We start from the raw sequence: 50,628 nt of genomic DNA, 5'->3' as shown, positions 1-50,628 counted from the left end.
TGGCGCGCTTGTTGCGCGGCACCAGGCTGGCGGCGACGACCGAGCCGATGCCGAAGAAGGCGCCATGGCCGAAAGCGGTGAAGACGCGCGCGGCCATCAGCAGCCAGTAATTGGGCGCGATGGCGCAGAAGAGATTGCCGACGACGAACAGGGCCGCAAGCCCGACCAGCACGGGTTTGCGCGGCAAATGCGCGGTGGCCATGGCCACGACAGGCGCGCCGAAGACGACGCCCAGCGCATAGCCGGTGACCAACAGGCCGGCGGCGGGGATCGTCACGCCGAGATCGGCGGCGACCTCCGGCAGCAGGCCCATGATGACGAATTCGGTGGTGCCGATGCAGAAGGACGCAATGGCAAGCGCAAGGATCGGCAAAGGCATGGGAGGTCCAGACTGAATCGGTTCAATTTGGAGACTGCGCGACGATCCCGACTGGGCGCAACAGACGTTGCCGCAATGCAGCAATGCAGAAAGCGTTGAGCTGATTGAAACGGGCGCCGAGGCGCCCGTAGAACGGCTCGGCGGTTTGCCAAACGCTGAACTGCTCCAGTCTCAGGCCAGCGGCTTGAGTTCCTGGGCTATCGTCGGCAGCAGTTCCGAAACCGTCGGGTGGATGTGCATCGCGCGCGCCAGCGTATCGACCGGCGCCTTGGCGTACATCAGGTCGAGCACGCAATGCACCGCCTCGTCGCCGCCGGGGCCAAGCACCGAGCAGCCGAGGATCTCCCTGGTGTCGGCATCGACGAGGATCTTCATGAAACCTTGCGTCTCGCCCTTTTCGACGGCGCGGCCGACGCGGGTCATCGGCCGTTGGCCGACCAGCGCGCGGCGTCCCGATTTCCTCACCGCGGCCTCGGTCATGCCGCAGCGGCCGAGCGGCGGGTCGATGTAGAGTGCGTAGGCCTCGATGCGATCACTGACCTTGCGCGGATCATTGTCGAGCAGATTGGCGGCGACGATCTCATAGTCGTTGTAGGAGGTGTGGGTGAAGGCGCCCTTGCCGTTGCAGTCGCCCATCGCCCAGATGCCTGGCACGCTGGTGCGCAGCTGGTCGTCGACGACAACCGCGCCGCGTCTGTCGACCTCGACGCCCGCCTTGTCGAGGCCGAGATCGTCGGTATTGAGCGTTCGGCCCAGCGCCAGCAGCACATGCGATCCGATCGCGGGCGGCTTGCCGGCGGAGAAGGTCACGGCAATATCCCCACCATGTTTGACGAAGCCGATGTTGTCGGCGCCGACATGGACCGCGATGCCTTCGTTTTCGAAGATCGACAGGATGGCGGCCGAGACGTCCTCGTCCTCGCGGCCGGTTAGGCGCGGGCTCTTTTCGATGACGGTGACTTCCGAGCCGAAACGGCGGAACATCTGCGCGAATTCGAGCGAGATGTAGCTGCCGCCGACGACGATAAGGTGGCGCGGCAAAACGTCGAGATCCATCATCGACGAGTTGGTCAGATAGTCGATGTCGTGGATGCCAGGCAGGTCCGGCACCGAGGCGCGGCCGCCCGTGTTGAGGAAGATTTTTTCGGCGGTCAAAAGGTCGTCGCCGACACGTACCGTGTTGGCGGATTCGAAGCGTGCGTGGCCGCGATAAAGCGTGCAGCGCTCCATTCCAGCGATCCAGGTCTCCAGATTGCCACGGGCGTCGTTGGTGACCTTGTCCTTGCGCGCCTTGATCCTGTGATAATCGACCCCGACGGGACCCGAAAGCGTCACGCCATAGTCGGCGGCGCGCCGAGCCAGATGCGCGGCATAGGCGCTGGCGACCATGGTCTTGGTTGGCATGCAGCCGGTGTTGATGCAGGTGCCGCCGACCAGCTTGCGCTCGATTAGCGCCACGCTCATGCCCGCGGCCGCCAGGCGACCGGCCAAGGGCGGCCCCGCCTGGCCAGCGCCGATGATGATGGTGTCGAAGGTTTTCGCCGTCATGCCACCGCCGCCACGATCAGCAGACCGCCGACGATCGCCACCGCGTCCTCGATGAAGGCCGCGGGCTGGTCCTTGCCGAAAGCGGCCGCCAGCCGGCCGCGCGCTTCGGCACCGCCCAGCGTGCCTATGACCGCGCCGATGGCGCCGGCGATCAGGCAGACGATAGTGGCGCCGCCGGCCGCGCCGAGCACCGCGCCGGAAAAGGCGCCGAGCAGGATGCGGATGCCGAACTGCTGCGGCACTTTGCGGCTTGGCGTCGACGGCAGCTGGTCGGTGACCAGTTCGACGATGGCCAGGACGGTGAAGATGCCGACAGCCGCCCAATGGCTCATGAAGCTCGCCCAGCTGCCGGCAACCGGCAGCCAGCCGAGATAGGCGCCCCAGGCGACGGCGGCAGGTGCCGTCATGGCGCGCAGGCCTGCAATGACGCCGATCAGAAGTGCAAGGATGTAGAGCAAGCCGATCCCTCTCGATGCCGGGCCGGAACAGCCCTGAAACGGCAAGCTACCATAGGTCGGATATTTGGCTAGGCCGCAGAGTCATGAGCGCAGCCACGGCGGATCGAGGCGAGTCAGCCTAGTGGAGCGTTGACCGCAAATTGCGCGGCGAAGGCCCTGATATAAGCGGGCCGAGCTTCCCCGCGCGCTACATAGGCGGCCAGGTTTTGATATTCGTCCAGAATGCCTGACATTCTCAGTCGCAGCAGCACGGATACCATCAACAAATCGCCGGCGCTGAACGCATCATCGAGCCAGTCGGCGACGCCCAGGTGAGCCGAGAGACTGTCCAGCCGGGACCGAACACGGTCCTTAACCAGCGGCAAGCGCGCCTCGCTCCAGGGCTTGTCAGCTTCGAATATCCTTGCCGTGGTCAATTCGAGGATCGGCGGCTCGACGGTGTTCAGTGCGGCAAACATCCACGTGATCGCGCGGGCGCGGGCATTGCGATCCTTCGGCAGCAGGCCGGCATGCTGCTCGGCAAGATGAAAGACGATCGAGCCGGTCTCGAACAGCGAGAGAGAACCCTCCTCATAGGTGGGGATCTGCCCGAAGGGATGGATAGCCAGATGGTCAGGCGCCTTCATCCCTGCAAAGGAAACAAAACGAACCTCGTAGGGCTGTCGCACCTCTTCCAGCGCCCAGCGAACGCGGGTATCGCGCGCCAGTCCTTTGCCGCCATCGGGCGATCGTTCAAATGCCGTGATGGTGATTGTCATCGCAGTCGTTTCCTTGCTTTGGCGAATTTCTTCGGCTTCCTGCCGAGGACGAATGAGTTGTCCGGAAATCGACAGTGGTCTTGAACTATTTCATTGCCGGGCGCGGATCGCGAATGTCCGCTTGCGATCGAAGGTCGTGACGGCACGGTGACCAGTTCCGTAAAGCCGCTATCCCGGTTTATAAGTTCACGTCCTGGTCCTTGCCTCGGCGCTGTTCGCAATGATGTCAAACGGAGGCACTGCCATGGTTCAGAGCGAACGGGCGAAAATGGCGGCCGGCGAATGGTATACATGCCTGGATGACGGTCTTGGCGCGTTGCGCGGCTTGGCCGCGGATGCCGTGTTCGAGCATAATACGCTTCCGCCCCGGCGCGGGTGGTCAGTTGGGGCTGAGTGCGCTCACGTGCCCAATCAATGCAGCCGGGAGATGCGCCATGCGCTCGCCGACATCGGCCCGCCTGGAAAATTCACGCCGGTATTGCGCCGGCGAGGTCCGGAGCCGCGCGGAAAAGTGCTGGCGCAGCGATGTGGCGCTGCCGAAGCCGGCATCGAAAGCCACGACGTCGATCGATTTGTCCGTGGCTTCCAGCAGCCGTTGCGCCAGTTCGATCCGCTGGCTGATCAGCCAATCGCCAAAACTGGTGCCGATCGATTTCTGAAAACGGCGGGTGAAAGTGCGCCGTGTCAGGCCAGCGGCTTCGGCGACGCTGTCGAGGCTGTGCGTTTCGCCTGATGTCGCGCGAACCGCGTCGAGCACCTCGGTGAAGCGATCGGCATCGGCGCTTTTTGCCACGGGGCGCTCGATGAACTGCGCCTGCCCGCCCTGCCGGTGCGGCGAAAGCACGACGTGCCGGGCGAGCCGCAGTGCCGCCTCGGCGCCATAGCGGGCACGCACGATGTGCAGGCAGCAGTCCAGCCCGGCGGCGACGCCGGCAGAGGTGACGATGTCGCCGTCGTCGACGTAGAGCACGTCGGCATCGACTGAAATGTCGGGATGGAGGGCCCGCAACTGCTCAGTATAGGCCCAATGCGTGGTCGCCTTCCGTCCCGAAAGCAGGCCGGCGGCGGCGAGGGCAAAGGTGCCGAGACACAGGCCCACGATCAGCGCGCCGCGCCGGTGCGCGCGGCCGAGCGCTTCCTCGAGCGGTTTGGCCAGAGGCGCTTCGAGATCCTTCCAGCTCGGGATGATGACGATATCGGCGTCTTCGAGCGCGGCAAGCCCGTGCGGGACCAGGATGCCCAGGCCGGCATCGGTCCGGATCAGCCCTTCCTCGACCCCGCAGACACGGAAGTCGAAGCGTGGCAGGCCGAGGTTGGTGCGATCCGCGCCGAACACCAGGCAAGGCACGGAGAAATGGAACGGGCTGATGCCATCGAAGGCGAGGACGGCGATGATGGGAGCGGTCATGGGGCGTTTCCAGTGTGAGTGTGGATTGTCCTAATTCTTTCGGATGATGTCAATCGGGCCACTGTTGGCACCCAAGCCAGCAGATTACTTTCGGCCCATCGCATTCAAGCCTGAAAGGAAACATCATGTCTGACCCAGCCAACACCGCGCCGCGCCGCGCGCTCGTCGTCATCGACGTCCAGAACGACTATGACGGCGGCAATCTGGCCATCCAGCATCCGCCGTTCCGCGACAGCGTCGTCAACGTGGCGCGCGCGATGGACGCGGCGGCGGCCGCCGGCATCAAGGTGGTGGTCGTCAAGCAGATGGCGCCCGAGACGTCGCCGATCTTCGCCAAGGGCAGCCATGGCGGCGAACTGCATCCGGAGATCGCCAAGCGTGGCCGCGACCATTATGTCGAGAAGAATTTGCCGAGCGCCTTCACCGGCACCGACCTTGAGGCCTGGCTGCGCGCAAATGCCATCGATACGATCGCGGTCATCGGCTACATGACGCATAATTGCGACCTGTCGACCATCATCCACGCCGTGCATATGGGCTTCGCGGTCGAGTTCCTGTCCGACGCGACCGGTTCGGTACCCTACGCCAACAGCGCCGGCTACGCCTCGGCCGAGGAGATCCATCGCGTGGTGAGCATCATCCTCCAGTCGCGCTTCGCCGCGGTGCTCAAGACCGCCGAATGGATCGACTGCCTCAAGACCGGCGCGCTGCCGGAACGCGACACGATCCATGCGTCCAACCAGCGGGCGCTGGCGCGCAGCGCCGCGTAGCCATCCGCGAAATGCAAAGGGCGCCGCGGTGATGCGGCGCCCTTTGCCGTTTGGACTTGAAGGATTTAGAACAGGCCTTCGATCTGGCCAATCTCGTTGAGGAAAATCTTTTCCGAGGATGGCGCCTTGGGCAGGCCGGGCATGGTCATGACCTCGCCGCAGATGATGACGACGAAGCCCGCGCCCGCCGAAAGCCTGACCTCACGCACCGGCACGGTGTGGCCGGTCGGCGCGCCGCGCAGGTTGGGGTCGGTCGAGAAGGAGTACTGGGTCTTGGCCATGCACACCGGCAGGTTGCCGTAGCCGGCCTGCTCCCAGGCGTGCAACTGGTCGCGCACCGACTTGTCGGCAATCGCTTCCGAGCCGCGATAGATGCGCTGGACGATGGTGTTGATCTTCTCGAACAGCGGCATGGCGTCGGGATAGAGCGGCGCGAACTGCGAGGCGCCGGATTCGGCCAGCGCCACCACCTTGTTGGCGAGGTCCTCGATGCCCGCCGAGCCCCTGGCCCAGTGCTTGCACAGGATCGCCTCTTCTCCCATCGAGGCGACATAGTCCTTCATCGCCTGGATCTCGGCATCGGTGTCGGAATAGAAGTGATTGATGGCAACCACTGCCGGCACGCCGAACTGCCTGATGTTCTCGATGTGGCGGCCAAGGTTGGCGCAGCCCTTCTTCACCGCCTCGACGTTTTCCTTGCCGAGGTCTTCCTTCTTGACGCCGCCATTCATCTTCATGGCGCGCACGGTGGCGACGATGACGGCGGCCGCCGGCTTCAGGCCCGCCTTGCGGCACTTGATGTCGAAGAACTTTTCCGCGCCCAGATCAGCGCCGAAGCCGGCTTCGGTGACGACATAGTCGGCGAGCTTCAGCGCCGTCGTGGTGGCGACGACCGAGTTGCAGCCATGCGCGATGTTGGCGAAAGGGCCGCCATGCACGAAGGCCGGGTTGTTCTCCAGCGTCTGCACGAGGTTGGGCTGCATAGCGTCCTTGAGCAGGACAGCCATGGCGCCGTCGGCCTTGAGGTCGCGGGCATAGACTGGCGACTTGTCGCGGCGGTATGCGACGATGATGTCGCCGAGGCGCTTTTCCAGGTCCTTCAGGTCGGTGGACAGGCACAGGATCGCCATGACTTCCGAGGCGACGGTGATGTCGAAGCCGGCCTCGCGCGGAAAACCGTTGGCGACGCCGCCGAGCGAGCAGATGATCTCGCGCAGCGCCCGGTCGTTCATGTCCATGACGCGGCGCCACACGACGCGGCGGGTGTCGATGCCGAGCTCATTGCCCCAGTAGATGTGGTTGTCGATCAGCGCCGAGAGCAGGTTGTGCGCCGTGGTGATGGCGTGGAAGTCGCCGGTGAAATGGAGGTTCATGTCCTCCATCGGCACGACCTGCGCGTAACCACCGCCGGCGGCACCGCCCTTGACGCCGAAATTCGGGCCGAGCGAAGCTTCGCGGATGCAGACGATCGCCTTCTTGCCGATGCGGTTCAGGCCGTCGCCGAGGCCGACGGTGGTGGTGGTCTTGCCTTCGCCGGCCGGCGTCGGGTTGATGGCGGTGACCAGGATCAGCTTGCCGTCCTTGTTGCCCTTCACCGACTTGATGAATTCTGCTGAGATCTTGGCCTTGTCGTGGCCGTAGGGCAGCAGATGTTCGGTCGGGATGCCGATCTTCTTGCCGATCTCCTGGATCTGCTTTTTCCTGGCGCCACGCGCGATCTCGATGTCGGACTTCACTTCGGCCATGACGGCGTTCCTCTGGATTGGACGGTGGAGGGGACGGGGTTGATCTTACTCGCAAGAAGGCTGGAGCCGGACGCGCGGGGCATCTAACCCTGTCGCTGCGGCGGCGTCAACTTTCATGCAACTATGTTTCCTATAGAGAAAATTCCTCTGCGGCGGGCCGGCCTATTCCCGGTTCTTTATGGCTCCGCTTACCGCGCCGTATAGAAGCCAGAGCAGGGGCGCTTCCGCCGTCTCAAAACAGCCGCACAATGCACGGAATGCGACAGACGCGACGGCGCAAATTCGCCATCGCTGGTGTTGCGGTGGGACAGCGCTACTGCGTCAGCACGTTGCTGATTTCAACCATGTTGGAGCGCACCCGAAGCACGTAGAAGCCCATCGTTGTCAGGTGGGTCGGCAGCAGCCAGCCGTCCTCGCGGCCGTTGGCGATGATGAAGGGCTGGATACGCAGGGCCGACACGAACTGCGCGTCCATCGTATCCCAAAGGCTCTGCAGGTGCTTTTCCTTGATGACGTTCTCGAAATCGGCCTGGGCGCCTTTCATTAGGCCGTAATAGGCATAGAGCTGGCCATAGGCGAACCAGTAGCGGTCGTCGGCGCGGGTGTCGAACCAGCCATTGTTGTGGTTCTCGGCGCGCTCCTTGAGGATTGCGGACGTCGAGCCGATGTCACTGGCGATGCGGTCAATATACTGCTTCAAATTGTCAGCGCGGGCATCGAAAGTGGCCTGGCAGGTGGCAAGCCGGGCATTGAACGAACGCAGCTTGCGCACCGCGTCGCGATAGTAGCTCGGCGTCGGCGTCTTCGGTCCAAACGGGCTCACGCCGAAGTACCAGGTATACTCGTCGAATTGCAGATTGCCGCGCGCGTCCTGCAGGTCGGCATCGATCTGCGAGGTCGTACGTACGCGGCCGAGATTGTCGGCAAGCTCGGTCGCCGTGCGTCGCACCGCCTGGTTGATGCCGCGCTGGAAAGAGGCCTTGTTGTCCATCCAGGGAGTGTTGTCCCAATCGATGCCGAACAGGCCGAGCTTGTAGAGGATCATCGATGAGATCCAGGCGTTCTGGTTGACGTTGAAGTCGGTCAGGTCGGCCGCCACCTGGGCGATGCCGGAGTTGCCGCAAGTCTTGGCCGTGTCGGTGCCAGCGCCAGCGGCCACCTGCTCACCGGCGGAAACGTTGCGCTTCTCGAAAGTATAGGTGTCCGGGTAGTTCGGGTTGAAGTTGTTCCACCACTGGGTGGCGTAGAAGAAGTTGGCGTAGAGGCCGATCAGCACCAGCACGGCAAGACCGACTATCGCCTTGAGGATCCAGCCGCGCTGCGTGTACCAGCGGCCGGCCCACATGAAGGGCCACAGCATCACGCCGATCAGAAGACCGATGCCGCGGCCGATCCACTGGAAAATCCGGGTGAAGAAATTCACGATCGGATCGAGCATGGCTGTATCACCCCCTCAACATGATGCCAAAAAGTTGCAGACTTTTTGGATAACATCATGCACCAAAACAACAAGTTAGAACGGAATGACGGTGCATTCGTTCTAGTCGGTCAGGCCATAGAGGCGTGTGCGAAACGCCACCTTGTCCTTCAAATATGTGGTTTTCAGAACGTCCACAACATGCGATCGCCAGGCGTCGCTGAAGCCGTCATAGTCCTTGTAGAAGCCGTCCTTGTTGAAGATGTAGCGCGAGACGAAGTCCGACGGAACGAAATCCGAGATCAGCCGGTTGGTCAGCCAGGCGTCGGGATGGTCGGGCTTGGCGCGGACCACCAGGAAGCGCTGCTGCGGGAAGACATCCTCGACCTTGAGATGGCCGAGCTGGGCGATCTCGCGTTTGGCGGCGTTGAGGAAAGGAAAATTTCCGTCCGAGGTGATCAGGTCGGCATGGCTCTGGATCCATGTCTGCAGCCAGACCTTGTCGACATCGGTCAAATTGCGGTCCGGCTCGGCGTCGCGGATCAGCGCGCGCACCACCATTTCGGCGCGGTGCTCGAGATAGCCCGAGGCCTCGATCCAGGAGGCGCGCGGCAGTTCGATGCGGCCGGTGGCAGCCAGGAATTTGAACACCTTGTCTGCGTCCTTGATCGAGAGATAGCTCACCTGCCAGGGCCGCGAGCGGCGAAAACCGGGGGCGGCCGGATCGCTGATCACCGTCGTCATGTCGGGATCGACAAAGACATAGAGCCCGCCGAAATGGCTGGTCCAGTAGGCGTTGTGGCGGAAGATCACCTGGTCCGGCACCAGCGCGTTCTCACGGATGTCGCCGCAGACCTTGGCGAGCTCGACCATGCGGGTCAGCATGGCATCGTCGCGCCAGGCGTCGGGCTCCTGCTTCAGCCGGTCGACGAGCTTGCCGAGTTCGGCGGCCTTGCCCAGCACGTCTTCCGCCGACAGCACCTTGAATTCGACCTGGCTGATCGACAGCAGGTCCTCGATGTCGTTGACCTTGGGAACGGAGTCCTCGATCTCGCCGTAGATGACGTCCTTGATGGTCAGCGCGTCGATGGCGCGTTGGTTCCTGGACATGAACTCGAACATCAGCTGCGAGGTGTTGGAGAAGGCGGTGTGCACCACCGGCAGGTCGATCTGCGACGGCGTCAGGATGATGAATCGGCGGTTGACCTCGTTGGGATCGAGATAATCGTAGTCGCCACACTCCTCGGCCACTTCGGGCGAAAAGCCGGTGCGGTCGATCTGGAAGCTCTTCAGCCTGGTGGGCTTGAGGCCGAATGCAGCCAGCGCCTTGTTGTAACGCTGGATGAGATGCGCCTCGTCGACGGTGAGCAAACGGCCGTAGATGAGCTCGTTGTCGCGCAGGAGGTCGGGTTTGCGGGCGTGGGTCAATCTTCCTTCTCCCCGTCTACGGGGAGAAGGTGCCCGAAGGGCGGATGAGGGGCGCGGCTCTTCCTTCTCCCCTTGTGGGAGAAGGTGGATCGGCGCGCAGCGCCGAGACGGATGAGGGGTGCGCGAAGGATCGCCGTCCTTGCCAAGCTGGAGCACCCCTCATCCGTCGCCTTCGGCGACACCTTCTCCCACAAGGGGAGAAGGGAAAGCTGGCGCGCCTCACGCATTCCATAGACCCTTCTTCTTCATCTCCTCCATCTCACGCGCAGCGCGTTCGCGCAGGCGGGCGTCGCGCAGCAGTTTTTCGACCGCGGCGTCGTCGGATTTGTCGGAATAGCGGAATTCGGAATCGGCGTAGCGGTTGATCTCCTGCATGACCATGTCCATCGAGAACGGGCCGCGCAGTTCCTCGATCATCGCCTTCTTGTCGTCGTAGCTCATGTGCATGAAGGCTTCCGGCTTTTCGAACCAGTCGTCGGGAAGCTCGATGTCCATGGCGCGCATTTTGATCGCGTCGGTGACGTTCTTGATGGCGCGGCCGGTGAAGCGCGGTTCGGCGTCCTTGATCAGGTGCAGGTAGGTGCCGATGTCGGCCATGGTCTTGGGCGCGCCGTTTTCCTTCATGTAGCGCTCATAGACCCGCATCAGCCCGTCCTCCTGCGGCTTTTCATGCTCCTCATAGGCTTCGGTCACGGCGCGCTGGATTTCCTGCGCGGCATAGAGTTCGTGCTTGCCCAGAGGGATCTCGTGGTTCTTGCCGGCGAGCAGCACGAAGATGTCGATATAGTCGTCGCGGGTCTGGGGCCCGTCGACCAGCCAGCGGGCGCCGGCGCGCTGGCGCAACGCGTCGTCGACGTTTTCGGGATAGTTGGAAAACATGCCGAACGAGCAATTGCCGCGCACCACGGTGGCGGCGCCGGCGAAGGCATCCATCAGCACGCCGGTGATCTCCTGCTGGCCGGCCGACGCGCGGTCGTCGGAGCGGCGTGCCGCCACCTGGTCGATATCGTCGATGGTGCCGAAGCCGATGACGCGCGGGTTCAAGACATTGTTGATGAACTGGCGGCAGTTCTGGCCTGATTTGCCCTGGTAGGACGAGATCTGGTCGACGCCGAAATTCTCGTAGGCGAACGGATAGCCGGCAACCTGGCAATAGCCGTTGACGAGGCCGGCGATCATCTGGATCAGCGTCGTCTTGCCGGTGCCGGGCGCGCCGTCGCCGATGAAGGTGAACAGGAAGCCGCCAAGCTCGACGAACGGGTTCAACTCGCGTTCGAAGTCGTAGGCCATCAGCATCTTGGCGAGTTTGACCGATTGGTATTTGGCGATGTGGTTGCCGACGACCTCTTCCGGCGTCTTGAAGGTCATCACCAGCGGCTTGGAGCGCTTGCCCGGCGCGACGTCGAAGCCGTCGAGGGTGAAGTCGTCGGCGTCGATGCGGATATGGGCGTTCTCGAACGGACCGATGCCGTCGAAGCGGCCTTTGCGCGCCAGAAGTCCGTCGATGGCGACGCGGGCGAAGGCGCGCGCACGGGTCATCAGGTCGGCATCGTCCGTCGAGCCCGATATCGCCTTGTCGAGGCCGGCCAGGATCGATTTCGCCGCATCCTGCGGCGTGTCGAACAGGAAGTCCGGTTCGGGGATGTCGTTCGGCGCCTCGCCGTCGCTGTCGATGAGCTGGAACAGGTAGGAGGCAAGGCTGAAGGCCGAGATATAGGCCGAGGCCGACAGCAGTTTCTTGAAGGTGGACGCCTCCTCGCCTTCGAGCGGAGCGCGGGTGTTCCTGGCCTGCAGGCTTTCAAGATCGGAGCCTTCGGCGAATACGTCCGATACCGCCAGCGCGAGCGCCGTGCCGCGCCGGGCGCGAAAGAGCAGCGTGTGCTGCGCGATGGTCAGCAACTGGTCGTCGGGATGGACTGCGCCGACGGTCTTCGACAGCTCGACCTCGCGCGTGCGTCGCACCGAGCCGACCGAGACGGTGGAAACGAAGCGCCGGTTGGTGCCGGCAAGCGCGGTGCCGGATTCGCGCGAGGGATCCTCCAGCACGACGATGCGGGTGATGAAGCTTTGCGCGGTGGCGCGGTGCTTTTCGATAGCCGCTTCCGGGATGGTAGTCAGGCCGGTATCCATGATCAGCTCCTTATCGGGATTACTTTCCCGCCTTCCACAGAACGATCCTGCGCCTGACGCGCTGCGTCCAGATAGATGTCCAAAGTCTGATCCAGCCGTTCGAAAAGCAGCTTGTCGAAAGCGACGTGCCCTCCGCCGCTCTGGTCGATCTCGAGCGCGGCAATGTAATCGGGACGATCTTCGGGACGGATCGCTACCGGCGGGTATCCACCGCGCGCCAGCACCAGATTCATCAAAAGGCGTGCTGTACGTCCGTTGCCGTCATTGAACGGGTGAATGGCGACGAAACGCCGATGAGCCTCGAAGGCAGTACGTGGCGTGCTTGGCGCCGCGCTCAACCACCGGCAAAAAGCTTCCATCAGCGCTGGAATCTCCACAGGGGCGGGAAAATTGAATACGCCGACATTGGTATTCACGTAACGGGCGCTGTCGGCGTATTGGCCAGCTATCTCCGGCTTGGAGTTCGCCACGACCAGATGATGAAGATTGCGGATGTCCGCCTCCATGATCGGATGGTCGTCTTTAGATGCGATTTCGAGTACCCAACTCAATGCGCGTGCGTGGTCGATTGCCTCGAGGTGGTCCTTGAGCGGCTTGCCACTGATCGTGATGCCTTTTTCCAGAACCAGGGCCGTCTCGCCCGCCGTCAGTGTGTTCCCCTCGATCGCGTTTGACGTGTACGTTATGTCGATACGCTGGCTGTGTTCCAAGCCTTCCAGGGCGCCGGGCCGAACTCTCCTCTTCAGCGCATCGAGCTGCCGCTTCTTGCTGGAGATATTAGCTGCGGCGGTCATTGCTGGCGCCTCAGTGCTGCGTGGCTTTCAATGACGCAAAGCAGGTTCCTAGACATCCGATATCACCTGCCCATTCGACAGGATGTGAACCTTGTAGCCGGCAAATATCTTTTGTGCTTCGCCCGCGGCGTAAAGCGCCTGATAAGCCTCGTGCGGGATCAGCGCGTGGTTTTCGTAGCTCGACACGCCCTGGCGAGCGGCCTCGAGGTCATCGGTGTTGATGAAGAATTCCTGCGTCGTCTTCTCGCTTGAGAACAGGCCCTTGCGGCCCGGCTTCTCGCCCTTGGAATAGACTTCCTGGATGGTCCAGGTCAAAAGCCAGGCGTTTTCGGGCTTGCGCACCTTGGCCAGCACTTCCGTCACCGTCGAATTGTTGTCGGTGATGCCTGCCGAGTAGAAGGGACCGAGCACCACCCGCCTCAGCTGCTTGGGGTGCAGTGGCTCGAAGTCCTTGTCGAGGTTGACGGCGATGGTCGCCGGCGACAGCGTATAGGCCGAATTCTTCTCGGTGAAATCGTCGAAACGATGGGCAAGTTCGGGGTTGAGCAGGCCGTCGACCGGCAGCGGAATGTCGACCTTGTCGTTGAGCTTGCCGCTCCGGTCGACAAGCTGGCTGACCATGCTGTCCGATGAATCCTCCACCGTCACCATGTAGACCAAAGGCAGGTTGGCGCTGCCGTCGAAGGTCGCCCAGTGGACCAGATAATAGGGCCGCGCCGTCTTCGGATTGACCGACACCTTGGCCGTCTGCGCCAGCGTGAACGGACCGAAGGTCTGCTCGCTCTTGACGTCCTCGAGATAGAGCCGCTCGGCCATCGATTTCTGCAGCGCGTCGGGGAACTGCTTGTGGCGCAGGATGAAGTCGGCCATCTCCTCGCGCAGCTCGCCGGCCTGGGGGAGGTTGGCGAGCCGGCCGTCGGCCTGGCGGCGGTCGTTTTCCAGTTCGAGCAGGTTCTGGAACACCGGGTAGCCGCTTTCGGCGCGCGAAATGCGGAACGTGTCCATGAAGCCCAGCCGGTTGCGCCAGCAGGAAAAGGACTTGTCGAGCCGGGCGATGTATTCGGCAACGATCCTGGCGACGATGCCGTGCCGGTAAAGCGGCGAGCGGTCGTCGCGCATGAACACTTCAAGGCCGCCGAGCGCGGCCTTGATTGCCGAGAAATACCGCGCCGCCGCGTCGTTTTCGGGTGTCATGCTGTCAGCCCTGCGATTGTCGCACCGGTGCGCGCGGCAATTATGACTGCACGTAGTTGGCCGAATTGTGCTTCTTCAGCACCTCGTCGAAGCGGCGGGCGAAGGCATCGTCGGCCAGCTTCTTGCGGCGCTGGATGTCGGCGCTGGCCACCATGTTCTTCTCGTGCATCTCCAAGAGGTCGCCGATGTGCTTCTGCGAGGCTGCGCCGATGCCGGCCATGGTTTCCTCGGCCGTGTTGTCGACCTGGCTGCCCAGCGTGTTGATCTTGTGGGCGACGTCCTGCTGCGCGGCGGTCTTCAGTGAATCTTCTAGCGCCTTGTAGAGCACGATGCGCTGCTCGGTATCGATGGTCAGTTTGTTGATCAGCGTCGACTGCGCGGCGATCTGGTTGTTGAGCGAATCGACGAAGGTCTGGAACATCGAGGTGTAGCGCTCCAGCGTCTGGCTTTCGGCCAGCAGCTCCTGTTCCTTGGCCTGCTTTTCATTGTATTCGGTGGCGAGCTTGGAACGCTCGCCCTCGAGCTGCGTGCGGTCTTTCTGGCTTGTCGAGGCGGCGATCTTGTTTTCGATGTCGAGCAGCATCGGATTGAGCTCCTCGATGCGCTTCTGCACGGCTTCGAGGTTCGTCATCGTGGTCTTGCGGCGCTCGATAACCTGCGACAGGCTGGCTTCGGAGGTCTTGTAGCGCTGGTCGAGAACTTCCTTCTGCGCCTTCAATATGCCGACGATGGTGTCGGACTTGGCCAGCAGTTCCTGCAGATTGCCGGCGAGCGACATGTTGCGCACGCGGTCGGTGCGCATGCGCTGCTTGCGCTGCGCCGAAAAGACGCCGACGAAGTTTTCCCAGCCGGTATAGTTCTTCATGCTCTCGAACTCGGCGCCGAAGACATTGGTGGCGTCCTCGAGGCCGATGATCAGGTCGGCGATGTTGCCTTCCATCACCTTCTGCTGCTTCAGCACATCCTCGATGCGGGCGTTCTCGATGTCGAAATTGGCGTCGCCGATCTTCTTGTCGGCGGTTGCGAGCGTGTCGAGCACGGTGCCGGATTGCTCGATCTTGGTGCGCATATCCTGGACGACCTGCTTGGTCTTGGCAATTTCGGCATCGAAATTCTGCAATGTCGCCATAGGGGCCTCCCGCTTCGGCTTCCGCTCGCTGGTTGCGAACAGCGGCGAATATATGTGGGGTATCAGGGGATTGAAAGACGTGAACACAGTGCGCTGCGCGAAACAAATATTCGGCCGGACCCTTGAAAGGCAATGGAGCCGTGGTCATGGCGTGATCAACTGGCCGGTCAAGCCTGGTTCAGCTGATTTTGAACTTTCATGTCGGCAAAGCAATCAGTCCACGCCGAAGCGGATGGCTCCGAAACTTGACAACAACTGACCCTGCAGCCCCACAGGCGGGCGCAAGCCGGCCCTGCCCACTCTCGACGGCGTCTCTTCAGGGTTTGGGGTCAGCCTTCAGATAGGCAATGACGTTGGCGATGTCGTCGTCATTGCTCAGACCGCTGAAGGCCATCCTGTTGCCGGGCACCTTCAGCTTGGGCGATTTGAGGTATTCGGCAAGATTTGCCTCGTCCCAGACGAGACCGGCAGCGCCCGCGCTCTTCATCGCCTCCGAATAATGGCCGAGGAAGCTTTCGGCGGTTCCCGCCGTGCGGCCGACGACGCCCATAAGATGTGGGCCGACCTTGTCGCGGTCGGTGGCCGCCTCATGGCAGGTCATGCACCGGTTGAAAACATGTTTGCCCAGCACAGGATCGCCTCCGGCCTCGGCAACGGAGGTGGCCAGGAGAAGAAGGCTGGCGGACAAGACGGCTCGAAGCATGGCTGACCCCGGGGAGTTCTGGCTGAGGCGGGAAAATAGGGCGCCGACCCTAACAAAGGCAACATGGAATGGCGCGGCTGCAAGAGGTGGCAGCCGGCTACCCGATGCCGGCGTCCAGCGGGCGCTCGTCTCAGCCGCTGACAAAGCCGATGAAGTCGTCGGGTGCCGCGCGGCCCATTTCCTCTTCCCAATGGCGGCGGCAGAGCGAGACATAGACATCCTTGCCGATCGCCACCTGTTCGCCCTGCCGGGCCACCTTGCCGTCGGGACCGAGGCGCACGACCATTGTGGCCTTGCGGCCGCAACGGCAGATGGTGCGCACCTCGCGCAGATCATCGGCGATCGCCAGCAGCGCGCGCGAGCCGGGAAACAGCTTGCCCTGGAAATCGGTGCGCAGGCCGTAGCACATGACGGGGATGTTGAGCCGGTCGGCGATGCGGGCAAGCTGCCAGACCTGTTCCTCCTCCAGGAACTGCGCCTCATCGACGAAGATGCAATGCACCGCCGTGTGCAGGTGATGCTCGGCGACGCGGGCGAACAGGTCGTCGCCATCGCGAAACATCTCGGCTTCCGCCTCCAGCCCGATGCGCGACGAAATCAAGCCGGTGTCGCCCATGCGGTAGTGACCGGCGACGAACAGCATCGTCGTCATGCCGCGTTCGCGGTAATTGTACGATGCCTGCAACAGCATGGTCGTCTTGCCGGCGTTCATCGTCGCATAGTGGAAGTAAAGCTTGGCCATGCCGTCCTTTTAAGCTGACTTGCCGCCGCGCGGGGAGGGGCCGCGGCCGCATTCCCCTGAAAAAGCAGCCACTGCCGAGGCAGATTGCGCTTGGGCCTGGCACGGAAAGCGTCAGCGGTGTCGCTGATTGGCCAGCCAGCGCCGTTGATCGTGATTGTCTTAGTGCTTGAAACCACTTCAGAATGGTGTTTGGCTGACGAAACAAGGCGGGCACAAAACCGTGACTTCGCTTCGCCAAAGAATCGAAATGGGAGAATACAGATGTCGCGTATGAATTCCTTCGTCGCCGGCCTAGGCTTGGCGGCTTTCCTGTCCACGGGTGCTGCCTTCGCCGGCGATCCGGCAAGCTGCAAGGCGGTTCGCCTCTCCGACGTCGGCTGGACCGACATCCAGGCTACCACCGGGCTGGCCTCCGTGCTGCTTACCGCGCTCGGCTACGAGCCGCAGGTGATCCAGCTCTCGGTTCCGGTGACCTATGCGTCGCTGAAGAACAAGGACCTCGATGTCTTCCTCGGCAACTGGATGCCGTCGATGACCAACGACATCAAGGATTACACGGCCGACGGTTCGGTCGAGACCGTCAGCCAGAACCTGGCCGGCGCCGGTTACGGCATCGTCGTGCCGACCTATGTCGCGGATGCCGGCGTCAAGTCGCTGACCGACCTCGGCAAGTTCAAGGACAAGTTCAACGGCAAGATCTACGGCATCGAGGCCGGCAATGACGGCAATCGTATCATCCTCGACATGATCAAGAACCCGAAGGACAATCTCGACGGGTTCGAACTGGTCGAATCCTCGGAGGCCGGCATGCTGACGCAGGCCGAGCAGTCGATGAAGAACAATGAGTGGATCGCCTTCCTCGGCTGGACGCCGCATCCTGTGATGGGCGCCATGAAGATCACCTATCTCGACGGCATGGGCGACAGCGGGTTCGGCGCGGCCACCGTCTCGACCAATGTGCGCAAGGGCTACATGACCGAGTGCCCGAATGTCGGCAAGTTCATCGCCAACCTGAAATTCAACCTGGATATGGAAGGCCAGATGATGGACGCCATCCTGAAGGGCAGCGATGCAAACACGGTGGCAACCGACTGGCTGAAGAAAAATCCGGATGCGGTCAAGCCCTGGATCGCCGGCGTGACCACCTTCGACGGCGGCGACGCGGCGGCGGCGGTCAAGACCGCGCTCGGGAGCTGAGCCGACTTTGATTTCGGCGTGACCGAAACAGAGGGCAGCCATCATGGAAAAGGCTGCCCTTTTTCGTATCCTGTGACAAGATGACGTTGCGACAATACGGGGCCGAAGGCAGAGCTCTGGCAAACGAGGGGTGAGATGGATCCGATTTCCAAATTCATGGTCGATCACAAGATCCCGATCGGAGCCTGGGGAAAGGCGTTCTTCGGCTTTCTCACCGACAATTTCGACACCGTGTTCAGGGCTTTTTCGAATGGCCTCAATTTCCTGCTCGACGGGCTGGTCGACATCCTGCTGATGGTACCGCCGGTGCTGCTCGCTTTGGTGATCGCCGTCATTGCCTGGCTGCTGCAGCGCTCGCGGCCGCTCGCCATCGCGGTTTTCCTCGGCCTGATCTTCATCATCAACCAGAACCTCTGGAAGCAGACGGTGCAGACGCTGGTGCTGGTGGTCGCGGCCGCCGCGGCGGCTATGGCCATCGGCGTGCCGCTCGGCATCTGGGCGGCGCACAAGCCGAAGGTCTATCGCATCATGCTGCCGGTGCTCGACCTGATGCAGACGCTGCCGACTTTCGTCTACCTGATCCCGGTGCTGACGCTGTTCGGCCTCGGCAATGCGCCCGGCCTTATCGTCACCATCATCTTCGTCATCCCGACCGCGGTCAGGCTCACCCATCTCGGCGTCGTCTCGGTGCCGAAATCGATCATCGAGGCCGGCGAGGCCTTCGGCGCCACCAAGAGCCAGTTGTTGTGGAAGGTCGAGCTGCCCTCGGCGCTGCCCACCATCATGGCTGGCCTGACGCAGTCGATCATGCTGTCACTGTCGATGGTGGTGTTCGCCGCCCTGATCGGCGCCGGCGGTCTGGGCACGGAAATCAACCGGGCGCTCGGTTCGCGTCGCATCGACCTTGGCCTTGAGGCCGGTCTCGCCATCGTCGTGCTCGCCATCGTGCTCGACCGGATGACCCGCATTGGCGTTGGAGGCAAGAAATGACCGTCGCCGTCGATTTCAGGAATGTCGATATCGTCTTCGGCGCCGATCAGGCCGGTTCGCTGGCGATGATCGACAAAGGCGCTACCCGGGCCGAGATACTCGAGAAGACCGGCAATGTGCTCGGCTGCGCCGGAGCCAGCCTGACCGTGCATGAAGGCGAGATTTCCGTCCTCATGGGCCTGTCCGGTTCGGGCAAGTCGACGCTGCTTCGGGCGGTCAACCGGCTCAACGTGGTGTCGCGCGGCCAGGTGCTGGTCAAGGACGGCGACCGCACGGTCGATGTCGTCACTTGCGATGAGCCGACCTTGCGGCGGCTGCGGCAGAAGCAGGTGGCGATGGTGTTCCAGCAGTTCGGCCTGCTGCCGTGGCGCACGGTGGAGGAGAATGTCGGCCTCGGCCTCGAACTCGCCGGCGTGCCGGATGCCGAGCGCAAGGAGCGGGTGCACAGGCAGCTCAAGCTGGTCAACCTCGACCAATGGTCGAACAAATACGCGCATGAGCTCTCGGGCGGCATGCAGCAGCGCGTCGGCCTGGCGCGCGCCTTCGCCACCGAGGCGCCTATCCTGTTGATGGACGAGCCGTTCTCGGCCCTCGATCCGCTGATCCGCACCAAGCTGCAGGACGAACTTCTGCAGCTGCAGGCGGAGCTGAAGAAGACCATCATCTTCGTCAGCCACGACCTCGAGGAGGCGCTGAAGATCGGCAGCCACATCACCATCATGGAGGGCGGCCGTATCGTCCAGACGGGCGCGCCGGAAGACATCGTGCTGCGCCCCGCCAACGATTATGTCCGCGACTTCATCGCCAATGTGAACCCGCTCTCGGTGCTCACCGCCTGGAACGTCATGCGCGACCGTCGCGACCTCGAGCATGGCGACAATGGCTGGGTGTGGCTCGACCGGCGCAAGACGACGCGTTTCAAGATCGACGAGCACGGGCTGGTGGCGGCGGCCGAGCGCGACGGCAAGCCGGCCGTATGGGTGTCCTGCGCCGATGTCGAGGGCCAGCCGGAGGAGCTGGCGCAGGTGTTCTGGGCCAATCCCGGCACCTCGCTGAAGACCGTGATGCTGGCCATGCACCGCTCGCAGACGGCACCCGTGGCGCTGTTCGACGATCAGTCCCGCTTCGTCGGCGCCATCGGCATTCGCGACGTGCTGAGCGCGGTGCTGCGGCGGTAGCCGCCAACGTCAACCGAAGGCTTTCGGGTCGCATCGGGAGGCGCCTTGAAACGGATATTGAACTGGCTGTCGACGGCGCGTGCGGCGCAGGCGGCGCTCGGGTTGCTGATCGATCCTGGAGTTCTTCCGTGTCGGAGGCGCAAGCGGCGGGCCGATTTGACGGCGCACAGCTCTTCTATGTCGAAGGGGCCCTTGCCGCGTCGATCGCGGCGCTGGCCGTTCTCGTTCTGCATGCATCCGGGCGGCACCGCTGGGCAACAGTGCTCGCGGCAGCGGTCATCATCGCGCTGTTGGCCTGGAAGATCATCGCGACAAGTTGACGTTCGATGTGGCCTGATCAGTCTCAAGCCGCCAGCGGCAGGCGCAGCTCCGTCAGCAGGCCGCCGTCCGGATGGTTGGACAGGCGGACTTCGCCACCCGCCGCACGCGCGATGTTGCGGGCGATGGTCAGCCCGAGCCCGAGCCCACCGGTCTGGCGGTTGCGGGACTGTTCGAGACGCACGAAGGAGCCGAACACGGCGTCGATCTGGGCCTGGGGTATGCCCGGCCCCTCGTCGCGGATGGCGAGCGTGATCGTGCCGTCGGAGCGGCGCAGGCTGAGATGCGCCTTCTTGCCATAGGTGACGGCGTTCTGCACCAGATTGGTGACGCAGCGCTTCAGCGCCACCGGCCGCGCCATGCAGATCAGGCCGCGTGAGCGGGTGTCGTCATTGTCGAACGAGACGTCCGGATAGGCGTCGGCGATCGATTCCACGAGCGACCAGAAGTCGATGCGTTCGCTCTTTTCCTCGTTCACCTCGAAGGTGGCGAAGTCGATCACCGAACTGGCGATGCTCTCGACATCGGCGAGATCATGCGCCAGCGCCTCGCGAACCGCCGATTTGCGCAACAGCTCCAGGCGCAGCCGCATGCGCGTCATCGGCGTGCGCAGGTCATGCGCAAGTGCGGCGGCAAGATGTTCGCGGTCCTCGACATATTCGCGCAGCCTGGTCTGCATGGCGTTGATCGCCCTGGCGGCGGCACGCACCTCACGGCTGCCGCTCTCGGCGATCGGCGGGCTCTTCAGGTCCTTGCCGATCCTGTTCACGGCGGTTTCCATCATCCGGTAGGGCGCGGTCAGCCGGCGCAGCGACCAGATCGACATGATCACCACCAGCCCCGCGATCAGCGCATAGAGCGGCAGGCTGTCGACGCTCAGGATCGGGCCGACGGGGGTGATCGGTTCGGTGAAGTTCAGCCATTGGCCGTCGGCGAAGCGCAGCGAGGCCGTCAGCTTGTCGCTCTGGGCGAAATCGGCGGCCAGCACCAGAAGGTCCCGCTCGACCTGGCCGATATCGGGCCCTGGCGCCGCGCCGCTGGCATCGTCTGCTTCGCGCGTCGCCGGATCGCGGCGCACGCGCGCGTCGGTGATGCCGAACTTCGACAACCGGCCGACGAGGATGTCCTCGAGCTCGGCCAGTTCGTCGTCGCCGGCGATCGACGAGGTGACGGCGGGGGTGTCCGAGACGGTGAGCGCGTATGTCGAGTTGAACAGGCCCGCGGCGGTCGCCTTGCGCTCCTCCGGCGTGGCGCCACTCATCAACTGCACCAGCGAGAAGGCGCGGTCGTTGAGACGGTAGAGGTCGACCACGTCATTGGCGGCGGCGCGGTCGCGCGACACGATGTAAAGCGTCGCGACCTGGCTGATCAGCAGGCCGGCAATGACGATCAGCAACACCCAGACAGGCAAGGTCTGCGGCAGGAAACGTCTCATTCGGAGGTCGTCTCGGGCAGGAACTGGTAGCCGCCGCTGCGCACGGTGAGGATCAGTTTGGGCGTCTTGGGATCATCTTCCATCTTGCGCCGCAACCGGCTGACCAGGATGTCGATGCTGCGGTCGAAGGAATAGTCGCTGTCGCCGCCGGACAATTCGATGAGCTGGTCGCGGGTGAGCACGCGCTGAGCGCTCTTGACGAAGGTCTGCAGGAGGTTGAACTCGGCCATGGTCAGTTCGACCCTGACGTCGTCGGGCGCGGTCAGCCGGCGGCGCGAACAGTCCATGGTCCAGCCGGCGAAACGGTAGATCTGCTTGGTGGTCGCGCGCTTCGGCTCGGCGGCGCCGTTGCGCCGCAGCACGGCGCGAATGCGCGCCAGCAACTCGCGCGGGTCGAAGGGCTTGGGCACATAGTCGTCGGCGCCCATCTCAAGGCCAACGACACGGTCCGTTGTCTCGGTGACGGCGGTCAGCATGATGATAGGTGTCGTATACTGGGCGCGCAGGTCGCGGCACAGTTCCAGCCCGCTCCTGCCGGGAAGCATCACGTCGAGCACGATGAGATCCACCTGGGAACGGCGCAGGACGGCCTCCATCTCGGCGCCGTCGGCGGCAACAGAGGTGTGCAGGCCTCGCTTCTGGAAGAACTCCTGAAGCAGGTCGCGGATGCCCTTATCGTCGTCGACGATCAGTATGTGTGTCTCGGATTTCACAGGTGCGATGTCCCGGTTGCCGGCCAAGCCATTCTTGGCTGGTCAGCCACACGATAGAATTCGGGCCATATGTTGGCCAGTACCTTGCTTTTCAAGGGAGAATGAATTCCGCCTTCTCCACATGGAAAGCGACGGTCAGCTTGGCGTGGCCTGGCCAGACACAATCCAGAAACAAAATTCTACAATCGGGAAAAACTCCTGAAAAAGTAGGCCGGCATAACGGTGCCGTGGCGGTCAGGTCATCGGCTGCGACGCTAGTCTCCGGGTTCACGGATAAACCAATGCCAAGATTGTCGATCAGTTTGTTGGGAGTTCTGCTGGGCCTTGGCCTGCTCACTGCCGCTGTCGACCAATCGGATGCAAAGGCGCCGCTCACCCGGAGCGAACGGTGCGCCAATCTCAGCCACCAATTTGATGAAGCCCTCGAAACCCATGCCACGGCAACGCAGGTCACCGCGGCAAAGGCACTTCAGAGAAAGGGCAACCGGTACTGCGCCGCCAAGAAACAGGCGCAGGGCATCCGGATGCTCGCCAATGCTTTGAAGCTGCTTGGAGTGACACCGAACGACCCGGTCCAGTGACACTCAAAAACGACCCGCAGAAAAAAGGAAATGAAGCCATGAACAAGTCCATCCTGTCCGCCCTTGGTCTCGCCGTCGCTCTCGCCTTCTCGATGCCGGTTCTCGGCAACGCAGCCGCCACCACGACCGCTGCCCCGGCTGCCGCCACCACGACCACCGCTCCGGCTGCTGCCGCGATGACCACCGCTCCGGCCAAGGCTGCTCCGAAGAAGGTCGCCAAGAAGACCGTCTGCAAGGTGACCAAGAAGCACAAGTGCCCGGTCAAGAAGGCCCCCGCGATGGCTGCTCCCGCGAAGGCGGCCCCTGCGAAGGCTGCTCCCAAGAAGCCCTGATCGGCTTCGAGGTTAGTTCAACCAAGGCCGTCCCAGCCGCAAACCGGCTGGGACGGCCTTCTGCCAAGGGCACGGTCGATAAGCTGAACACCGGCGGCTTCCAGCCACGCATCTCGATCCTGCTTAACCCGTTTGCAATGCCGGCCCTGTAGGACAATCCGCATGAAGAAGCGGCTTTCGTCCATTTTTCGCTCCATGGTGATCGGCGGCCTGGTTGCCACTGGCGTCGCCAGGGTGCTGATTCTGCTCACCGCCAGCCCCGTGCCGGACCCTGCAAGCGGGCGCACCGAGCCTTCGCTGTTCGCGCCGGCGATTTCCAGCAACTGGGATTACATCACGCCCGTGCAGGCGTGGCTTTTGATCGTACTCGCCGGCGTGACGCTGATCTGCGTTGCCGGATGGCCGATCGCCGCATGGCTGGAACGCCGGGCGGATGCCGACGCAAGTCGCCGGATCTTCGGCCGTCAGGGCCGTTGAACCGCGACAGACCATTTCCCACATGATCGTGAAGGACCGGGCGTGCCCGCCGACGGTCCGCAAATGGACGGTCGCTGCCGCCCGTGGCAAAATGCGGGCTTAAGTTTGATCGCGAAACAGTCGGTTCGAATGCCTGAAATCACCACAAAACCGCGCGTCAAGGTCAAGCCGCAGACAGAGCGGCCGAAGCTCTACAAGGTCATCCTCATCAATGACGATTTCACGCCGCGCGAATTCGTGGTGACGGTGCTGAAGGGCGAGTTCAAGCTCAGCGAGGACCAGGCGCACCGGGTCATGATCACCGCGCACCAGCGCGGCGTCTGCGTGGTCGCGGTCTTCACCAGGGATGTCGCCGAGACCAAGGCGACACGGGCCACCGACGCCGGCAAGGCCAAGGGCTATCCGCTGTTGTTCACGACGGAACCGGAGGAGTGAGGAGCGGTCGCCCGCAGGGCGATTAGTCGACAACGATTTGTCGACTAAAGCGACGAACGCCCGGAGCCATAGCGGAGGGCAGGAGCAGGGCGCTTTTTCCTTCTCCCCTTGTGGGAGAAGGTGGCCTCGCGAAGCGAGGTCGGATGAGGGGTGTTCCAGGGAAAGCATACGCCTCATTCCGCTGGAACACCCCTCATCCGTCTCGGCGCTGACGCGCCAATCCACCGCCCTGGGCGAGTCACGGGCCTCGCCCGCCCTTCGGGCCCCACAAGGGGAGAAGGGAAGTGCGCCCCGCTCTACCGTCCCTCGCGGTACCACATCGAGCCCATTGCCAGAAGCAGCAGGCCGAGGCCGAGGAAGCCGCCGAACAGCGGTACGCGCGACACGGCCTTCAAGACGCTGTCGTCGGTGGTGCGCAGGCCGATCCAGTCGCTGCCCGACGCTTCGCCGGCCGAACGCACCGGTACGATGGAAGGCAGCGTCACGTCGCTGGCCGTGGACGAGGCCAGCCGGCGCACGCTGCCGCCGGTGGCTTCCGCCGGCGCCTTCAGCCGCTCCTGCGTGGAGACGACGTCGGCGAATTCCGGCGCGTTGACCGGTCCGACATGGGCGAGCGCGGTGAGATCGCCATTGGCAACCTGGAAGAGGCCGATCTCGCTGGTCTGGACGCTGCCGAGGAAGACGCCGGGTTCGGATTTGTCGAGCTTGACGGTGAGCGTCTTGCCGGACGGGGTGATGATCTGCGCCGGGCCGGGATCGTCGGCCATCGTCTGGCGGCGGATCTCCAGCACCATGCCGCGTCCCTCGGCGGTCAGCCGTTCTTCCTCGAGCTCGGGCTCCTTCATCAGCCAGTGGGCAATGCGCCGGTAGAGCTGGACATGCGGACCGCCGCCCTCGAAGCCGCGCGCCCACAGCCAGCCCTGATCGGACAGAAGCATGCCGACGCGGCCTTCGCCCTTGCGGTCGAGCAGCAGCAGCGGCCGGTTGTCGGCACCTTTCATCACCACTTCGCCTTGCGGGTTCTGCACGCCGATGGTGCGGAACCAGCGGCTCCAGTGCGGTGGCTCGGTGGCCGAACCGTCGAGGCCGCGCGTCACCGGATGACGCTGGCCGAGTTCGGTCAGGCGCGGGTAGAACGCCTTGTCGACCACTTCGCCCGTCGGCATGGCCGGCAGGGCCGACATCAGCGGCGTGCGCGCGATCGAAGCCTCGCCGGCATATTCGGGGCCGGCGGCGATCAGCAGCGCGCCGCCCTTTTCGACATATTCGGAGATGTAATCGTAATAGAGGATCGGCAGCACGTCGCGGTGCTGGTAGCGGTCGAAGATGATGAGGTCGAAATCCTTGATCTTCTCGACGAACAGCTCGCGGGTCGGGAAGGCGATCAGCGACAATTCATTGATCGGCGTGCCGTCCTGCTTCTCCGGCGGCCGCAGGATGGTGAAATGGACGAGATCGACCGATGCGTCGGATTTCAGCAGATTGCGCCAGGTGCGCTCGCCCGCATGCGGTTCACCCGATACGAGCAGCACGCGCAGGTTTTCGCGGATGCCGTCGACCAGTGCGATGGCGCGGTTGTTGGCATCGGTCAGTTCGCCCGGTTCGCGGTCGATGGCGAGTTCGATGATGTTGCGGCCGGCACTCGGGATGGTCACCTGCAGCGGCATGGTCTGGCCGACGGTGGCATGCTCGACCGCAACCTGCTCGCCGTTGACGGAGACGCGGACATCGACTGGTCCGGTCTCGTTTTCGGTCGAGATGACGCGATATGTCATGTCGAGTGGCTTGCCGACGAGGCCGAAACGCGGCGCGTTCTCGAAACGTATGCGGCGGTCCTTCTCGTGGTCGTTGCCGGTGATGAGGGCATGCAGCGGGGCGTTGAAATCGGGCGTGCCCGAAGGCGTGTCATGCACCTCGCCGTCGGTGATCATGATGGCGCCACCGATGCGCGAGGGCGGCACGTCGCGGAAGGCGCCTTCCAGCGCGCCGAACAGCCGCGTTTCGGTGCGCTCCTCGGCGGCGTCGGACTTGCCGGCCTCGACGACGCGGACGTCGAACTGCTTGAAGCGTCCAAGACGCTGCTGCAGCCCGGCCACCGCCTCGTCGGTCTGTTTGGTGCGGTCGCCAATGTCCTGGCTCTGGCTACGGTCGACGATCAGCGCGACGACGCTCTTCAGTGGCTCGCGCTCCTCATTGAGGAACACCGGATTGAAGAGGGCGGCGGCGAGCGCCAGCAGGGCGACGAAGCGCAGGACCGCGCCGCGCTGGCGAAACCACAGGCCGATGAGCGCTAGCAACGCCAACGGCACCAGCACCAGGGCCATAAGCGGCCAGGATAGAAGCGGTTCGAAGGAGACTGACCAGTTCATGCCCTATCCTCCCGGATCGGGGGAGGATCGAACATAGTGAGGGGTCCAAGAAAACGCCTCATCCTACTGCCCCAACCGTTCGAGCAGAATGGGGACATGCACCTGGTCGGATTTGTAGTTGCCGGTCAGCATGTACATCATGATGTTGACGCCGGCGCGCAGCGCGTAGACCCGCTGCATCGGGTCGGCCGGCACGGTCGGCAGCAGCGGATCGCCATTCTCGTCGACCGCCCAGGCGCCGGCGAAATCATTGGCGGTGATCATGATCGGCGACACTCCGTCGCCGGTGCGCACCGGCCGGTTGTCGGCATTGCTGGCGTCGAGCGATGCCTCGACCCAGAGCGGGCTGCCGGCGAAACGGCCGGGAAATTCGGGCAGGATGAAGAAGGACTTGGTCAGCACATGGTCCGACGGCACCGGCTCCAGCGGCGGTACGTTGAGGTTGCCGAGGATGTCGCGCAGCCGCTCGGTCGCCGGGCTGGTGGAATCGGCGCCGATGCCGTTGGCGAACTGGTCGCGCGTGTCGAACAGCACAGTACCACCCTGCTGCATATAGGCGTCGATGCGGGCGATCGCGGCCTGGCTCGGCATCGGTGCCGACGGGTCGATCGGCCAGTAGATCAGCGGATAGAAGGACAGCTCGTCCTTCGAAATGTCGACGCCGGCCGGCGCGCCCGGTTCGAGCGCCGTCTTCTCGATCAGGAAACGGGTCAGGCCCTCGAGCCCGGCGCGGCTGATCGAATCGACGCCCGGCACGCCGGTCAGCACATAGGCGATGCGGGTTTTTGAGATCGCCTCGATGGCGACCTGGTCGCCCGGCTTGGCATCGTCGGCGCGCGCGACATCGGCATGGCCGAACAGCGCGCCAAGCGCGATCAAAACAGCGGCGGTGGTTGCAGCGGCACCGGCCCGGCGCGGCCGCCGCGAAAACAGACCGCCCATCCACAACACCGCCAGCGTGTCGAGCAGCATCAGCAGCAGAGCCGCCGCGACCAGCGCACCCTTCAGGTTGCGCGATTCATCAAAGGCATACTGGACCGTGGTGACCGGAACCGACACTTGCGGGCGCGCCAGCGGCTCGAACGTGCTTGCGGCGTCGAGCAGATTGTGGGCGTAGACGCCGGTCTCCGAGCCATAGAGGCCGGGCGGGTTCTCGAATGTGACCGGCAGTGCGCCGGCGCCCGGCACCAGCGGCCGCGCATCCGGTGTCGGCGGCACCAGCGAGCCGTCGGCCGCGATCATGCGATAGGGCGCCAGCGACGTGGCGGCGGCTTCGGCATTGGCGATCGCCGCGCCCTGGTTGCGGGACAATTGCACGATGCGGCGCAGCATCTCGACGAAACTGCCCGAGATCGGCAGGTTCGACCATGTCGCCTCCGGCGTGACATGGAACAGCACCAGCGTGCCCTTGCCCTTCTTCAGCCCGGTGACCAGCGGCGTGCCGTCGGCAAGGGCTGCCCAGGTGCGCTCGACGATGTCGGGTGTCGGCTCGGCCAGCACCTGCCTGGTCACCGTGACCTCGGTCGGCGGCGCCAGGTCGGCGAAGGGGCCGGCCTTGGGGAATTCGGTCACCGGCTGCGGCGAGGTCCATGACAGCGCGCCGCCGAGCGAGCGTTCGCCGGTGCGCAGGCGGACCGGCAGCAAATCGTCGTCATTGCCGGCGGCGGCCAGCCGTGAGCCGGCGAAACGCACCAGCGTGCCGCCATTGTCGACCCAGTCGACCAGCCTTTGCCGAACCTGTGCGGGAATGGTGCCGATATCGGCCATGACGATCATCGCCGGCTTCTGGTCGAGGATCTGCGGGATGGCGTCGGCGAGATCGGCGCTGGAGGGCTCGACCAGATCGGCGAAGGGCTGCAACGCGCGCCTGATGTAGTAGAGCGGCGACAGAAGCGGCTGCGCCTGGTCGGCCTCGGCTTGCGACAGCAACCCGACGCGGCGGCGCTTGGAGCTTTCGTCGAGCACGCGCACGGCACCCGCATGGCGTTCGCCATCGAGCGCGATCGAGGCGAAGTCGTTGCGCAATTCGAACGGCACCGCCATGGTGCCGGTGGCCGTGGCCTCGCCCGGCGCGAAGGTCAGCGTCGCATCAGCGATGCGGCGGCCCTTGTCGTCGAAGGCGCCGGCGGTGACCTGCGCCGGGGCGGGATCGCCGGGCGCGCGGACGGCGGTCAGACCAAAGCCGTCGACCTGGTTTTCGGCTGATCTCAGGCCTGTCAGGAAAAGCCGGTCGGCCACCGCCCAGACAACGCGGGCGGCATTTTTCGACAACAGCGTGTTGAAGGCGGCCTCGTCGCCCTTGGCCGCCAGGCCATCCGCCAGCACGGCGACGCTGGCACCGGGCAAGCTCTCCAGCACACCAGCGACGCGGGCATAGACGGCGGGCCGGTCGGTTGGGATCGGCCGCGGCTTGGCGGCGCGTAGCCGGTCGAGCGCTGCGGCGGCGTCGAAGGGGCCGATCTCCGCATTGGGCTTTTCGGCGGTGAAGGCGACGATAACAGGCACGCCGTTCGAGCCGGCGTCGTTGATCAGCCGCTCGGCGGTGGCGATGCGCTTGTTCCAGTCGGCGGCGCTGGCCCAGTCATTGTCGATGACCAGCGCAAGGGCGGCGCCCTCGGCCGGCAGCTTTTCGCGCGGGTTGAACACAGGTTCGGCCAATGCCGCGACGACGAGGGCCGCCATCAGCAGCCTGAGCAGCGTCAGCCACCACGGGCTACGCTGCGGGGTCTCCTCCCGTCTCAGCACACGGGCCAGGATCTTCAGTGGCGGGAACACCTCGGTTTGCGGCTTGGGCGGCGTCAACCTCAGCAGCCACCAGATCACCGGCAGCGCCAGCAGGCCCCACAGCACCATGGGAGCGCCGAAGGAGAGCGGCAGCCAACTCATGCGACGGTCTTCCCAGGCTTACCGCCGGTGGCGGTAATGCCAGGCTTACCGCCACCGGCGGTAATGCCAAGCTGATTGTCATCGGCAATCAGCCCGGCGTGCCCGCCATCGGCGGTCATTGCCATGTGCAGGCGCACCAGTGCGTCGGAAGCCAGCCGGTCGGTGTGGTTGACGGTAAAGCTCCAGCCGAGCCGCTTGCACCAACCGGCCAGTTCCTGGCGGCGGGCGGTGTAGAGCAAGCGGTATTCGTCGGCCAACATCTCGGCGCGGCCGGCGGTCAGCTTGTCGCCGGTCTCGGGATCGGTGAACTCGGTGCGGCCGGCATAGGGGAAAGTTTCCTCGGCCGGGTCGGCGACCTCGATCAGATGCGCGCGCACACCGTGGCGGGCGAGCACGTCGAGCCAGGCCATGGTTTCCTCGACCGGATCGAGAAAATCGCTAGCGATGACGATGTCGCAGAAGCGCCTGATGTCGGACAGATCGGGTTTTGCCGGCATCTCGCCGGCATGCATGAGTTGGGCCGCGATGCGCTCGGCGCCGTTGCGGGCGGTGAACGGATCGGTCAGCCCCGGCCAAGCGATGCGCTCGCCGCTGCGTGACAGGAGCTCGGCCATGGCCAGTGTCAGCACCAGCGCGCGCGATTGCTTGGAAACGCCGGCACCCGTCGATTTGTAGAGCATGGACGGCGAGGGGTCGGCCCACAACCAGACTGTATGAGCGGCTTCCCACTCGCGGTCCCGCACATAGGTGTGATCGTCGCGGGCCGAGCGGCGCCAGTCGATGCGCGAGGAATCGCCTTCGACATAGGGTCGGAACTGCCAGAAATTCTCGCCGATGCCGCGCTTGCGGCGGCCATGCCAGCCGGCGATCACGGTGTTGACGATACGGCGCGCCTCGACCAGCAGGTCGGGCACAAGCGAAGCTCGCAACCGGCCGCGGGCGAGCGCGTCGCGCGTCGCTGCCGGAGCCTGGACCTCGCCGATACGCGCCATTAGGGTCTGGACCCGCTAATATGACCTAAATGGTGTGAGGCCATCTGTTCGGATACGCGGAACGAAGGCGCAGGAAGCCATTCGGCTTTCAAGTCCTTCGCGACAAAGTAGGCGGGCAGATGGACCACACCCTCCGGACGCCGAAATGGCTGCAAGCTGCGTCGTCGAACCGCTTGGCCGGGGGAAAGACCCCGACCTTCGCGGTTCTCCTCGCATCTTTTTGCCATTTCAGGCGCCATTTCGATCATATTAGCGGGTCCCGACCCTAAACGCCTTTCACGAGTTTCGCCACGACGTCGCGCACGCTGGTGCCCTCGGCACGGGCGGCGAAGGTCAGCGCCATGCGATGCTGCAGCACCGGCTCGGCCAGTGCCCTGACATCGTCCACCGAGGGCGCCAGCCGTCCGTCGTAGAGCGCGCGGGCCCTGGTGCACAGCATCAGCGCCTGGCTGGCGCGCGGGCCCGGACCCCAGGCGACATGCTTGTCGGTGTCGGCATTGCCCTGGCCCGGACGCGCCGAACGCACCAGGGTGAGGATCGCCTCGACGACGCTTTCGGGCACCGGCATGCGGCGGATCAGCGTCTGGATTTCCTTCAGCCGTGCCGGCTGCAGCACGTTCTGGGCTTTCGCGTCCTCGACGCCGGTGGTTTCCAGAAGGATGCGGCGCTCGGCCTCTATTTCGGGGTAGAGGATGTCGACCTGCATCAGGAAGCGGTCGAGCTGGGCTTCGGGCAGCGGGTAGGTGCCTTCCTGCTCCAGCGGGTTCTGCGTCGCCAGCACATGGAAGGGCGAGGGCAGATCGTAGCGCGCGCCGGCAATGGTGACATGATATTCCTGCATCGCCTGCAGCAGCGCCGACTGCGTGCGCGGCGAGGCGCGGTTGATCTCGTCGGCCATCAGCAGCTGGGCAAAGATCGGGCCGGAGATGAAGCGGAAGGAGCGCTTGCCGGTTTCGTCCTGCTCCATGACCTCGGAGCCGAGGATGTCGGACGGCATCAGGTCCGGCGTGAACTGGATGCGGCGTGAATCAAGCCCGAGCACGACGCCCAGCGTCTCGACCAGCTTGGTCTTGGCCAGGCCCGGCACGCCGACCAGCAGCGCATGTCCGCCGGCCAGCAGCGCCACCAGCGTGCGCTCGACGACGTTTTCCTGGCCGAAGATCACCCGGCCAACCCCGTCGCGGATCCTGGAAATGTCGGCAAGCGCCTTCTCGGCCTCGGCGATCATGTCCGTTTCGCTGATCGGGCTTTCCTTGACCATCACGCTCATGTCGCATCGATCCCTTTGGTTGGAATGCCATGGTTTGGAAATACTGGTCCGCACCATACCATAGACTGCCGCGATTCGGGCTCGCGGAGCGCCTATGGTTGAACTTAAATCACAGACTTAGGCTGACAAGCGGAACAACAGTGACTATTTCGTGACGATGACGGAACACCACGAACATCGCCAACAAAGCCTTACGCAGGCCACCGAGGCTCGAGGCCTCGAGGCGCTGATCTCGCGCGCGGCCCGTGCCGGCAAGGGCGCGGCGCCGGTCGAGCGCTGGAATCCCGACTTTTGCGGCGATCTCGACATGGAGATCAAGGCCGACGGCACCTGGTTCTACCTGGGCACGCCGATCGGCCGCATGCCGCTGGTACAGCTTTTCTCGTCCGTGCTGCGCAAGGATGCCGACGGCAGGACCTATCTGGTGACGCCGGTGGAAAAGGTCGGCATCCGCGTCGCCGATGCGCCGTTCATCGCCGTCGAAATGGATGTTTCGGGCGAAGGCGAGGATCAGGTCATCACCTTCCGCACCAATGTCGGCGACGTGGTCGAGGCCGGACCGGAACGACCGCTGCGCTTCGTCGACGAGAACGAGACCGGCGGTTTGAAGCCCTATCTGCTGGTGCGCGGCAGGCTGGAGGCGCTGGTGGCGCGGCCGGTCATGTACGAACTGGTCGGGCACGGCGAGGAGATCAAGATCGACGGCAGGACGATGTTTTCGGTGCGCTCGAAGAACGCCGTGTTTCCGATCATGCCGGCGGATCAGTTGGAGCGGTTGAGCGCATGATGGACCAGGTGTCGCCGGCACCGTTCTCATCGGCGGATTTTCGCGCGCGCTTTGCCGCGCAGCCGGACGCGCATGCCGGCGACGACTATGGCGATCACCGCTTCAATCCCGGCCACCCGCGCCTCAATCCGGGCAAGCCGCTCCGCAACGCGGCGGTGCTGATCCCGGTGGTCGACCATGATGGCGAGGCGACGGTTCTCCTGACCAAACGGGCCGAGAAGCTGCGCAACCATTCCGGCCAAGTGGCTTTCCCGGGCGGCACGATCGATGGGACCGACGCGAGCCCGGAGGCGGCGGCGCTGCGCGAGACCTTCGAGGAAATCGGCCTTGCCCCGGATCGCATCGAGATCATCGGCCGCATGCCCGATTACGTCGCCGGCAGCGGCTATCGCATCGCGCCGGTGCTCGGCATCGTGCGGCCGGGTTTCCAATTGGCTCTGAATGTCGACGAGGTCGATGCCGCCTTCGAAGTGCCGCTGCGCTTCCTGATGGACGCCGCCAATCACAAGCGCGACAGCCGCATGTGGAACGATCTCGAATGGTTCTTCTACGACATGCCCTATGGCGACCGGCGTATCTGGGGCGTCACCGCTGGCATCATCCGCACGCTCTATGAAAGGCTCTATGCGTGAGTGTTTCGATCGCGGGCAGGGCCGACTGGCTCTCCGACAAGCATTTGCAGCGCCTGCTTGGCGCGCTCACCGAAGGCGGTGAGGAGGCGCGCATCGCCGGCGGCGCCGTGCGCAACGTGCTGATGGGCCAGCATGTCACCGACATCGACATCGCCACTTCTTGCCTCCCGCGGGAAACCATTCGCCGCGCCGTGGCGGAAGGCTTCAAGGCGGTGCCGACCGGCATCGAGCACGGCACCATCACTGTGGTCGCCGGTGGCAAACCCTACGAAATCACCACCTTGCGCGCCGATGTCGAGACCGATGGCCGCCGCGCCAAGGTGTCGTTCGGGCGCGACTGGAAGCTCGACGCCGAGCGGCGCGACTTCACCATCAACGCGCTCTACGCGGAGGCCGACGGCAGGATTGTCGACCTTGTCGGCGGCATTGCCGACATCGAGGCGCGCCGGCTGCGCTTCATCGGCGATCCGGAGGCGCGCATCCGCGAGGATTATCTGCGCATCCTGCGCTTCTTCCGTTTCTTTGCCTGGTATGGCGATGGCCGGCCGGACGCCGAGGGACTGAAGGCCTGCGCCCGGCTGAAGGAGGGCCTCGGCCAGCTCTCGGCGGAACGCATCTGGTCCGAACTGAAGAAGCTCTTGTCGGCGCCCGATCCTTCGCGGGCGCTGCTCTGGATGCGGCAGGCCGGTGTCCTGACCGCCGCGCTGTCGGAAAGCGAGAAATGGGGCATCGATGCGATCCACGGGTTGACCAAGGCCGAGAAGGACCTGAGTTGGGCGGTGGATCCGATGCTGCGGCTGGAGGCAATCGTGCCGCCGGATGCAGCGCGCATGAAGACGCTGGCCGAGCGGCTCAGGCTCTCGACCGCCGAAGCCGACCGCATGCTCCACTGGGCGCTCTCCACGGCCATCGAGCCGAAGACGACCGAGGGCGAACTGGCGAAAAAACTCTATCGCGGCGACCGGCAAGGGTTTGTCGATCGCTTGCGGCTTGCGCTTGCCGCGGCGCGGGTGCGCGCTGTCGAGGACAATAATGCATTGCTTCAAGCGGGCGGCTTTTCGCGCTTGCTTGCCTTTGCGCTCAAATGGGAAAGGCCCGAATTTCCGCTACGTGGCGCCGATCTGACCGCGCTCGGCGCAACGCCAGGGCCGAAGCTCGGCGAAATCCTGAAAAACATCGAGGCGGAATGGATCGAAGCGGGATTTGCGCCTGATCGCGACGCGCTGCTCGAACGCGCCGCGCTGGCCCTTGAAAGCTGAGACGAGTCAGGCCGCGTCGCGGGCCTTCTCAATTCGGGAGCGGATAGCCTCGATCATCGTCTCGCGGATGATCGTCTCGCCATGCGTTTCGCGCATATGCTCGACGGCACGGCGCATGACCTCGGCTTCCTCGTCGGCACGGGTGTGCCAGTCGCAGCCGGGAACCAGCGATCCGCAGTGGAACTGCTTCATGGGATTTCTCCTCTTCCTCCATGGAGCCGGATCGACTGCCCTGCAGGGACAGGCCGGAGCTCCGCATCTTCTTGGCCCGCTGTGCGGCCTCGGAACCGGACCACGGGCAGGGTGAAGACCATAACACAGATGGGGTGGTATTGGTTGCGGTCAACGGTGAAAAGGCGGAGCAGCGCTGCTCCGCCCTCTTTACGCTAGCCCTGCGGGCAGGCCATCACTTCACGATCTTGACTGCCTCGGCAACCTTGTTCTTGCCGCTCATGTCCCACGAAATTCTGACCTTCTCGCCGACCTTCAGGCCAGGATCCTTGAAAGTCTCGGGAAGCGTAAAAGACGATCCATTGTCGAGAACCAGGCTCTTGGACGCCGTATCGAAGGTCTTGACCGTTCCGGTGGTATGCTTGACGGCGGCGAACGCCACCGAACCGGAAGCAAGAAGGGCGGCGGCGGCGGCGGAAACAATGATCTTTCTCATGCTGATACTCCTGGAAGAGCGGGCATCCTTTTTCACGAAGATGATCCGCATCGTCTTTGGGCCGTCCGGTCGCGTCGAGTCGCGGCCCGCCTTGTTCCGACGCAATTCCGAAGGGAAAGCGGTTGCATTTCCTGGAATTGCCCTCAGGCAAACCACCGGCGCTTCCCGACCCAAATGCGACAAATAACCCAATTTTTTCAGATGGATATTAGACGAAAAAGATATTCCTGGCGTCACATTCCGCGCCCATTTTCGACAAATGGGACATCAATGCGGCTTCACGTCGCGCTCACCATCTTGTTACGGCCAGCGCACCTCCGGCGGCAGGCTGGACAGGATCGAGGCGACATTGCCGCCGGTCTTCAGCCCGAAGATGGTGCCACGATCGTGAAGAAGGTTGAATTCGACATAGCGGCCGCGGCGGATGAGCTGTTCGTCGCGGTCGCCATCGGTCCAGTTCTCGTTGAAGTTGGCGCGCACCAAATGGCTGTAGACGACGAGGAACGAACGTCCGACGTCCTGGACAAAATTGAAATCGGCGTTCCAGCCGCCCTTCTCCTCCGCCGAATGCAGCCAGTCGAAGAAGATGCCGCCGGTGCCGCGCGGCTCATTGCGGTGCGGCAGGAAAAAGTACTCGTCGCACCAGGCCTTGAACTTCGGAAAGTCGGCGACGCCGGCGTTCTTCTCGCAAGCGAACTGCATGGCACGGTGGAAGGCTGTCGTGTCGGGATCATCCTGCGTGCGGCGGCGGTCGAGCACCGGCGTCAGGTCGGCGCCGCCGCCGAACCAATGCCTGGATGTGACGACCATGCGCGTGTTCATGTGCACGGCCGGAACGTTCGGGTTCCACGGGTGCGCGATCAGCGAAATGCCCGATGCCCAGAAACGCGGGTCTTCCTCGGCGCCAGGCATCTGCTTCCTGAATTCGGGCGAGAACTCGCCATAAACGGTCGAAGTGTGGACGCCGACCTTCTCGAAGACACGGCCATGCATCATCGACATGGTGCCGCCGCCGCCCTTGCCCTGATCGCGCTCCCACGGCGTTTTTTCGAAACGGCCCGGCGACCACGAAGCCAGCGGCCCGCCGAGATCCTGCTCGATCTGCTCGAAGGTGGCGCAGATGCGCTCGCGCAGCGCCTCGAACCAAAGCCGGGCCTTCATCTTCTTCTCTTCGATGTCGGCGGGCAGCCCCGCCGGTATTTCAGGTCGTTCCAAGTGCCGTCTCCGGTTGCGGGGCGGTGAGTCGACAAAAGACTCGTCTTTTCCGGGCGCGATCCCTAATCTCTTAAGGGACAGGGTCAAGTCACTTTGGTTTCGCGCATGATCCTTTCCGAACCTCGATTCCGATTTCGGGGTCATGCGCCAGGTGCAAGGAGTTGTTTCGTGCGCACCCCGGCAAGACCGCCGCTGGATGGACTGAAGAAAAGGCTCGACCAAAGCCGGGCCGAGCGCGCGCGCATGCCGCGCGACGGTTTCCTGCGCGAGACCTTCGTCCTGCCGCGCTCGGATGCCCGCCTCAAGGCCAAGGAATGGTTCGAACGCTTCCCCAAGCAGGCCTACTGGACCGAGATCGAAAGCTGGTTCGAGCGCCCGGGGGATTTGATCGAGTTTACGATAAGACGGCTGCCGGCGGCGGATTAGGATTTCCTCGCCCCGTTTGCGGGGAGAGGATGCCGGTAGGCAGGTGAGGGGCGGCGCGAACCTTCGAGTGCTGGCGCTGCCCCTCATCCGCCTTTCAGGCACCTTCTCCCCGTGCACGGGAAGAAGGAAGAACCAGCCGCCGCGCGCCAGTTCCCTCCCGGGCCAGCCGATCCTCCTTGTTGCGCAGCGGACATTTGTCGATCGACATGCAGCCGCAGCCGATGCAGTCGGTCAGCCCGTCGCGCAGTTTCTTCAACTGGGCGATCTTGTGATCGAGCCCGTCGCGCCAGGCTGTCGACAAAAGGTTCCAGTCGTCGCGTGTCGGCGTCCGGCCCTCGGGCAGGGATGCCAATGCCTCACCGATCTCGGCCAGCGAGATGCCGACCTCCTGCGCCACCTTGATGATCGCCACCCGGCGCAGCACGTCGCGGCCGTAGCGGCGCTGGTTGCCTGACGTGCGGTGGCTGCGGATCAGCCCGCGGGCTTCATAGAAATGCAGCGCCGACACCGCCACACCGCTGCGCGCGGCCACCTGGCCGACCGTCAATTCCAGCGCTGGTGCCATCTCTCGATTTTCCTCTTGACCTCAAGTTAAGTTGAGCTTGTAGCCAAGAAAGCCTGGATGTGCAAACGAAGGAGAAGGCGGATGTGCGCCTGGGCAAAAATCACCGCGGACCGCGCTGCCGCCGGTCCCCTAGCCGAGCTGCCGGATGGCTTCGCCCACCACCATGGCCACGGAAAGGGCGACGTTGAGGCTGCGCGCGGTGGGCCGCATCGGGATGGTCAGCCGAACATCCGCCGCCTGATGGACTGGATCCGGCACGCCCGCGGATTCGCGGCCAAACAGGAGGATGTCGCGGCCGGTGAAGCTGAAGTCGGTGTAGGGGGTCGTAGCCTTGGTCGACAGCAGCACCAGCCGATCCGCGCGCGCCTTGCGCCACTCCTCGAAGGCGTGCCAGTCGACATGCCGGGTCAGGGCAGCCATTTCGAGGTAGTCCATGCCGGCGCGCCTGAGCGCCTTGTCGGAGAGCGGAAAGCCGACCGGCTCGATAATGTCGACGCCAAGCCCGAGACACGCGGCGAAGCGCAGGATTGTCCCGGTATTGCCGGCGATGTCAGGCTGGTAGAGCGCGATGCGGAGACCACGGTTCACTTTCGCGTCCTTCTAATAAGTGGCAGATCGGCCACAGCTGCTTCGCGGTTTTGGAAATTCCTGGACCTGCGGGTGGCCATTTTCTGCGAAGTCGAGTATACGACCAGCATTGTCAACCCGAACCGATGGAGGGGTAATTCATGATGGCCATGCACATCCAGCGCCCCACCCGTGGGCTTACTTGCGCCCTGGCGGTTTCGGTACGACGTTTCTCCTGATCTTTTAGACACTTCCGCACCGATTTCCGCCGAAACCATACCCTGGTCTTCGAAGGAATCCTGCGATGTTTTTCAAGCTGCCGAAGGGGCCGATGGCCCGTCCCAACGCGTCCCGACTGATCCGCCGCCGATCCCGCGGCACGATGTCGATCATCCTTTTCATCTCTATTTTCACACGGAGGACGGACCGATGTTCGATCCCTACAGAATACCGGGCTCGAGGAGCCTGCATGTCCACCGGCTGCCGACCTGGGCGCTGCTGATCGGCGAGACCTATTCGTCGGCGGTTCATGCCGAAGTGCGCCGGCGTCCGCATCGCGGCATGCTGCCGGATGTCGATTTCTCGCACGCGGTTCCCGATCCGAGCCGGCCGTCGCTGGTGCGCCGGATCGTCCGGCTGATCCGGCCGGGCGCGAAGAACCGGAGTGGTGGCACCGTGTCGTCAGGATCGACAAAGGTGCCTGTCGGCGAAAAGCCGGCGAGCCCCTATATAGCGCGAAGCAGGGCCGACGCTCCGGATGATTCCGGAGCGTCGGCCCTCGACGCCATGCGGTCCGAGGACTTTGTACGTCGCCAAGCCGCGTAAGCGGAAAACAGATTTTACAGGCATGCCCTATGTTGTTGTTTAGCTGGTTTGAAAGAAGGCTCGATCCGTTCCCGGCCGCGGAACCGGTCGAGCCGCCCAAGACGCTGGTTGCCTTCTGCCTGCATTATACGCGCGGGGCATGGCCCCATATCCTTGTCGATGCGGTACTGGTGGCGGCCATCGCCATCGCGGAAGTGTGGATGTTCGGCTTCCTCGGCCGCATTGTCGACTGGCTGTCGGGGCAGAACCGCGAGACCTTCCTGCAGACGGAGGGCTGGAAGCTCGCCGGCATGGCCTTCATCGTCTTGTTTGCGCTGCCCGGCACGGTTTGGCTGCATTCGCTGCTCAACCAGCAGACGCTGATGGGCAACTATCCCATGCGCATCCGTTGGCAGGTGCATCGCTACCTGCTCAAGCAATCGATGAGCTTCTATCAGGACGAATTCGCCGGCCGCATCGCCACCAAGCTGATGCAGACCGCGCTCGCCGTGCGCGAATGCGTCATCAAGGTGATCGACGTCCTGAACTACGTCATCGTCTATTTCCTCGGCATGCTGTTGATCGTCGGTTCGGCCGACTGGCGGCTGGCGGCGCCGCTCGGCGTCTGGCTGGTCGGCTACATCCTGTTGCTGCGCTTTTTCATCCCGCGCCTGGGCAAGGTCGGCGAGGAGCAGGCCAATGCGCGCTCGACCATGACCGGCCGCGTCGTCGACAGCTACACCAACATCCAGACGGTCAAGCTGTTTTCCCATTCGCGCCGCGAGGCCGCCTTCGCCAGGGAAGGCATGATGGGCTTCCTCGACACGGTCTACCGGTCGATGCGGCTGGTGACGGTGCTGTTCGGCTCGCTCTACATACTGAACGCGCTGCTGCTGTTCTCGGTCACCGCCATCTCGCTGTGGCTGTGGATGGGGCAAGCGGTGACGATTGGCGCGGTTGCAGTGGTCATCGGCCTGGTGCTCCGGATGTGGGGCATGTCGCAGTGGATCATGTGGGAAATGTCGGGCCTGTTCGAGAATATCGGCACGGTGCAGGACGGCATTGCCTCCATCTCGCTGCCGCGCCTCGTCGAGGACAGGCCGGATGCCAAGGAGATCAGCGTTTCCAAAGGCGATATCCGCTTCGAGGACATCCGCTTCCACTACGGCAAGCAGAAGGGCGTCATCGAAAACCTGTCGCTGACGGTGAAGCCGGGCGAAAAGGTCGGCATTGTCGGACGCTCGGGTGCCGGCAAGTCGACGCTGGTCAATCTCCTCTTGCGCTTCTACGATTTGGAGTCCGGCCGGATCCTGATCGACGGCCAGGAGATCGCCGGCGTGAAGCAGGATTCGCTGCGCGCCCAGATCGGCATGGTCACACAGGACACCTCGCTGCTGCATCGTTCGGTGCGCGAGAACATCCTTTATGGCCGGCCCGATGCCAGAGACGACATGCTTGTCGAGGCAGCGCGGCGGGCAGAGGCGCTGGATTTCATATCGGCGCTTTCGGACCATAGCGGCCGCCAGGGCTTCGATGCCTATGTCGGCGACCGTGGCGTCAAACTGTCCGGCGGCCAGCGGCAACGCATCGCCATTGCTCGCGTTATGTTGAAGGACGCGCCCATACTTATCCTTGACGAGGCGACGTCGGCGCTCGATTCCGAGGCGGAAGCCGCCATCCAGGAGAATCTCTACAGGCTTATGCAGGGCAAGACCGTCATCGCCATCGCGCACCGGCTGTCGACCATCGCGGCGATGGACAGGCTCGTCGTGATGGACCAGGGCCGCGTCATCGAGGAGGGTTCGCACGAGGAACTGATCGCCGGAGGCGGGCTCTACGCGCAGCTCTGGCAGCGCCAGTCGGGTGGATTCCTGCTCGAAGACGGCCCGGTCGACGCCGCCAACGACGCAGTTGTGAAGGGGCAAGCCGCAGAATGATGGCCGCCGCATGATGACAGCCGTCTACCGCTGGTTCGAGACCTGGGTCTACCCGTTCAGGGAGCCGGCGAATCTTCGGCCACCGGCCAGCGTCGCCGGCTTCCTCCGGCACTATGTCGGGCAGGCGAAGTTCGCCTTCTTCGCCATGCTGGTCATCGGCGGCATCGCGCCGCTGGTCGAGGCCGGCCTGTTCTATTTCGTCGGACGGCTGGTCGATATTCTCGACCAGTTGCCCGGCGAGCGGAGCTGGCACGCGCTGTGGACCGCCGCCGGCCCCGAACTTATGTTCATGGTCGCGGTGGTGCTGGTCATCCGCACCGTGGTCGTCGGGCTGTCGGCGCTGGTCGACGAACAGACGATCACGCCCGGCTTCTACAATCTGGTGCGCTGGCAGGCGCACCGGCACGTCTCGCGCCAGTCCTATGCCTTCTTCCAGAACGATTTCGCCGGCCGGATCGCGACGAAAGTCTGGCAGGCCGGGCAGGCGACCGGCGACCTGATGGAAAGCTTCATCGAGGTCGTCTGGTTCATGATCGTCTATACGGTGACGACGCTGGCGCTGGTCGCGGGGCTCGACCTCAGGCTCGCGGTGCTGGTGGTGATCTGGATCACCGCCTTCGGATTTCTGGCCAAGCGCTATCTGCCGGCTATCCGCAAGCACGCCGAAGCGACGGCCGAGGCGGGCTCGATGATCAATGGCCGCATCGTCGATTCCTATTCCAATGTACAGACACTGAAACTGTTCGCGGCCGACGGAGACGACCGCTACATCAGGAACGGCTTCGACATCTATCTCGACGCATTGCGTCCCTTCACCCGCCGGTTGACCGGCGTGCGCATGGCGTTGACGACGCTGTCGGGCATCATGATCACGGCGATCGGCTGCTTTGCCGTCTATCTCTGGGTCGAGGGCTCGATCACCGTCGGCGCCGTCGCCTTCACGCTGTCGCTGGTGCTGCGCCTCAACATGCTGCTCGGCCGGCTGATGATGCAGATGAACGGTATCTTGCGAAACCTTGGCGTGCTGGAGAACTCCAAGGCGCTGATCTCGCAGCCGCTCGGCCTGACCGACGCACCGGGCGCGAAAGAGCTGGTGGTGACGGGCGGACGCATCGACGTGAAGAATGTCGAATTCCATTACGGCAAGGGGTTTGGCGTGCTGAACGGCATCGACCTTGTCGTCAAGCCGGGCGAGAAGGTCGGGCTGGTCGGGCCATCGGGCGCCGGCAAGACGACGCTGGCCAACCTGATCCTGCGCCTCTACGATCTCGAAAGCGGCCGGATCACCATCGACGGCCAGGACGTCTCCGGTGTGACGCAGAATTCGCTGCGCGCCAATATCGGCGTCGTCAGCCAGGACACCGCTCTGTTCCATCGGTCGCTGCGCGACAACATCAAGCTCGGCATGCCCGATGCGACCGACGCGCAGGTGATCGCGGCGGCCAGGAAGGCCGAGGCTCATGAATTCATCCTGACCTTGCGCGACAACAGGGATCGCCAGGGCTACGAGGCCTTCGTCGGCGAGCGCGGCGTCAAACTGTCGGGCGGCCAGCGCCAGCGCGTGGCGATCGCCCGCGTCTTCCTCAAGGATGCGCCGATCCTGATTCTCGACGAGGCGACGTCGGCGCTCGATTCCGACATCGAGGCGGCGATCCAGGAGAATCTGACGCGGCTGATGGAGAACAAGACCGTGATCGCCATCGCGCACCGGCTGTCGACGATCGCGGCCTTGGATCGCCTCGTGGTACTCGACGGCGGCCGCATCGTCGAGCAAGGCACGCATGACGAACTGGTGGCGCTCGACGGGCTCTATGCCCGGCTGTGGAAGCGCCAGTCCGGCGGCTTCCTCTATCACGAGGAAAGCGTGCTGGAAGAGACGCGGCCGGCGGAGTAGGCGCATGGGTGGATCGCCAGAGGGAGGCCCGCAGATCGGCCCAGAGATCGGCCCAGAGATCGGCCCAGAGGTCGGCTATGTCCTCAAGCGTTTGCGACCAACCGTGGCGGCCTTCGACGCGTTGAAGGAAGAGAGCCGGCTGGAAGGCTACTGGATGCTGGTGCGCCTGGGCGATGGCTGGGCAAGCGGCCGCAACAAGTTCCTGAAGCGGGGCGAGGGACTGTTCGGGATGTGGCATGGCCGGGAACTCGCCGGCGTGTGCGGGCTGAACATCGATCCCTATTTCGAGGGCAGGGACCAGGGCCGGGTCCGGCACCTGTTTGTCAGTGCGCGCCACCGCCGCAACGGCCTTGGCCGCATGCTGGTCGAGACCGTGATCGGCCAGGCCGGCCAATATTTCGCTGTGTTGAACACCCGCGCGCCGCCGGAAGCCTTCGGTTTTTATGAACGGCTTGGTTTTCAGCGCGTGGAAGGCGAAGAATTCGTCACCCACCGCATGGTGCTCGGGAAGGGGAACTGAAATGTCCTTGCGTCCGCCATCTCATCTTGCCGGCGCGTCGGCCGCCGACGCGGCCTTCGACGCCCTTGGCCATGAAATCCTCGCCGAGAAGGCGGCGGCACTCGGTCGCGCGGGACGGCGCGTGGAAGAAACCTTGGCTCGGTTGCGCGACAATGGCGACGACAAGTTGCGCCCCCGTCTGCTCAAGGAGGCCGCCTCCGCGGTGCATGGCTATTTCATCCAGCGCGAATTGTGCGGCTTTCGCAAGCATGACGCCGTGATCCGCGAATACAACATCCCGAAAGCCGTGCTGGTCAGGCTTGGCGCCATGTAGAGTTGGAGCTTGCCGCGCTGATTTCCCTGTGGAAGCGCGCCAGGCGGGCGGCAAGCGCTTCGGGATTTTCATCGGCAACGAAGTGTCCGCTGCCGGCTATGATGTCGCCCTCGACATTTGAGAGCCCGGCTGCGCGCAGGCCATCGACATAGTCGCCGATGGCGCCGGACTCGGCCGCACCCCTCAGATACAGCACCGGAACCGCAATCGGTTTCGCGGGCCGCGCGGCATTGACCTTGGCATCCTCGGGAAAGGCACGATACCAGTCGAACCCCGCCTGGAGGCTTTCCGGCCGTGAATAGGCCTTGGCGTAGATTTCCCTGGCGTCGTCAGGGATCGAGGCTCGATCCTTCGAAAGCACATTGAAGAAGAAGTCGAAATAAGCGCTCTGATGGCCGCTGACCAGCGTTTCCGGCAAGGCAGGGACGGCATGGAAGGCGAAGTGCCAGATCCGCGGATCGCGAACGACCTTCTCCCACGGCGCGATGCCTGGAATGACGACGTCCATGATCGCCGCGCCGGAAAGGATGTCCGGATGGTCTCTCAACAAGGCAAACACGATCTGGCCGCCGACATCGTGGCCGGCGGCCACGAGCTGGCGTAGTCCGCAAGTCTCCGCGACGCCTCTCATCAGTCTCGCCAGGGTTCTCTTGTCGCCAGCCCCGGGCAGGCCTTGCGAGCCGCCGATGCAGGGCAGGTCAGGGGCGACGACCCGGTAGTCCGCCGCCAACCGGCCGATCACCCGCTCGAAGGCGTAGGAGCTTTGCGGCCATCCGTGCAACAGGAGGAAAGCCGGTGCTCCGGCAGGGCCTGCCTCGCGCAGGGCAATGCTCAGCCCTTCGATTTCGATGGTCGAGGTTTGCATGTCCTGGCCCTGGCGGCTTTCCGGTTGGCTCCCATGCCATAGATCTAGGCGCCGACCGGGAAGCCGCCAGGGTTATGCAGGAATTACTCCAGCCATTCGGTTATGAAGCTGCCGTTCTCGTGGATGTCGGTCGTTTCCAGCGGACCCGGGCCGAGATTGGTGAATTTGTGCGCCGTGTGCGGCGGCACGATGACGATCTGACCAGCGGTGGCCTCGATTTCCTGGTCGCCGACCGTGAACAAGGCGGTACCCTGGCGGATGATGAAGATCTCCGCATAGGGATGGGCGTGCAGCCGCGGGCCGCCGCCGACGTCGGGCAGGTAGTTGAAGATCAGGCAGGAGTTCGAGCCGTAGGCGCCGCATTGCAGTTCGCCCTTCCAGTGGTTGGAACGAACAGCCCATTCCTCGCGATCGATGACATGCGCCATGCGGCCAAGGATAGATCACGCCGATGCTCCGTGTCGAGGCGAAGCCAGGCATCGGATTTGCGGTTGTTTCCCGGTTGTTTAACTGCCTTTCGCTGCGCCTGGCCGTCCCGCCCGGCGACAGGGTATTTCGTCCCCGCGACAATCTGCCCTTGTGCCTTCACCCGTCTGGACAAAAACGGGCTTCACGCATAAACCGAAGTCCAAATGCCGGAGGAATTCGCTAGCCTGTTCGCCATGCGCTGTCGGGTTGGCGTGATTGAGCGGGGACAAGGCTCGGCCACCGGCGCGGAAGAGGCGAAAGGATCAGGCACCCGTGAGCGCAACCGACATCCACGATCCCAACCGTCGAGATTTTCTCTACGTCGCCACCGGCATGGCCGCCGTGGTTGGCGCCGGTGCCGTCGCCTGGCCGTTCATCGACCAGATGCGCCCCGACGCCTCGACACTGGCGCTCGCTTCGGTCGAGGTCGATGTCTCCTCGCTGACGCCTGGTAGCTCGCTGATCGTCAAGTGGCGCGGCAAGCCGGTCGTGGTGCGCAACCGCACCGAGAAGGAAATGAAGGACGGCGAGGCCGTCAGCCTCTCCGATCTCAAGGATCCGATCGCGCGCAACGCCAATTTGCCGTCCGATGCGCCGGCGACCGACGCCAACCGCACCACGCCCGGCAAGGAAGCCTGGATGGTGATGGTTCAGGTCTGCACCCATCTGGGCTGCATTCCGCTCGGCCAGGAAGGCGATTTCGGCGGCTGGTTCTGCCCGTGCCATGGCTCGCAATACGACACTGCCGGCCGCATCCGCAAAGGCCCGGCGCCGGAGAACATGGCGATTCCGGTATTCAAGTTCGTTTCCGACACCAAACTCCTTATCGGTTGAGGCAGGGGATATTTCGATGAGCGAGGGACACTCGACCTATACGCCGAAGACCGGTATCGAACGCTGGTTCGACGCCCGCATGCCGCTGCCCAGGATGGTCTATGACAGCTTCATCGCCTATCCGGTGCCGCGCAACCTGAACTATATGTGGACCTTCGGCGGCATCCTGGCGATCATGCTGGTGGCGCAGATCCTGACCGGCATCGTGCTGGCCATGCACTATACGGCCGACACCAATCTCGCCTTCGGTTCGGTCGAGAAGATCATGCGCGACGTGAATTCGGGATGGCTGTTGCGCTACATGCATGCCAACGGCGCCTCGTTCTTCTTCATCGCCGTCTACCTGCACATCTTCCGCGGTCTTTATTACGGCTCCTACAAGGCGCCGCGCGAGCTTCTGTGGATCCTCGGCTGCATCATCTACCTCCTGATGATGGCGACCGGCTTCATGGGCTATGTGCTGCCATGGGGGCAGATGAGCTTCTGGGGCGCCACCGTCATCACCGGCTTCTTCAGCGCCATTCCGCTGGTCGGCGACTGGATCCAGCAGCTGCTGCTCGGCGGCTTCGCCGTCGACAATCCGACGCTGAACCGCTTCTTCGCGCTGCATTACCTGCTGCCGTTCATGATCGCCGGCGTCGTGGTGCTGCACGTCTGGGCGCTGCACGTCGTCGGCCAGTCGAACCCGACCGGCATCGAGGTCAAATCGAAGACCGACACCGTCGCCTTCACCCCCTACGCGACCATCAAGGACGCGTTCGGCATGATCGTGTTCCTGTTCGTCTTCGCCTATTTCGTCTTCTACCTGCCGAACTATCTCGGCCATCCGGACAACTACACGGTCGCCAACCCGCTGAAGACCCCGGCCCATATCGTCCCGGAATGGTACTTCCTGCCGTTCTACGCGATCCTGCGCGCCATCACCTTCAATGTCGGGCCGATCAATTCCAAGCTCGGCGGCGTGCTGTGCATGTTCGGCGCCATCGTCATGCTGTTCCTGGTGCCGTGGCTCGACACGTCCAAGGTGCGCTCGGCGGTCTACCGGCCCTGGTACAAGCTGTTCTTCTGGCTGTTCGTGGCCGATGCCGTCCTGCTGGGCTGGCTGGGCTCGCAGCCGGCGGAAGGCAGCTATGTGTTCATGGCGCAGATGGCGACGCTGTTCTACTTCGCCTTCTTCCTCATCATCCTGCCGGTTCTTGGCCTGATCGAGACACCGCGCAGGCTGCCGAACTCGATCACCGAGGCGGTGCTCGAAAAGAACAAGGGTGGCAGCGGACATCCGGTGGGCGCCACCGCAGCACCTGAGACCAAGGGCTGAGCGGTAGAGAATCTAAGGGGATTTGGCATGAAGAAGATTCTCACCTCGCTGGCGCTGATCGGCCTTGTGGCCGCCGGCACCGGAGTAGCAGGCACTTGGGCGTTCGCGGCCGAAGAAGCCCACAACGCGGCGGCACCGACGCATTTCCCGATCAACGAGCCGAAGGAAATGAGCTGGAGCTTCACCGGCCCGTTAGGCACCTATGACAAGGCGCAGCTGCAGCGCGGCCTGAAGGTCTACAAGGAAGTTTGCTCGGCCTGCCATTCGATGAACCTGGTGGCGTTCCGCACGCTGTCGGACCTCGGCTATAGCGACGCGCAGATCAAGACGCTGTCAGCCGAATACACCGTCCACGACGGCCCCAACGATGCCGGCGACATGTTCGACCGTCCCGGCAAGCCGTCCGATCATTTCCCGGCGCCGTTCGCCAATGAGGAAGCCGCCGCTGCCTCCAATGGCGGCGCGGCGCCGCCGGACATGTCGCTGCTGGCAAAGGCGCGCGGCGTCGAGCGCGGCTTTCCCCAGTTCGTCTTCGACATCTTCACCCAGTATGATGCCGGTGGTCCCGACTACATCCATTCGCTGCTGACCGGCTATGACCAGACGCCCCCGGCCGGAATGGTCATCCCGGAAGGCACGCACTACAACCCGTATTTCATGTCCGCCGTGTCGCTGAAGATGCCCAAGCCGCTCTCCGACGGCCAGGTGACCTATGACGACGGCTCGCCGCAGACCATCGACCAGTATTCCCGCGACGTGGCTGCCTTCCTGACATGGGCGGCCGAGCCGCACATGGAAGACCGCAAGAAGATGGGCTTCCGCGTGCTGGTGTTCCTGCTTCTGTTCGGCGCCCTGGTCTACATGACGAAGCGCAAGGTGTGGGAAGCCGTCGCGCATTGAGCGATGCCGCAGTCTGAAATTCAAGAAAAGGGCGCCGCGAGGCGCCCTTTTCTGCTTTTGGGGTGGATTGCGCCGCCACGTCTCGGCGGTGTCACATAGCCGTCACCACACATCGCGATCCTGCGGCGCTCTCATCAAAGGATCACGCCCATGAAAAGATACGCATCGCTAGCGGCAGGCCTGCTGCTGCTCGTCGTTGGTTCCACGGCCCGCGCCGAAGACGCAAAGCCCTTCATCACCAACAAGGACGTCGACCTGACGATGATCCTGCCGCCGCCGCCAGCAAATGATTCGGCCGAGACCAAGGCCGAGCTTGGCGAGGTGCTGACCATGCAAGTCACGCGCACACCTGAAATGGAAGCCCGCGCCATCGCCGATGCCGAGGAAAACGTCTGGCGTTTCGCCGACGTCATGGGACCGAATTTCAACAAGGACAAGCTGCCGAAATTCAGCGCCTTCTTCGATCGCGTGGTGGAGACCGAAGGCGCCGTCGTCGATCCGGCGAAGGACGTCTGGAAGCGCCCGCGTCCGCACCAGCTCAGTGACCTCGTGAAGCCGGTGGTGAAGCTGTCGAGCTCCGGTTCATGGCCGTCGGGCCATGCGACCGTCGGCACGATGATGGGCATCATCCTGTCTGACATGGTTCCGGAAAGGCGTGCCCAGATCATGGCGCGCGCGGCCGAGTTCGCCCATAACCGTATCGTCGGCGGCATCCACTATCCGTCCGACGTCGAGATGGGAAAGATTTCCGGCAGCGTCATCGCCGCGGTCCTGCTCAACCGCGATGACTTCAAGACCGAGTACGACGTGGCCAGGGCGGAGCTTCGTTCCGATCTCGGCATGTAGGACTGGCCGATTGCCATCTGTTCGAGCGGGGCGCCTTCGGGCGCCCCTTTTCGTGTCGGCCAGGGCCTGCGCCCACGGCAAGGAAATCGCCTGGCGTTGCTGCCAAATCCTTTGCCGGACGCGCTTGTCTCGACCGTCACATCGCGCTAGCCGTTGTCGGTCGCGCCGGGTTACGATCGGCCCCCGCGCCGTTTCGCTTCTGTCAGCTGGATCATCCGGAGCCGCTTCATGAAATCCTCGCTCGAAGACACGCTGCTGGCGTCGATCCGCACCATCCCGGACTATCCCAGGCCCGGCATCCTGTTTCGCGACATCACCACGCTGCTCGGCAATGCACGCGCTTTCCGCCGCGCCATCGACGAGCTGGTGCATCCCTATGCCGGGCAGAAGATCGACAAGATCGCCGGCATCGAAGCGCGCGGCTTCATCCTGGGCGGCGCCGTCGCCCACCAGCTCTCGGCCGGCTTCGTACCGATCCGCAAGAAGGGCAAGCTGCCTTATGAGACCGTGCGCGTCGCCTACAGCCTGGAATACGGGCTGGACGAGATGGAAATGCACAAGGACGGCGTCGCGCCCGGCGAGAAGGTGATCCTGGTCGACGATCTGATCGCCACCGGCGGCACGGCGGAAGCGGCGGTCAAGCTGCTGCGCCAGATCGGGGCGGATATTCTCGCCGCCTGCTTTGTCATCGACCTGCCGGATCTGGGCGGGCGCGCGAAGCTCGAAGCGCTCGGCGTGCCGGTGCGGACGCTGATCGGCTTCGAGGGCCATTGAGCATTTCTTCCTTCTCCCCCTGTGGGAGAAGGTGGCCTCGCGAAGCGAGGTCGGATGAGGGGTGTTCCAGGGAACGCCAAGGCCTCACTCCGCTGGAACACCCATTGTATCTGCACGGAGGAAACTTTGTGCGATGGAAGCGACTGAGCCTCGAACCGGATGGCCATCCGATTCGAGGCTTGGCGAAGTCGCCCGACACCCCTCCGGTTACAACCGTGGATGAGCCTGGGATCTTCGCCTTCGTCACGCACGACCGAATAGTCGCTTGGCTCCAATCGCACGCACAAGGCAGGTTACCGTGAACACGATCATATGTGGAGTGGATGTTTCGAAAGGATGGCTCGATGCCCATGTCGAGCCGAGCGGGGCGGCTAGCCGTTTCGCCAACGATGCGGCAGGCATCGCCGACCTGGCCGGCTGGTGCCAGGGCCACGATGTCGAACTTGTCGTCATGGAGGCCAGTGGCGGCTACGAACGGCTGGCCTTCCTGCTGTTGTGGGAATTGGGGGTATGCTGCGGCATGGCCAATGCCCGCAGTGTGCGCTACTTCGCCGAAGCAATGGGCTTCCTGGAGAAGACCGACAGGATCGATGCCGCCATGATCGCCCGCTATGGCCAGGTCAAGCAGCTCAAGCCAATGCCGCCACCATGCGCGGCTCAGCAGCGGCTCAAGGCGTTGGTTGGGCGGCTTTCCCAGGTGGGAGGTGATCTCACCATCCAAAAGCAGCGCAAGAGCGCTGCCGCCGATAACGAGACCATCGCCAGTCTCGATGAGGTGATCGCGCTGCTGGTACGCCAGAGCCGCCGGCTCGAGGGTGAGATCGCCTCGCTCATCGATGACGATCCGCTGTGGGCATGCCTTGACCGGGCCTTTCGCTCGCTCAAGGGGGTCGCCTCCCGTACCGTGGCGCGGCTGATGGCGCAGTTGCCCGAGATCGGCATCGTCTCCAACAGAGCCATTGCCAAGCTGGCCGGCCTGGCTCCGATCGCCAATGACAGCGGCAAGCGCAGCGGCCGAAGACCGGTGCGCGGTGGTCGTGCGGGACCGCGAGGCGTCCTCTTCCTCGTTGCCAGCATCGTTGCCAAATATGATCCGCACCTGGCCGCTTTCCAGCAAAGGTTGCAGGCCGCGGGAAAGGAAAAGATGGTCATCCGCATCGCGCTCGCCAGAAAGCTGCTCGTCATTCTCAATGCAAAAGCACGCGATGCGCGAAGCGAGTTCGCAAATGCAACTTGACACCTCAGATAGTCGCTCATCCGT

The 50,628-nt window shown here is 63.8% G+C and carries 51 protein-coding genes and 1 pseudogene; 25 read left to right on the top strand and 27 right to left on the bottom strand.

What is annotated here, in order from left to right:
• From O7B34_RS23480 to O7B34_RS23465, 4 genes are all read right to left on the bottom strand, one after another.
• On the bottom strand, positions 1-379 hold a 379-nt coding region (locus O7B34_RS23480; RefSeq protein ID WP_337148320.1), incomplete at its 3' end, for an MFS transporter.
• A gap of 171 nt (positions 380-550) precedes the next feature.
• On the bottom strand, positions 551-1,927 hold the full coding sequence (locus O7B34_RS23475; RefSeq protein WP_337148319.1) for an FAD-containing oxidoreductase: 1,377 nt from the start codon (positions 1,925-1,927) through the stop codon (positions 551-553).
• Positions 1,924-2,385 (bottom strand): DUF4126 domain-containing protein, encoded by a 462-nt coding sequence (locus O7B34_RS23470; protein ID WP_337148318.1) that lies wholly within the window; start codon positions 2,383-2,385, stop codon positions 1,924-1,926. The genes O7B34_RS23475 and O7B34_RS23470 overlap by 4 nt, the downstream gene beginning before the upstream one ends.
• Positions 2,386-2,498: 113 nt before the next feature.
• The gene (locus O7B34_RS23465; protein WP_337148317.1) at positions 2,499-3,143 is read right to left on the bottom strand and encodes a glutathione S-transferase family protein; all 645 of its coding nucleotides are present in this window, start codon (positions 3,141-3,143) and stop codon (positions 2,499-2,501) included.
• Positions 3,144-3,387: 244 nt separating this feature from the next.
• On the opposite strand from O7B34_RS23465, the pseudogene O7B34_RS23460 reads away from it, so the two are divergent.
• Positions 3,388-3,531, top strand: a pseudogene (locus O7B34_RS23460) (maltose acetyltransferase domain-containing protein); the annotation flags it as partial.
• Here the strand turns inward: O7B34_RS23460 and O7B34_RS23455 are convergent.
• A complete protein-coding gene (locus O7B34_RS23455; protein ID WP_337148316.1) occupies positions 3,523-4,551 on the bottom strand; it encodes a helix-turn-helix domain-containing protein in 1,029 nt (342 codons plus the stop codon). The pseudogene O7B34_RS23460 and the gene O7B34_RS23455 sit on opposite strands and share 9 nt — an antisense overlap.
• Positions 4,552-4,676: 125 nt before the next feature.
• On the opposite strand from O7B34_RS23455, the gene O7B34_RS23450 reads away from it, so the two are divergent.
• A complete protein-coding gene (locus tag O7B34_RS23450) occupies positions 4,677-5,321 on the top strand; it encodes a cysteine hydrolase family protein (RefSeq protein ID WP_337148315.1) in 645 nt (214 codons plus the stop codon).
• Between the two features lie 65 nt (positions 5,322-5,386).
• Here O7B34_RS23450 and O7B34_RS23445 read toward each other — a convergent pair whose 3' ends face one another.
• From O7B34_RS23445 to O7B34_RS23405, 9 genes are all read right to left on the bottom strand, one after another.
• Complete coding sequence (locus O7B34_RS23445) at positions 5,387-7,066, bottom strand: formate--tetrahydrofolate ligase (RefSeq protein WP_337139718.1); 1,680 nt, start codon at positions 7,064-7,066, stop codon at positions 5,387-5,389.
• 313 nt (positions 7,067-7,379) lie between these two features.
• The gene (locus O7B34_RS23440; protein WP_337148314.1) at positions 7,380-8,504 is read right to left on the bottom strand and encodes a DUF2333 family protein; all 1,125 of its coding nucleotides are present in this window, start codon (positions 8,502-8,504) and stop codon (positions 7,380-7,382) included.
• A 102-nt stretch (positions 8,505-8,606) separates the two neighbouring features.
• On the bottom strand, positions 8,607-9,911 hold the full coding sequence (locus tag O7B34_RS23435; protein ID WP_337148313.1) for a DUF6638 family protein: 1,305 nt from the start codon (positions 9,909-9,911) through the stop codon (positions 8,607-8,609).
• Between the two features lie 219 nt (positions 9,912-10,130).
• Positions 10,131-12,041 (bottom strand): AAA family ATPase, encoded by a 1,911-nt coding sequence (locus tag O7B34_RS23430; RefSeq protein WP_337148312.1) that lies wholly within the window; start codon positions 12,039-12,041, stop codon positions 10,131-10,133.
• A 2-nt stretch (positions 12,042-12,043) separates the two neighbouring features.
• Positions 12,044-12,835 (bottom strand): Fic family protein, encoded by a 792-nt coding sequence (locus O7B34_RS23425; protein WP_337148311.1) that lies wholly within the window; start codon positions 12,833-12,835, stop codon positions 12,044-12,046.
• A 48-nt stretch (positions 12,836-12,883) separates the two neighbouring features.
• Entirely contained in the window at positions 12,884-14,029 is a 1,146-nt protein-coding gene (locus tag O7B34_RS23420; protein ID WP_337148310.1) for a hypothetical protein, read from the bottom strand.
• Positions 14,030-14,069: 40 nt separating this feature from the next.
• Positions 14,070-15,158 carry a hypothetical protein gene (locus O7B34_RS23415; RefSeq protein ID WP_027143401.1) on the bottom strand — a complete coding sequence of 363 codons (1,089 nt, stop codon included), beginning with the start codon at positions 15,156-15,158 and terminating at the stop codon, positions 14,070-14,072.
• A gap of 316 nt (positions 15,159-15,474) precedes the next feature.
• Complete coding sequence (locus O7B34_RS23410; protein ID WP_337105863.1) at positions 15,475-15,861, bottom strand: c-type cytochrome; 387 nt, start codon at positions 15,859-15,861, stop codon at positions 15,475-15,477.
• 130 nt (positions 15,862-15,991) lie between these two features.
• Positions 15,992-16,603 (bottom strand): thymidine kinase, encoded by a 612-nt coding sequence (locus O7B34_RS23405; protein ID WP_337139724.1) that lies wholly within the window; start codon positions 16,601-16,603, stop codon positions 15,992-15,994.
• A gap of 261 nt (positions 16,604-16,864) precedes the next feature.
• Between O7B34_RS23405 and O7B34_RS23400 the strand changes: the two genes are divergently transcribed.
• From O7B34_RS23400 to O7B34_RS23385, 4 genes are all read left to right on the top strand, one after another.
• On the top strand, positions 16,865-17,800 hold the full coding sequence (locus O7B34_RS23400) for a choline ABC transporter substrate-binding protein (protein WP_140504874.1): 936 nt from the start codon (positions 16,865-16,867) through the stop codon (positions 17,798-17,800).
• Between the two features lie 135 nt (positions 17,801-17,935).
• Positions 17,936-18,790: a choline ABC transporter permease subunit gene (choW, locus tag O7B34_RS23395; protein ID WP_027143397.1), complete on the top strand. Its 855-nt coding sequence runs from the start codon at positions 17,936-17,938 to the stop codon at positions 18,788-18,790.
• Positions 18,787-19,968 (top strand): choline ABC transporter ATP-binding protein, encoded by a 1,182-nt coding sequence (gene choV, locus O7B34_RS23390; RefSeq protein WP_027143396.1) that lies wholly within the window; start codon positions 18,787-18,789, stop codon positions 19,966-19,968. Before choW ends, choV begins: the two co-directional genes overlap by 4 nt.
• A 128-nt stretch (positions 19,969-20,096) precedes the next feature.
• Positions 20,097-20,288, top strand: a complete 192-nt coding sequence (locus O7B34_RS23385; RefSeq protein ID WP_337148308.1) for a hypothetical protein — start codon at positions 20,097-20,099, stop codon at positions 20,286-20,288.
• A 23-nt stretch (positions 20,289-20,311) separates the two neighbouring features.
• On the opposite strand, the gene O7B34_RS23380 is transcribed toward O7B34_RS23385, so the two are convergent.
• Entirely contained in the window at positions 20,312-21,721 is a 1,410-nt protein-coding gene (locus O7B34_RS23380) for an ATP-binding protein (RefSeq protein WP_027143394.1), read from the bottom strand.
• On the bottom strand, positions 21,718-22,434 hold the full coding sequence (locus O7B34_RS23375; protein ID WP_140504880.1) for a response regulator: 717 nt from the start codon (positions 22,432-22,434) through the stop codon (positions 21,718-21,720). The genes O7B34_RS23380 and O7B34_RS23375 overlap by 4 nt, the downstream gene beginning before the upstream one ends.
• A gap of 281 nt (positions 22,435-22,715) precedes the next feature.
• Between O7B34_RS23375 and O7B34_RS23370 the strand changes: the two genes are divergently transcribed.
• The 4 genes from O7B34_RS23370 to clpS all read left to right on the top strand — a co-directional run bounded on the left by O7B34_RS23370 (position 22,716) and on the right by clpS (position 24,259).
• Positions 22,716-23,015: a hypothetical protein gene (locus O7B34_RS23370; RefSeq protein ID WP_015316050.1), complete on the top strand. Its 300-nt coding sequence runs from the start codon at positions 22,716-22,718 to the stop codon at positions 23,013-23,015.
• A 38-nt stretch (positions 23,016-23,053) separates the two neighbouring features.
• Complete coding sequence (locus tag O7B34_RS23365; RefSeq protein ID WP_140712504.1) at positions 23,054-23,347, top strand: hypothetical protein; 294 nt, start codon at positions 23,054-23,056, stop codon at positions 23,345-23,347.
• 162 nt (positions 23,348-23,509) lie between these two features.
• Entirely contained in the window at positions 23,510-23,824 is a 315-nt protein-coding gene (locus O7B34_RS23360; protein ID WP_027143391.1) for a hypothetical protein, read from the top strand.
• A 129-nt stretch (positions 23,825-23,953) separates the two neighbouring features.
• The gene (gene clpS / locus O7B34_RS23355) at positions 23,954-24,259 is read left to right on the top strand and encodes an ATP-dependent Clp protease adapter ClpS (RefSeq protein WP_027143390.1); all 306 of its coding nucleotides are present in this window, start codon (positions 23,954-23,956) and stop codon (positions 24,257-24,259) included.
• A gap of 296 nt (positions 24,260-24,555) precedes the next feature.
• Here clpS and O7B34_RS23350 read toward each other — a convergent pair whose 3' ends face one another.
• The 4 genes from O7B34_RS23350 to O7B34_RS23335 all read right to left on the bottom strand — a co-directional run bounded on the left by O7B34_RS23350 (position 24,556) and on the right by O7B34_RS23335 (position 31,776).
• On the bottom strand, positions 24,556-26,628 hold the full coding sequence (locus O7B34_RS23350; RefSeq protein ID WP_337148307.1) for a hypothetical protein: 2,073 nt from the start codon (positions 26,626-26,628) through the stop codon (positions 24,556-24,558).
• A gap of 63 nt (positions 26,629-26,691) precedes the next feature.
• Positions 26,692-29,514 (bottom strand): DUF4159 domain-containing protein, encoded by a 2,823-nt coding sequence (locus tag O7B34_RS23345; RefSeq protein ID WP_337148306.1) that lies wholly within the window; start codon positions 29,512-29,514, stop codon positions 26,692-26,694.
• Positions 29,511-30,506, bottom strand: a complete 996-nt coding sequence (locus O7B34_RS23340; RefSeq protein ID WP_337148304.1) for a DUF58 domain-containing protein — start codon at positions 30,504-30,506, stop codon at positions 29,511-29,513. The genes O7B34_RS23345 and O7B34_RS23340 overlap by 4 nt, the downstream gene beginning before the upstream one ends.
• 265 nt (positions 30,507-30,771) lie before the next feature.
• Positions 30,772-31,776, bottom strand: coding sequence for an AAA family ATPase (locus tag O7B34_RS23335; RefSeq protein ID WP_027143386.1), 1,005 nt, complete (start codon positions 31,774-31,776; stop codon positions 30,772-30,774).
• Positions 31,777-31,933: 157 nt separating this feature from the next.
• On the opposite strand from O7B34_RS23335, the gene O7B34_RS23330 reads away from it, so the two are divergent.
• The 3 genes from O7B34_RS23330 to O7B34_RS23320 are packed head-to-tail and all read left to right on the top strand — an operon-like array spanning position 31,934 to position 34,454.
• The gene (locus O7B34_RS23330) at positions 31,934-32,563 is read left to right on the top strand and encodes a DUF1285 domain-containing protein (RefSeq protein WP_337148327.1); all 630 of its coding nucleotides are present in this window, start codon (positions 31,934-31,936) and stop codon (positions 32,561-32,563) included.
• Complete coding sequence (locus O7B34_RS23325) at positions 32,563-33,195, top strand: CoA pyrophosphatase (RefSeq protein WP_337148326.1); 633 nt, start codon at positions 32,563-32,565, stop codon at positions 33,193-33,195. Before O7B34_RS23330 ends, O7B34_RS23325 begins: the two co-directional genes overlap by 1 nt.
• Complete coding sequence (locus O7B34_RS23320; RefSeq protein WP_337148303.1) at positions 33,192-34,454, top strand: CCA tRNA nucleotidyltransferase; 1,263 nt, start codon at positions 33,192-33,194, stop codon at positions 34,452-34,454. Before O7B34_RS23325 ends, O7B34_RS23320 begins: the two co-directional genes overlap by 4 nt.
• Positions 34,455-34,460: 6 nt before the next feature.
• Here O7B34_RS23320 and O7B34_RS23315 read toward each other — a convergent pair whose 3' ends face one another.
• From O7B34_RS23315 to hemF, 3 genes are all read right to left on the bottom strand, one after another.
• Positions 34,461-34,646 (bottom strand): DUF1059 domain-containing protein, encoded by a 186-nt coding sequence (locus O7B34_RS23315; RefSeq protein WP_027143380.1) that lies wholly within the window; start codon positions 34,644-34,646, stop codon positions 34,461-34,463.
• Positions 34,647-34,860: 214 nt separating this feature from the next.
• Positions 34,861-35,121: a DUF1344 domain-containing protein gene (locus tag O7B34_RS23310; RefSeq protein ID WP_337130839.1), complete on the bottom strand. Its 261-nt coding sequence runs from the start codon at positions 35,119-35,121 to the stop codon at positions 34,861-34,863.
• Between the two features lie 300 nt (positions 35,122-35,421).
• Entirely contained in the window at positions 35,422-36,336 is a 915-nt protein-coding gene (hemF, locus tag O7B34_RS23305; protein WP_337148302.1) for an oxygen-dependent coproporphyrinogen oxidase, read from the bottom strand.
• Between the two features lie 168 nt (positions 36,337-36,504).
• Between hemF and O7B34_RS23300 the strand changes: the two genes are divergently transcribed.
• On the top strand, positions 36,505-36,762 hold the full coding sequence (locus tag O7B34_RS23300; protein WP_023770299.1) for a hypothetical protein: 258 nt from the start codon (positions 36,505-36,507) through the stop codon (positions 36,760-36,762).
• Between the two features lie 94 nt (positions 36,763-36,856).
• On the opposite strand, the gene soxR is transcribed toward O7B34_RS23300, so the two are convergent.
• Together soxR and O7B34_RS23290 are read right to left on the bottom strand one after the other, a co-directional pair.
• Positions 36,857-37,327 carry a redox-sensitive transcriptional activator SoxR gene (gene soxR, locus O7B34_RS23295; RefSeq protein WP_337139735.1) on the bottom strand — a complete coding sequence of 157 codons (471 nt, stop codon included), beginning with the start codon at positions 37,325-37,327 and terminating at the stop codon, positions 36,857-36,859.
• Positions 37,328-37,456: 129 nt separating this feature from the next.
• On the bottom strand, positions 37,457-37,915 hold the full coding sequence (locus tag O7B34_RS23290; RefSeq protein ID WP_337148301.1) for a tRNA (cytidine(34)-2'-O)-methyltransferase: 459 nt from the start codon (positions 37,913-37,915) through the stop codon (positions 37,457-37,459).
• A gap of 408 nt (positions 37,916-38,323) precedes the next feature.
• Between O7B34_RS23290 and O7B34_RS23285 the strand changes: the two genes are divergently transcribed.
• From O7B34_RS23285 to O7B34_RS23265, 5 genes are read left to right on the top strand one after another with little or no spacing between them, the layout of a single operon-like run.
• Entirely contained in the window at positions 38,324-38,719 is a 396-nt protein-coding gene (locus O7B34_RS23285) for a hypothetical protein (RefSeq protein ID WP_337148300.1), read from the top strand.
• Between the two features lie 29 nt (positions 38,720-38,748).
• Entirely contained in the window at positions 38,749-40,635 is a 1,887-nt protein-coding gene (locus O7B34_RS23280) for an ABC transporter ATP-binding protein (RefSeq protein WP_337148299.1), read from the top strand.
• A gap of 10 nt (positions 40,636-40,645) precedes the next feature.
• Positions 40,646-42,529, top strand: a complete 1,884-nt coding sequence (locus O7B34_RS23275; protein ID WP_337148298.1) for an ABC transporter ATP-binding protein — start codon at positions 40,646-40,648, stop codon at positions 42,527-42,529.
• A 4-nt stretch (positions 42,530-42,533) separates the two neighbouring features.
• The gene (locus tag O7B34_RS23270) at positions 42,534-43,049 is read left to right on the top strand and encodes a GNAT family N-acetyltransferase (protein ID WP_337148297.1); all 516 of its coding nucleotides are present in this window, start codon (positions 42,534-42,536) and stop codon (positions 43,047-43,049) included.
• 1 nt (position 43,050) lies between these two features.
• A complete protein-coding gene (locus O7B34_RS23265) occupies positions 43,051-43,362 on the top strand; it encodes a DUF6665 family protein (protein WP_337148296.1) in 312 nt (103 codons plus the stop codon).
• Here O7B34_RS23265 and O7B34_RS23260 read toward each other — a convergent pair.
• Together O7B34_RS23260 and O7B34_RS23255 are read right to left on the bottom strand one after the other, a co-directional pair.
• A complete protein-coding gene (locus O7B34_RS23260; protein ID WP_337148294.1) occupies positions 43,343-44,227 on the bottom strand; it encodes an alpha/beta fold hydrolase in 885 nt (294 codons plus the stop codon). The two genes, O7B34_RS23265 and O7B34_RS23260, sit on opposite strands and share 20 nt — an antisense overlap.
• Positions 44,228-44,310: 83 nt before the next feature.
• Entirely contained in the window at positions 44,311-44,655 is a 345-nt protein-coding gene (locus O7B34_RS23255) for a cupin domain-containing protein (protein WP_337148293.1), read from the bottom strand.
• Between the two features lie 313 nt (positions 44,656-44,968).
• Between O7B34_RS23255 and petA the strand changes: the two genes are divergently transcribed.
• The 6 genes from petA (at position 44,969) to O7B34_RS23225 (ending at position 50,604) form a co-directional block, all read left to right on the top strand.
• Positions 44,969-45,529, top strand: coding sequence for a ubiquinol-cytochrome c reductase iron-sulfur subunit (gene petA, locus O7B34_RS23250; protein WP_015316073.1), 561 nt, complete (start codon positions 44,969-44,971; stop codon positions 45,527-45,529).
• A gap of 16 nt (positions 45,530-45,545) precedes the next feature.
• Positions 45,546-46,847 (top strand): cytochrome b, encoded by a 1,302-nt coding sequence (locus O7B34_RS23245; protein ID WP_027143367.1) that lies wholly within the window; start codon positions 45,546-45,548, stop codon positions 46,845-46,847.
• Positions 46,848-46,874: 27 nt separating this feature from the next.
• On the top strand, positions 46,875-47,747 hold the full coding sequence (locus tag O7B34_RS23240; RefSeq protein WP_337148292.1) for a cytochrome c1: 873 nt from the start codon (positions 46,875-46,877) through the stop codon (positions 47,745-47,747).
• A gap of 150 nt (positions 47,748-47,897) precedes the next feature.
• Positions 47,898-48,593, top strand: coding sequence for an acid phosphatase (locus O7B34_RS23235; RefSeq protein ID WP_337148290.1), 696 nt, complete (start codon positions 47,898-47,900; stop codon positions 48,591-48,593).
• Between the two features lie 228 nt (positions 48,594-48,821).
• The gene (locus tag O7B34_RS23230) at positions 48,822-49,367 is read left to right on the top strand and encodes an adenine phosphoribosyltransferase (RefSeq protein WP_027143364.1); all 546 of its coding nucleotides are present in this window, start codon (positions 48,822-48,824) and stop codon (positions 49,365-49,367) included.
• Positions 49,368-49,665: 298 nt separating this feature from the next.
• Positions 49,666-50,604, top strand: a complete 939-nt coding sequence (locus O7B34_RS23225; protein WP_337109573.1) for an IS110 family transposase — start codon at positions 49,666-49,668, stop codon at positions 50,602-50,604.
• Positions 50,605-50,628: the final 24 nt, after the last annotated feature.

It is taken from the genome of Mesorhizobium sp. Cs1299R1N3, assembly GCF_037179625.1.
In the GTDB taxonomy this organism is placed as follows: domain Bacteria; phylum Pseudomonadota; class Alphaproteobacteria; order Rhizobiales; family Rhizobiaceae; genus Mesorhizobium; species Mesorhizobium salmacidum.
This window is presented reverse-complemented; position numbering and strand designations above follow the sequence as displayed.

Bases quoted from the DNA above. Each gene is read 5' to 3' on its own strand.
- O7B34_RS23445 (WP_337139718.1), bottom strand. From the start codon at position 7,066: ATGGCCGAAGTGAAGTCCGACATCGAGATCGCGCGTGGCGCCAGGAAA.
- O7B34_RS23420 (WP_337148310.1), bottom strand. From the start codon at position 14,029: ATGACACCCGAAAACGACGCGGCGGCGCGGTATTTCTCGGCAATCAAG.
- O7B34_RS23415 (WP_027143401.1), bottom strand. From the start codon at position 15,158: ATGGCGACATTGCAGAATTTCGATGCCGAAATTGCCAAGACCAAGCAG.
- O7B34_RS23380 (WP_027143394.1), bottom strand. From the start codon at position 21,721: ATGAGACGTTTCCTGCCGCAGACCTTGCCTGTCTGGGTGTTGCTGATC.
- clpS (WP_027143390.1), top strand. From the start codon at position 23,954: ATGCCTGAAATCACCACAAAACCGCGCGTCAAGGTCAAGCCGCAGACA.
- O7B34_RS23245 (WP_027143367.1), top strand. From the start codon at position 45,546: ATGAGCGAGGGACACTCGACCTATACGCCGAAGACCGGTATCGAACGC.
- O7B34_RS23315 (WP_027143380.1), bottom strand. From the start codon at position 34,646: ATGAAGCAGTTCCACTGCGGATCGCTGGTTCCCGGCTGCGACTGGCAC.
- O7B34_RS23440 (WP_337148314.1), bottom strand. From the start codon at position 8,504: ATGCTCGATCCGATCGTGAATTTCTTCACCCGGATTTTCCAGTGGATC.
- O7B34_RS23350 (WP_337148307.1), bottom strand. From the start codon at position 26,628: ATGAACTGGTCAGTCTCCTTCGAACCGCTTCTATCCTGGCCGCTTATG.
- O7B34_RS23475 (WP_337148319.1), bottom strand. From the start codon at position 1,927: ATGACGGCGAAAACCTTCGACACCATCATCATCGGCGCTGGCCAGGCG.
- O7B34_RS23310 (WP_337130839.1), bottom strand. From the start codon at position 35,121: ATGAGAAAGATCATTGTTTCCGCCGCCGCCGCCGCCCTTCTTGCTTCC.
- O7B34_RS23270 (WP_337148297.1), top strand. From the start codon at position 42,534: ATGGGTGGATCGCCAGAGGGAGGCCCGCAGATCGGCCCAGAGATCGGC.
- O7B34_RS23330 (WP_337148327.1), top strand. From the start codon at position 31,934: ATGACGGAACACCACGAACATCGCCAACAAAGCCTTACGCAGGCCACC.
- choV (WP_027143396.1), top strand. From the start codon at position 18,787: ATGACCGTCGCCGTCGATTTCAGGAATGTCGATATCGTCTTCGGCGCC.
- O7B34_RS23275 (WP_337148298.1), top strand. From the start codon at position 40,646: ATGATGACAGCCGTCTACCGCTGGTTCGAGACCTGGGTCTACCCGTTC.
- O7B34_RS23455 (WP_337148316.1), bottom strand. From the start codon at position 4,551: ATGACCGCTCCCATCATCGCCGTCCTCGCCTTCGATGGCATCAGCCCG.
- choW (WP_027143397.1), top strand. From the start codon at position 17,936: ATGGATCCGATTTCCAAATTCATGGTCGATCACAAGATCCCGATCGGA.
- O7B34_RS23230 (WP_027143364.1), top strand. From the start codon at position 48,822: ATGAAATCCTCGCTCGAAGACACGCTGCTGGCGTCGATCCGCACCATC.
- soxR (WP_337139735.1), bottom strand. From the start codon at position 37,327: ATGGCACCAGCGCTGGAATTGACGGTCGGCCAGGTGGCCGCGCGCAGC.
- O7B34_RS23260 (WP_337148294.1), bottom strand. From the start codon at position 44,227: ATGCAAACCTCGACCATCGAAATCGAAGGGCTGAGCATTGCCCTGCGC.
- O7B34_RS23410 (WP_337105863.1), bottom strand. From the start codon at position 15,861: ATGCTTCGAGCCGTCTTGTCCGCCAGCCTTCTTCTCCTGGCCACCTCC.
- O7B34_RS23370 (WP_015316050.1), top strand. From the start codon at position 22,716: ATGCCAAGATTGTCGATCAGTTTGTTGGGAGTTCTGCTGGGCCTTGGC.
- O7B34_RS23430 (WP_337148312.1), bottom strand. From the start codon at position 12,041: ATGGATACCGGCCTGACTACCATCCCGGAAGCGGCTATCGAAAAGCAC.
- O7B34_RS23360 (WP_027143391.1), top strand. From the start codon at position 23,510: ATGAAGAAGCGGCTTTCGTCCATTTTTCGCTCCATGGTGATCGGCGGC.
- O7B34_RS23450 (WP_337148315.1), top strand. From the start codon at position 4,677: ATGTCTGACCCAGCCAACACCGCGCCGCGCCGCGCGCTCGTCGTCATC.
- O7B34_RS23365 (WP_140712504.1), top strand. From the start codon at position 23,054: ATGAACAAGTCCATCCTGTCCGCCCTTGGTCTCGCCGTCGCTCTCGCC.
- O7B34_RS23425 (WP_337148311.1), bottom strand. From the start codon at position 12,835: ATGACCGCCGCAGCTAATATCTCCAGCAAGAAGCGGCAGCTCGATGCG.
- O7B34_RS23255 (WP_337148293.1), bottom strand. From the start codon at position 44,655: ATGGCGCATGTCATCGATCGCGAGGAATGGGCTGTTCGTTCCAACCAC.
- O7B34_RS23325 (WP_337148326.1), top strand. From the start codon at position 32,563: ATGGACCAGGTGTCGCCGGCACCGTTCTCATCGGCGGATTTTCGCGCG.
- O7B34_RS23335 (WP_027143386.1), bottom strand. From the start codon at position 31,776: ATGAGCGTGATGGTCAAGGAAAGCCCGATCAGCGAAACGGACATGATC.
- O7B34_RS23240 (WP_337148292.1), top strand. From the start codon at position 46,875: ATGAAGAAGATTCTCACCTCGCTGGCGCTGATCGGCCTTGTGGCCGCC.
- O7B34_RS23345 (WP_337148306.1), bottom strand. From the start codon at position 29,514: ATGAGTTGGCTGCCGCTCTCCTTCGGCGCTCCCATGGTGCTGTGGGGC.
- O7B34_RS23265 (WP_337148296.1), top strand. From the start codon at position 43,051: ATGTCCTTGCGTCCGCCATCTCATCTTGCCGGCGCGTCGGCCGCCGAC.
- O7B34_RS23280 (WP_337148299.1), top strand. From the start codon at position 38,749: ATGTTGTTGTTTAGCTGGTTTGAAAGAAGGCTCGATCCGTTCCCGGCC.
- O7B34_RS23285 (WP_337148300.1), top strand. From the start codon at position 38,324: ATGTTCGATCCCTACAGAATACCGGGCTCGAGGAGCCTGCATGTCCAC.
- O7B34_RS23465 (WP_337148317.1), bottom strand. From the start codon at position 3,143: ATGACAATCACCATCACGGCATTTGAACGATCGCCCGATGGCGGCAAA.
- O7B34_RS23400 (WP_140504874.1), top strand. From the start codon at position 16,865: ATGTCGCGTATGAATTCCTTCGTCGCCGGCCTAGGCTTGGCGGCTTTC.
- O7B34_RS23235 (WP_337148290.1), top strand. From the start codon at position 47,898: ATGAAAAGATACGCATCGCTAGCGGCAGGCCTGCTGCTGCTCGTCGTT.
- O7B34_RS23340 (WP_337148304.1), bottom strand. From the start codon at position 30,506: ATGGCGCGTATCGGCGAGGTCCAGGCTCCGGCAGCGACGCGCGACGCG.
- O7B34_RS23405 (WP_337139724.1), bottom strand. From the start codon at position 16,603: ATGGCCAAGCTTTACTTCCACTATGCGACGATGAACGCCGGCAAGACG.